Raw genomic sequence first — 57,671 nt, 5'->3', positions numbered from 1 at the left:
CTCTTAATGCCTGGAACATAAAGATGAACGGCAGAACCATACTATAGGCCATGATTGGATATACCTTGAGCTTGAAGCCTCGTTCACGGGACATATTGCGGTAGGCGAACAGAAAGAAGGCCTTCTCCTGTTGCATACCGCAGCACAAGTGCGCAATTACTCCAAGTATTCTCCCTCCCGAGCGGCCTGCACCGGCGCCTTCCTGCGACAGCTTCTGCAAATAATGCTCGAATGCGGGCAGCAGCCGGATATAAAGCGCGACGGCCAGCAACGGAACAAAGACACCCAACAGCGCCAGGATCCGTATGTAGAGTCCTCCCGAATCTGCATACATCCATCCCAGCGGAGCCGCATACCAAAAGGGCGGAACAAGAATTTCCCACCACTGCGCCTTCAGCGTAAACTGCAGTTGAACCAGATCAAAGGAGCGGGCAATCAACTGATAGCCGAGGACGACGGCAATCGTCATAGCAATCTGGATATAGTTAATCAGGTCCTTTAATTTATCCCCGTCAAACAAGCGCAGCACCAAAAGATAGACAAGGGCTGTCACGGCAATCCCCAGCATATCAGACAGCAGCAGGCCGGGAATGAACAGGAACGGGAACGCTGCTCCGTATTTGGCTGTTCCCGCAATTAATGGCGGCAGACCTACCGATAATGTAATGGTAAGCAGATACCAGAGCACATGAATCGACTTGGCTGCCCCGATCGTCCGACGATCCACCGGCTTGATATCAAGAATGGCTCGGTCACGGACATCCAGCAATACACTTGAGAAATCTGCAATCATCGCCGTCATAACGATGAACATGATAACTCCCCAGACCAGACTGAACTGGAACAGCACATGGTTGCCCAGCAGAATAATCGGTACAAGCATAAATCCGGTCAAGGCATAAAGCAGTAGGGATCCGAACTGCAGGTTGCTCTCTTCACGGCGCTTTCGGGCACTGCCGCTTGCATTGGCCATGAGAGTCGGCATCCGGCGGGAATCCATCAGCAGCTTGATCCGCAGAATGGCTCGCATGGCCCTGTAATCGATCCCCCTTCTGGTGAACTGCCGTTCAAAGCGATCAAGCAGACGCAGGATTGGAGACTCCTTCATCAGACAACCTCCTGCACGATGGATACAAATTCATCCGCAATCGCTTCATGACGGTCGAATCCGGTCAGCTGATTGAAGACGCCTTCCAGCGTCCCTTGTTCAGACAGCCCTTGCAGTTCCGAAAAATGTCCATCGGCCACAATCCGTCCTTCATTAATCAGGATGATACGGCTGCTTATTTTCTCGACAATGTCCATAATATGTGAAGAATAAAAAATCGTCTTCCCCTCAGCGGCCAGCCTCGACAGAATCTCCTTCACGATCAGCATGCTGTTCGCATCCAGCCCGCTCAGAGGTTCATCCAGGAACACCAGATCCGGATTGTGCAGCAGGCTGGAGATCAGCAGTACTTTTTGACGCATCCCCTTGGAATAAGTGGACATCCGGGAGTGATAAGCATCCTTGAGCCCGAACGCCTCGATGAGCCGGGAGGCCTTATAATCCGCTGCAGCTGCACTCAGTCCGTAGAGCTCGCCGGTGAATGTCAAATATTCTGAAGCGGTGAGTGTCTCATATAACTCCGCAACTTCCGGCACGTACCCGATTCTCTGCTTATAGGACGGGTCTCCGTCGGCAATGTCGCGTCCGAATATACTTACACTGCCCGTGTATCCACGAGCCAGGCCAAGCATAATTTTGACCGTTGTACTCTTGCCAGCCCCATTGGGTCCGATATATCCGATAATCTGTCCCTTCCCGGCTTCCAGATCAATGCCCTGCAGTACGTAACGCCCGTCATACATCATTCTTAGATCCTGTATGGCTATCATTGGAACGGTATGCATAACATGTACCTCATTCCCATTTAAATTATTGGTTTATTTTAACATATAGGGGCCGGAGAGACGATGATATTCCCCCAATTCCTCAGCTTCATTTTGCTAAATTTCAATAAAAGATCGATAGAAAAACTCCGATATATGATTATCAGAGTCAATTTGCGTACAGACTGGTAGGAAAAAGCATGTGATCAGCGCAGCGAGGAGACATGAGGAGAGCATGAAGCGCACGACGATCCATGCAGTAAGATAGCGGAGGTAGACCATATGATTTGGGACAAACAACAGCTGCTTGATTTCATTAATCGGACGCTGACCGGACGGGGAATCGAGAATGCCAATCCTTACATTTATGTAGATCGCAGGCAGACGATTGCCGACCCTGGAAGCGGCACGCTTGTTGCAGATTTGTCGGATAAATATACGTTTCTGATCAATTATAATCTCTACGGCTACAGAAGAAGAATGACGGCCCACGATATTCGGACACTGCTTAAGGAAACTTACAGTAATGCCAGTATCAGCTTTGACGTCATCTTTCATCATCCGGAAGAGGATGCTGCGTTCCTGACCGGTGAGTGCGCCGAATTCACGACCCACATTCAATTCACAGATGAGCCGGACCTGAGTCCCGAGTATATTGAATCCCTGATTGACTACGCCCTGCAGATCAAGGATGAGACATGGTTTCGGGAACTCTCACTAAAATATACGGCTCTCAAGGGATAATCCTCTTCTGATTAATGATGGAGGCGTACGGGTAATAGTAGGTACGCTAACAAAAGAAGGAGATGGATATCATGAGCAACGGATTAGGCGATAAAATCAAAGGCGGCGTAAACAAAGCCAAAGGTGAGATTAAAGACCAGGTCGGTAATGCAACAGACAATGCATCCCTTCAGGCTGAGGGCAAAGCCGATAAGGTTAAAGGCGAAGTGCAGCAGAAAGCCGGCGAAGTTAAAGACAAGTTCTAAAATCCGGAGCTCCGGATTTCATAGCATTCAGTAAAAAGCCGCAGCAGTCCTTCGGGACGGCTGGCGGCTTTTTTGTAAATGCATATATCTGGAGACTTACAGGACAAGGAGGATATCTAGTATGCAGAATACAGAGATTCAAACTTACTTGCTTCAGCCTTCGGGGGTACTCCCTAACCATCCTGTGCTGCCTGTTTTGGTGTACATCAGAGCCTTTGAGAGCAGTACAGACACCATTGAAGCTGTGTTTAACCGCCATCGGTGGCTGAACAGCTGGAAGAATGGCATTTTTCCTTATGCTCATTACCACAGCAATGCCCATGAGGTTCTTGGTATTGCCAGCGGGGAAGCCCGTCTGCAGATTGGCGGCGCTGACGGTATCACATTAGATGTTCATGCCGGAGATGTTCTTGTTCTGCCAGCAGGAACGGCTCACCAGTGCCTGCGGGCAAGCGAAGACTTCAGTGTCATCGGCGCATATCCGGATGGGATGGATTATAACATTCACAAGGAGGAGGACGGGGCAATTCCAGGAATCCAGCAGGAGATTGCCGCTGTGCCGCTCCCTGCTACCGACCCGGTATTTGGGGAAAAGGGACCTCTCCTGAACCACTGGACATCCCCGGCTTCCTAAACCTAGACTTAAGTCCAGGAAGGACGAGACCCGCAGGCTGATGTTCATATCGAAACTTACATGGTAAGATTTCCCTAACCAATACATAATAAAGGAGCGGGAAAATATGAACAAACGCATGATTGCAGGAACACTGATGCTTCTGCTGGGTGTGTGCCTATTTCTTAATCAGGGAGAATCCTTTGGAACAGGCAAACTGTTCGGCTACTTCTGGCCCGTCATCTTCGTGATTCCTCTCGGCCTGTTCTTCCACTGGATGTACTTCTCTATGACGGATCGCCGGGGAACCGGTCTGCTGATTCCCGGAGGCATCCTGCTTGTGGCCGGCCTCGTCTGTCAATATTCCATGCTGTTCGATGCCTGGCATTATATGTGGCCCGGCTTTATCCTGGCGGCTGCAGTGGGCCTTTTCGAATTTTACTGGTTCGGCACACGCAACCGCTGGCTGCTGATTCCGATTAATATCCTGACCGTTGCCTCACTGCTGTTCTTCGCCGTATTCACCTTGGGGTCGCTGTTCAGCCAGTCCTTCGCGGGGCAGCCTTGGATTGCTTTTATTCTGGTCGCTGCCGGTGCAGGACTGCTGTTCATGAAGCGCAAGCCCTCCTGAGTGCAGCCGAAACGAATAAGAAGCTGATCCCAAAGGGATACCTCCGGTATTTACCGGGAGGTATCCCTTTTCCCACGTTCCTATATAGATCTCTTGCGCTCATCCGGCTGCTCTGAGGTGAAGTAGGTCTCCAATCGGCGGCAGATCCACAATGAACCCACAACGAATACAATGACACCGGTCAGTTGGAGCGGATGCTCCAGATAGCTGCCCAGATTGGAGCCGATATACGATACACAAAATACCATTACAGCTTTTCCCAGACTCACCGCCACCACAAAAGAGAGAGTTCTCATCCTCGCTACGCCTGCTGCAATGTTAATGACCACAAATGGACCTACCGGAAACATGCTGAGCAAAAATACATAACTGAACGCGTTCCGCCTGACCCAGACCAGACTCCGGTGTACAGCCGGCTTCTGAGACCAGCGTACCGCCCAGGCTGTGGAGGCCGCGCGCCGCACCAGCAGGAAGGTGACGATGCACCCCGCCACAAGTCCAAGCCAGGAATACAAGAACCCTCCCCATAATCCATACCCGGCTGCATTCAGACCAACGATCAGAATGGTAGGCAGCGGCGGTACGAATGACTTCATAAAAGCGAGCAGCAGCCCTGTTAACGGACCCAGCGATCGGTACTGATCCATCCATTCACGCAAATGCTCCTCTGTAAAATAACTCATAATCTCCAGCGTTTGGTACATCCTGTTCCCCCGCTTCCGAACCTGTTTCTATACCGTGAACTGCGTATTCTCATTTGATTATAACGCACGCAGCCGTTCAGGATATGAGAAAAGCCCGCCGTCTCCCCAAGGGGAGGCCGACAGGCTGGGTTGCTTTACCTACAAACGGTTCATCTTATATGTGTTAATGAGCGACCAGCATAACCACAGGTTGGTTGGCGGCCCTAAGCAGCTTTAGGCTTAGTCTTGCTCTTCGCTTTGAGCTTATGACTCTTGCACTCGTGCAGAATATGGTTAATATGTTCCAAAATATCGTTAAATTGTTGTCCACAATGTTCGCATTTCATTGTTCTCACCTGATTTATCCTTATTCGTATTTGCCTTGGCTTAGTTAATATACCCTTACCTGGCAGTGGATAAACATTTTGTGAGACTAAAAAAGAGAGAGGATCCGGGCAAAAGCCTGAATCCTCTCTCTATTATACTGCCTGCCGGCTTAGTAAGCCAAGGCGAACAGCGCGTTGATGTGGGACAGGTAACGAATGTTACTGCCTTCTTTCATCAGTGTTGCTGGCAGTCCTTTCAGTTGGGTCTTGTTAGCGCCGATCGTACCGATCGCATCTTTACGACCCAAGCTTCCCAAGGTACCGGAGAATATCGGTGTGAATTTCTCCATGTTGCCGCCGTTCAGGTAAGCGAAGATGTTGTAGCCAATCAGTTCGCCCATCTGCCAAGCCAGCTGTGCTGTTGGAGGGTATGGACGCTCGCCTTCACCAGGGAAGACTACTGCAGCATCGCCCGCAACGAATACATTATCATGGGATGTGGATTGCAGTGCCGCATTCACGGTTGCACGTCCACGATTTACTTCAATACCGGAGTTCGCAACGACTGCATGTCCTTGTACGCCGCCTGTCCAGATCAGCGTACTGGTCTGGATGGAACGTCCGTCTTTCAGGAAGACTTCAGTCTGTTTCATTTCGGTAATCGGCACGCCGGTTACGAATTGAACGCCGCGCTTCTCAAGACTAGTCGTTGCACGGTCAACCAGATCCTGCGGGAAACCGGCAAGGATGGCAGGACCTGCTTCTACACAGTACAGTGCAACTTCGCTAGGGTTAATACCCCGAGCCTGGCACAGTTCAGGCAGCTTGTCAGCATATTCGCCCACGAGCTCTACGCCTGTCAGACCGCCGCCGCCGATAACAATCGTAGCGTCTGCTTTGTTGCCGGATTGCTTGTAAGCATCCAGACGAGCTTCCACATGTGCACGAATGCGGTTAGCTTCATCTACAGATTTCAGTGTGAAGCTGTACTCCTGCAGACCCGGAATTCCGAAGTAAGCTGTTTCACTGCCCAGGGATACAACCAGAGCATCATAGCTCATTGTTGTGCCGCTGGCCAGGATGACCTTCTTCTCATCAGGCTTGATTTCCTGTACAGAATCAATTCTCAGGTTTACGTCTTTGTTGCGCAGCAGTTTATCCAAAGGAAGCGCTACGGCTTTCTCTGCGATGCTGCCTGCAGCCAGACGGTGCAGTTCTGTAATAATTTGGTGTGTCGGGTAACGGTTGATTACCGTGATGCTAGCGTCCTGTGCTGTCATATATTTACGGGCACTCAGCGCTGCAAGCAGACCGCCGTAGCCCCCGCCCAGAATCAAAATTTGCTTCGACATATCCATCCTCCGTTCTTCATTCAGAAATTGCTAATTATTTGCCTTGTTTTTGGCGCTCGCCAAGGATATCCAGAAACGCTTGGCTGAAGCGAAGCGTTCTTTGAACGTTAGGATCCTTCAGCATCTTGAGCAAGCCGAACAGGCCGACAGAACCGGATTCAGTCTGAACACGGTCGCCCGCTTCAACAGCTGCAGACGCAATTCCTTTGGCTCCGTCTGCTACAGGTTTAACGAATTCGCCCATGGTGTGCTTCAGATCGCCAACCAGAACCGGATCTGTTGCCACGCTTTGTGCAAAGTCATAGGCTTTCGTCATCAATGTAACCATCTCTGCCAGCTTCGGCAGGTTCTCTACGAGAACGGTCAGGGATTCCTGCACCTCCGGCTTCATCAATTGGTCCAGCACATCCTTTGTTTCTCTCGTTGCCTCCTGAGTGGCAGCTACTTCTTGATTAGGTGTTTGTGACATACGTGAACGTCCTCCTTTGCTTTAAAATAGAAGCCCATTCCTCTCGAAGCCTGCCCGCAATCAACGATCCTGAAATACCTGTCAGAGGAAACATTAAGGCACAGGAAAGCCGCCAGTATATCCTGCCGCGGCTTTCCGCCGAACAGGCTCTACGTCTTCCCGTGAAGCAGACGACGGGACTTTGTGCAAAATAGCACATTACCGCCTTCTTCAAAGCAACCCTCTGTTTAAGAGAGCAATGTTTACTTGATCAGTATTACATGATGAATCCATAAACAGGCCGAAACGGAACCCTATACTCCTATATTACACCTTTCACATAGTACAGTCGAAAGTTTTTTAAAATTGTTGCAAATTATATTATTGCAGGTTTGTGTGTCGATGCCAAGCTGGCGGTATCCTGCAACCGGTCCCAGGCCCCAGATCGCCCTGCTGCCAAGCCTCCCTCTGTTGAATCTGCGGTTCTTGAATGGAGCCCGCCGGTTCACGGCCGTTGCTTTGCCTTCAAGTTCGGGTACAATAAAAGAGTAACGCCGGGCATGATGTGAACTCAAAACGGCCGCTTGTATCTGCAAGTTTAACGTTACAATCACTACATACCTGCAGCCAGAAATCCTGAATCCATCATGTATCATTCCGGAGTACACAAACTATGACTTGGAGGCTGATCCACATGGCAGTTACTTTCTCAGATATGCTTAACGAAGCTAGACAACACGTCAAAGGCGTATCCTCTCAGGAAGCCAGAGAAATTATTCAGAACAACCCGGAGACCCTGGTCATTGATGTTCAGGACGCCACCGATGCCGGTGCCTGCGGCCTGATTCCGAGCAGTGTGAACATCTCCCTGGGCATGCTCCCGATCCGTGCCGATCTGGAGCTTCCGCAGGATCTGCGTGACGAGCGTCTGGCGGATCGCAGCCGTTCCATCCTGACTACCTGCGGTGCAGGCGGACAGGCAGCGTTGGCGGCTTATCTGCTGCACAAAATGGGCTTCACCAATGTAGCCTACATTGACGGCGGCACAGCAGCCTGGAAAGAAGCTGGCTATGAGGTTGATCTTTACTAAGATTCTACCCGTGAACCGGTTCTTTCATGAATTGTAAATCCTGCAAAAAAAACGGCTCCCTGCAATTAGCAGCGGAGCCGTTTGTTATGTGTCAGCGGAATTTAATGGGGATGATGCGCATCCCGGAAAGAACTGCTGTTGAGCATGAATTCATCTACATCGCGGTCAGCCTTTGACTGATTACACATATTACATGCACAGACACAGTTATAAGGTGTGGTATGGCCGCCCTTGGCCCTCGGCAGCAGGTGGTCAATCGTGTCTCCGTACCTGCCGCAGAACCGGCAAGTATAACGATCACGCAGCAGGATATAGCGCCTGAACTCCTTGTTGCTGTAGAGACGGCGGATGGTCGTGCGGTTGACCACCTCGGCGGCATGCTCCTTCACCAGCGTTATCGCCAGCTCCAGCTCGATCTCCTGATGCCACTTGCGGCCCTTATCCGTTCGCCCGCGCATACGGATCATACCGGCCCGGTTTGGCCGCAGCGCGGTGTGGTCGTGCGGATCCGGACGCGTGTGCACGGCAGGAGGCGGCCGCTTGGCGGCCCTTTCCTTCCTCTTCACGAAGGGCCGTTCCTGGGCTGGAGGATGGTGAACCGCCTGTTTCCGGGGCACGGCGGCTTCAGGTACTGCCGCTGTCTTCGCCGCACTCCGTTCCTGGCGGCAGATCCGGCAGGCGCCCCGGCGGGAACCTTTACCGGACTTCGCGCCCGTGCGGCGCCGAAAATCAGTCAGCGGTCTGTGCTGCTGACAATAGGTGCAATATTTGGACGTGCGTTCTGTTCCCGATGGGTTCGATGGTTCAGTATGCATATCGGATCAAACCGCCGGAGCGGTTGTCTCGTTCACCTCTTCTTTCGCCGCATTGCCCTCATTGTATCACAAATGGTATACCATAAATTTGCCAAAAGGTTCGTCTATCTATATGCCCGTTTGTATTCCTTCACGGGGGTGATTACAATAATAAGCAAATATCAGAAATAATCAAATTCCGGGGTCATCCCCGCCGAAGGGACGGATCATCATGCCATTCATAACAGTCAAAGTGCTGGAAGGTAAAACAACCGAGCAAAAAAGTGAACTGGTTCGTAGAATGACCCAGGTTGTATCGGAGAGCTTTGATGTGGAGCCGGATAAAGTATTCATCTTCTTCGAAGATCTGGCCAAAAAAGACTACGGCAAGAACGGCAAACTGCAGTCTGATCCGGATGCCTGAGAACGTCTTGTTCTTATTAAATTCCCCTTTTAAGCAGACCCGCTGTTCTGCAGCAACCAAGCAAGACGTTTAGCAACCGCACCACATTGGGTAACTCCTCATATAGGTATCTATAGTTACATAGGTCTTTGCAGCACTTTGCATACCTATCTCAACGAGATAATGACATATAGACTCCATTTCCCATGCTAAAAAGGAGGAACGAATGATGAAACCCAATCATACGATGATGCAATTTTTTGAGTGGCATGTGGAGGCGGACGGCAAGCACTGGCAGCGCCTGGTAGAGGCAGCACCGCTATTGAAGAACAAGGGAATTGATTCGGTATGGATCCCGCCGGTCACGAAAGGACAATCGCCCGAGGATACAGGCTATGGTGTCTATGATCTTTATGATCTGGGGGAATTTGACCAGAAAGGTGCGGTGCGCACCAAATACGGGACCAAGGAAGACCTTCTTGAGGCGATTGCAGCCTGTCACAAAAATGGGATCGCTGTTTACGTTGATCTTGTCATGAACCATAAGGCGGGTGCGGATGAGACGGAGCGTTTTGAAGTGGTGGAAGTAAACCCGGACAACCGCAATGAGGTCATTTCGGAGCCCTTTGAAATTGAAGGCTGGACGAAGTTCAATTTCCCGGGGCGCGGTGACAAATACTCGGCTTTCCACTGGAACCATGAGCATTTTAACGGAACGGATTACGATGCCAGTACGGACAAAACGGGTATTTTCCGCATTCATGGCGAGGATAAGCAGTGGAATGAAAATGTGGATAATGAATTTGGAAACTACGACTACCTTATGTTCGCCAATATTGATTATAACAACCCGGTTGTGCGCGAAGAAATGATCAACTGGGGCAGCTGGCTGGTGGATACCCTGCAGTGCAGCGGTTACCGGCTGGATGCAATCAAACATATCAACCATGAATTTGTCAAAGAATTCGCAAATGAAATGTTCCGCAAACGCGGTGAGGACTTCTATATTGTGGGCGAATTCTGGAACCCGGATCTGCAGGCCTGCCGGGAATTCCTGGATACAGTCGATTACAGCATCGATCTGTTCGACGTATCGCTCCATTACAAGCTGCATGCCGCCTCCCAGGCCGGCCGGGATTTCGATCTGACGACCATCTTCCACGATACCCTGGTACAGACCCATCCGACACATGCTGTCACTTTCGTGGATAATCATGATTCTCAGCCGAACGAATCGCTGGAATCCTGGGTGGACGACTGGTTTAAGCAGAGTGCTTATGCACTGATTCTGCTCCGCCGAGACGGCTATCCATGCGTGTTCTATGGAGATTACTTCGGCATTGGCGGCGAGCATCCGATTGATGGCAAGCAGCTTGCTATCGATACCCTGCTCTATGCCCGAAGATACAAGGCTTATGGAGAACAGGTTGATTATTTCGACCATCCCAACACGATTGGCTGGGTACGGATGGGTACACCGGAATTCAAACGCTCCGGCTGCGCCGTCGTCATCTCGAACGGAGACGAAGGCGAGAAGCATATGCATGTCGGTGAAGAGCGTGCCGGTGAAGTTTGGGTAGACTTGACCAACACCCGGGAAGAACGCATCACCATCGGGGAGGATGGCTGTGCTACCTTCCCGGTGAATGGAGGCAGCGTCTCGGTGTGGGCTCTTCCAAAAGATGATCTGGAACCGGAAGACGAGGAGCAGTAAAATAAGCACGGATAACATGGAGAATCCCCTTTTGAACCGATCTGTTTTGGTTTAATGAACCTTAACAAGTCTGGACACAAGGGGGTCGTTTCATGATTGAGATCGGACTAACCGGCTTCGGGGATCATGAAGAGCTCTATGGCAAAATCAAACCGGCAGAGCGGCTTCCTACTTACAGCCGCCATTTCCCTATCTGTGAGATCGACAGCTTCTTCTATGCCATTCAACCGGTCAAAAATGTAGTCAAGTGGGTCAGCCAAACCCCGGAGCATTTCGGATTTATTCCGAAGGCCTACCAGGGCATGACCGGACATCTGCGCGGGAAGAAGAACTATTTTGATACCCGTGAGGAGATGTTCGAAGCTTTCCACACCTCTATCCAGCCTGCACGGGATGCCGGCAAGCTGACCATGGTGCTGTTCCAGTTCCCTTCCTGGTTCGACTGTACGCGCGAGAACGTCGAGTTGCTGCGCGATACCCGTGAGCGGATGCGTGATGTGCCGTGCGCACTAGAGTTCCGCAACCGCTCCTGGTATATGCCGGAGTTCAGGGAGCGGACGCTCGCCTTCATGCGGGAGGAGAACTGGATTCACACCGTGGTGGATGAACCGCAGGCAGGACTCGGCTCCATCCCGATCGTGGCTGAAGCTACCTCAGATGAACTGACCTATGTACGTATGCACGGCCGCAATGTAGAGGGCTGGCATAAGAGCAGCGACCCGGATTGGCGCAAGCTTCGTTATCTGTACCGGTACAGTACAAGCGAGCTTCAGGAGTGGCGCGACCGGCTGCTGGCGCTCGAAGAGAGCAGCCGCCGGATATGTGTGGTGTTCAACAACAACTCGGCAGGCGATGCCACTGACAATGCGAAGGAGCTGATTGCTCTTCTGCAGGAAGGCGGGAAGCTGCAGCCGACTTCATAGGCTCTATACCAGCGTGAAAAATAAGAGCGACCCACCGAGGTGGATCGCTCTTATTTTTTGCAGCTATGATCCATAAATGATGACGACTAGAACAAAACATGCGGCGCAGTAGAGATCCGCCAGAAGCTGCCGACCTTCTCAAAGTTGACAGGAAGTTTGGCGTTCGGAAGCTTAGCCTCTGCTGCATAAGGAACGGTCAGCAGATAGGAGCGCTTGACGTCGGTCATGCTGAGCATTTTCGCCGTTGCCCGGTCGAACTGGAGCAGGCTGCCCCCATCCGCGTTCAGCTGGGCCAGACGGCCGTTTACCTCAACCACATATTTACCTGCAAACTGCTTTGCCGCTGTATCGGTATAAACCGATGTCAGATACTTTATCAGTTTGGCAGTAGTACCAATATCCTCAGACAAATAACGATACTCCTGACCGTTCAGCATGAATGTTTCTCCCATGGTATACCCGCCTGCCATAACATAGGTATAACGCTTCTGGGCTTCCAGAATCAGCGGCAGCGCACTCTGATGGTTCAGCTTGGTGATTTGCGCAGGATCCTGCTTCACAGCAGACGAGGATGCGGTCTGCGGTACGCTGCTCTTCGGTGCAGATGCAGCGGCCGCAGCCGGTGCTGCCGAAGCAGCAGCTGCAGGGACCAGTGCAGCGGACACTGCAATTAAACCTGCAAGGATAGAATGAATTTTCATCGTTAACACCTCCTTAGATATAAACGGTTATGGAAGGTTTTGGTTGCGTGGTCTTCGACAAAATTCTTATGCTCCACGGATATTCATAAATGCCAAGGCCGGTGTCAGAGACACCGGCCTTGGCAGCAAGAGGGGGGAAGTCCATTGTCGGAGAGAATTATCGATGAAAAGTATGAACGTAGAACATGAATAGGGTGATCTGTGGTCAGGGATGATGGCTTATTACATAGCTTTGGTCAGTGTGATGGAGCCATCCTGCTGTGTCCATTTCACATTCCAGCCTAACAGCTCCGTGATGAAGCGCAGCGGTACGACCGTTCGGCCATCCTTATTAACGAAAACTTTGGCACCGACTTGCTTCTTCGTGCCATTCACTTCCATAAAGTCTTTGCCAATCCAGAATTTCAGGGTATCCTTGCCGGCCATGACCGTTACCTGCTGTGCCTTCTGATCCCATTTCACATCAGCACCAATTCCTTCACTCAGGAAACGAAGCGGGATATATGTCATGTTGTTCCAGATAAAAGGTGTAGTATCCATCATCGTTGTTTTGCTGTCGATGTTCAGCTGCTTACTGTTCACCTTCATCCATACAGTCATCACAGATGGCGCAGGCGCTGCAGTATCCATGAATTTATCCGGCATCTGGCTTACAATGCCGTTGCCCAGTGCTTGACCTACACCAAACATCAGCTCATACCCTGCGCGGTTTGTTTGGTAAGCGTTTGTATAGCTGCCCGCCGCGTACTGGTCCAGTACCTGCTGCACTTGATTTTCGTGCTGGGTCAGAGCTGCCAGCGCAGCATCTTTAGGCAGTTTCTGGGCTGTTGCCGCATCCAGAAATGCTGCAAAATCCATCGTAAACTGGCTGATTCGTTTCTGCACGGCCTGGCGGGCGTTCTGGTCGTTGTTTTGAACCGCTTTGACATAATCCGCCTGTGCATTCACATGGTTCTCCGTCCAGATTTTCTCAAACTGATCCGCACCTGCCTGTCCATAGATGGAAGAAATCGCAGCTTTGAAATCGGCCGTATTGGCGGCCTCGGCCTGGATTAGGGCGTTGTAGTCTTTGGCGTTATCATATTGTTTTTGCATCTCAAGGACAGACAGCGCGAAGTGTTCTGCAGCAAGACGGTTCAGCGCAGAGCGCAAATCAGCGGCCTTGGTGTCCGGCTTGGTGTTATTGAATTTCTCTGGCAGCTGGGCTGTAATCGCGGTGGATAATGCCTTGCTTACAGTGAACATTTCGTTAAAACCTTCACGGTATGCCTGGTAGGCTCCTGTGTAGTCACCGGCAACATAGTCGTCGAATACTTCCTGTACCTGATCTTCATGAAGACGAAGCACCTGCTCGGCTGTCTGCTGTGGCAGCTTACCCGCGGTTGCCTTGCCCAGGAAGGTTGAGAATTCCTCCACAAAGTTCTCTACCTGCTGCTCTGCTTTTTTGCGGGCTGTCATGTCGCCTGCCTTGGTGGCTTTGACCAGATCGTCTGTGTACTTGTTGTGGGCTCTGAAAATGCGCTCGAACTCAGCGGCGCCTTCCTTCCCGTAGAGAGATTCAATCGCAGGCTGCATATCCAGTGCGTTCTGATCCAATGCATTATAGGCTGCAGCTGCATCCTTGGATCCATCGTAAGCCGTTCTCATCGCCGACACGGCCAAGGCGAAGTGTTCTGACAGCAAGCGGTCCAGGCTGGCTCTAAGTTCTATGGCCGGTGTATTCACTGTTGGGGTAGGGGATGGCATCGGCACTGCCGCCTGGGCCATGGATGGAATCAGTAGAGACAAGCTAAGTACAGGTGCAATCAGTTTTTTAATCTTCATCGCGTTTCACTCCTTGTAGTGTGTTTGATGTCTTTGTATTTAGTGAAACGGAGCTTATTCTATTTTGGATCACATGGTTTTTATTTTTTTTTGAAAAAGCTTGATCTCATATCCGGTTACGCCCGACATCATAATGTTTCATGGAGCACGAGGTTGACGCTGACATGACCTGCGAATCCGCTGCCAGTAAACATAATCCTTGGCATACATTCACCTACCGGTCTGGAGTCTATGATGGCATGAATGCATTAAAATGCAGGATACCCTCTGTATTGTAACGAATTCAGTGATGTCAAACCATCACATTACGAACTGAGCTGGAGAAGTCATTCATGACAAATCATAACGATAACAAACAGCTGCAAACCGCTTTATATACGATGTGCCTGGTACAGGATGAAGACAAGGTACTGCTGATCCATCGTCCAAGCTCCAAGGGATTCCCAGGCTGGATCGGTTCGGGTGGAAAGGTCGAGTTTCCCGAGAGCCTGACCGAAGGTGCAGCACATCTCAGAAGCCATGGACTATTCCATGCAGTCTTGGTTCCGACGGAGATTTCCGCTGTTTTTCGAGAGTGGGACCTTTGAAATCTATGCGGTTTATGATCAGGAACGGGATATAACTATTCGAGAGACGGTCAAAAAGGTCTAGTCCGTCACACAGCCGGTATATACGGCAGCAAGTGTTTGGTCCGACCTGCCGCTTGTGGTACAATGACTGCACATCAAACCCTATGAGAACCTATGGAGGCCCTATGCTACCTTTTGAACAAAAAATTACCATTCTGGAATCCTATCCGCAGCTCCAGCGCAAGAATGTATCGCTTGGCCGTGTTAATTTCCATTATGAAGACAGCGCTTATGACAAAAAAACCGTCGCTTACCATCTCCATCCGAACGGTAACGGCTTTATCTATGCGGGTCTGCTGGGCGGTTACCCTGCAGACGATAAAGGCATGGTGAATATTCGCAATTACAGCGAGCCGCAGCTGCGTGAACTGATTGAAGCCTCTATTGCTTCTCTCTCTCCGTCCGGATCGACCGCAGCGATTAAAGGAGACGCACCGGTTCTGACGGCCGCCATGGAAGATCTGGGCAACACGATGATTGAGCAGCAGGAAGCAGCCATCTGGACTGACGAAGAAGGCAACGAGCTGTCCCTGGTGTATGGCTCGGACGAGAACCTGTGGTATATCTACGCTGGAGACAACCTGGAGCTGGCCGTAGAGACGCTGGAAGAAGCGGAAGAGTATTTGCAGGAAGAGGGCTTTGCACCCCAAGGTTAAACGGAAGAGGCTCTGACAAAAAGGCATGGTTTGCTTGCAGCACTGGCTGGAGCTTCCATGCCTTTTTCTATCAAAACAACGCTAAATATAACGCCAAAAAGCCTCCCGCCCATAGGGCAGGAGACCGCTGTCATTCTATTCTACAGAAACACGGACAGGAAGTTGCCTTCCGCCGTCTCGGCGTCTACATCGACGCAGACCTGGATCGGGCTGTCATACATCGGGATCGCGCGCAGATCAGCGACCACCATGCCTGTCGTATGTGTTCCTTCACATTCCACACGTACATTCATCGTCTGGTAGGTCAGCAGCTCTGGATGAACAGCTGCAATAACAGCCAGCGGATCATGAAGCGGAGCTGAGTTCTGGAAGTAGTTCACTTCACGGTAGAATCCGAAATAGTGCTGAAGTGATTCATCAATGAAGTTGATGATTTCACGGTTCTCTTCCCGTCCATACCGCTTCAGGTAGTGCAGGTGGCTGTCATTGACGCGTGTCTTCAGCGTGACATCCAATCCTACCAGGGTCAACGGTAAGCCTGCCGTCAGCACACGGTCCGCAGCTTCAGGGTCTCCCCAGATGTTCGCTTCAGCGACAGGGGTAATGTTACCCGGCACACGAATATTGCCGCCCATAACGACAACCTTCTTCAATTTCTTCGGTAAATCCGGATCGATATCCAGCGCAAGCGCCAGATTGGTCAGGCGGCCCATCGCTACAATGACCAGCTCTCCCTCATGTTCGTTCGCTTGCTGTACCAGCCATTCCGGTGCGAAGGTATCCAGCGCAGACCGGGAGGTTGGCGGCAATTCCGCATCTCCTACACCGTTATGGCCATGGACCTTCTCGGAGAATGGACCCGGCTCACGTACGAGCGCCCGTTCTGCCCCAGCTGCAACAGGCACATGCTGCGCCCCGGCCAACTCCAGCAGCCGCAGCGTGTTCTCTGTAGCTTGTCCAACACTTGTATTGCCGAATACCGTTGTCACACCCTGCAGCTCAATGCGCGGCGACTTCAGCGCGTAGAGAATGGCCAGTGCATCATCGACTCCGGTATCTGCATCAATAATCATTTTGGTTACTTCCATCGTTAAATCCCCTCTATGTTGACATGTTGAATCCAAAAAGCATACCCACACATTGTACACAAAAATCTCCTAATTTCATACTTCTACCAAACTCCCAGTCCCTTTGCTGCAGCAAAAAGACACGGGTTAGCCCCGTGCCTTGCATGCTTGTATGATGCTCATGCCGATGCGGAAGCTTACTTCTTCAGCTTCAACAGCTTCAGCAGCTTGTCATGAATCGCTGTATTTGGATAATACCCTTCGAACTGCTCGGCTCCCGGCCCCATCGCAGAGAGGGCTACATCTACAGAAGTATGGCCGTCTGTCGTCCAGTCGATGTAGAACTTGTCCTTCGAGCCTTTGATGTCGAAAGGTCCGTCTTCCTTCGAAATGCCGTCGCCGGACTCATCTTCCTTGTCGTCGCCTTCAATAGCCATACCGCCCGTCTCATGGTCCGCGGTGACAAGCACCAGGGTATCCGGATGGGACTTCGCATAATCCTTTGCTACTTTTACTGCTTTATCGAACTGGATCCCGGCCTGAATCGTCAGCGCCCCATCGTTGTCGTGGGCCATCTCATCGGTGCCTTCTTCCTCCACCATCAGGAAAAAACCTTTTTTGTTCTTGGACAGCACTTCAATCGCCTTAGACGTCATCTCTGGAAGGGGAACGGTCGGGTTGTATTTATTCCCCAGCTCGTTGTGTGCCTGGAACATTTCTTCGTTAGCGAACAGGCCGAGCAGCTTGCCGCCTTTGGCCGCTTTCAATTCAGCCTTATTGCTTACATGCTGGTAGCCGAGCTTCTTGGCTTTGTCTACCAGGTTGCCTTCCGTCCCTTTACTGCCTTCAGACGGATCTTCCGCAGGAGCATCTTTGTGCGGACCTGGTGTACCCTTCGGATACCAGAAATCTTCACCGCCGCCAAGAATAACGTCAATTTTGCTGTTTTCGATAAACTGTTTTGCGATTTTGCTTTGTTCAGAGCGGTTCTCCACATGTGCGCCAAAAGCGGCACCTGTCGCATCGGTTACCTGACTAGTCGTCACAACGCCTGTGGACAAACCTGCTTTTTTTGCCCGCTCCATAATGGTCGTTACCGGCTTTTTATTCAGGTCCATTCCGATCGCACCATTATAGGTTTTAACACCTGTAGCGATAGCGGTTGCCGCTGCTGCAGAGTCTGTTACCAGTGTGTTGCCGGCATCCGTGCTTACAAAGCCTGTATACGGCATGCTCTCCATTTCAAGTTTTCCGTTCTTGCCGACCGTAGTCAGGCGTGTAGCATTACGGGCGGCCTGGCCGTAACCATCACCAATGAAGAGAATAACGTTCTTCGGATTCGATACCTTGGAGACTTGTACCACTTTGGGAGCTGCAGACGACTTGGAACTTGCTGCTTCCGCTTTGGGAAGCCCCGCCGCTGCAAATGGCGCTCCAATCACTGCTGCCGCACTCACGGTTAACATGACTTTTTTAACGGATGGCTTTTTCACCAACACTCACACTCCATTAGTAGAATATATGGTCATTGCTACATGATAGATTGATCATATATTCCTTGTGTCAAAGGAGCGTATCCGCTGTGTTAATGGGCTGTAATACTTCGGGGAATGCGGTAGATTATTTGTAAAATCTAATAGATTTCCATTCCGGATCAGATCCGGATGTCGATAGAACCCGGGGCAGCTGCTGTATTCGTCGACGATCTGAATACTTGCTGAATAACAGCTGAAAGCAGGATCTCTAGGCAAATACTCAGTGGGCATTAAGCCAAAATTCAGATAAGCCCGGCATAATGATCCATATTCGATTACAAAGGAAGGAGCGATTCATAAGCATGTCTTGGATACGCAGCAATAAGTGGCTGATGATTATGATTCTGCTGCTGGTATTGTCCATCGGTTGGGCGGTCTATTCAGTGATTGTACATACCAGTGATACCTCCACAAACAGTGGTTTCAGCGGAATGAGGCAGAACGGCAGCTTTGGAAGTGGCGGAAGCAGACCGGACGGCAGCTTCACAGGACGGAGCAGCGAATTTGGACGCGGGGGAAGCTCTTCACGGAATGATGCCGGGATAACACAGGTTCCGAGGGGTTCAGACGGTGCCAGCACATCGGATGGAACGGATCGCAATCCCCGTGCAGACTCTCCTGAAGGGCGCCCGGGGCAAGGAATAACCGGCTCTCCGAATATAGATACCGGCAGGAACGGCGAAAGCGGCGAGCGGCCCGGTATGCCTCAAGGTGGCGGAAGCCGGTTCGGTGCCGGTGAGGCCTCCGGCAGCGGCAGCACCGAACTGCTGCTCTATGCGCTGCTGTTCTTCGGCGCAGCGGCAGCCGCCATCCCACTCATGAAGCGGCGCAAGAGCGAAGCGGTTGTTCGGCCTGCGATGATATGGATGGCGATTGTCATCGGACTCAGCATCCGGATCGCACTTGCTCCGCAGGTTGCAGGTCATCCGTTTGACCTGAACCTGTTCCGCAATTGGGCAAATGCCGCAGCAAAGGGTCTTAGCGACTTCTACAGCAGCAGCAACAGCGACTATCCGCCGCTGTATATCTATATGCTGTATCTCGTCGGCAAGCTGACATCTACGGCAGCCCTGAGTCCTTATTCAACACTGCTGATCAAGCTGCCGTCCATGCTGGCGGATATGGTTACAGCTTACTTGCTGTACCGGATTGGACGGAAGTACATATCAGCAGGAATCGGTTTGGCTGCTGCTGTGTTCTACGCATTTAATCCGGCAGTGCTCATCAACTCGACTTACTGGGGACAGGTGGATTCCTTCTTCACGCTGCTGATCATCTGCGGCATCTGGTTCATCTCACAGTGCAAACTGAGCTGGGCTGCCCTGTTTATGGCCGCTGCGATCATGATGAAGCCGCAGGGCATCATCTTCCTGCCCGTGCTGGGCTTTGCCCTGCTCCAGTCGGGGAGCTGGAGAGCCTGGATCCGCGCAATGGGAACGGCAGCTGCTGTCGTCATCGTTACAGCACTGCCTTTTGCCTGGGGACAAGAGCCGCTATGGCTGTATAAGCTCTATGCCGGTACTGTTGGCGAATATCCTTATGCGTCGGTTAACGCTTTTAACTTCTACAGCCTGATCGGCGCCAACTACAAGCAGGCATCTTCAACAATGCTGCTGTTCAGCTACCATGCATGGGGTCTGATATTCATTGTGCTGGCAGTGCTGTTCACCTGCTGGATGACCTTGCGCAACCGAAATCCACTACTCGCAGCGGCGGCTGCCCTGACCCTGATCGCCCTGGTCTTCACCTTCTCCACCAGTATGCATGAACGTTATTTGTTTCCAGCGGCAGCCCTGGCGATAGTTGCTTACTTCCAGCTGCGGGACCAACGTCTGCTATGGCTTACGCTGGGGTTCAGCGTGACGATCTTCTTTAATACGTATTATATTTTCTACTATTCGACCAGCGGCGGTGCCTCCTATGGGGCTGTGCTGTTCCTGATCTCTCTGTTGAACATACTGCTATGCGGCTGGCTGATAAAGGTACTGTGGAACTTGAGCTCGTCCAACAAGCCCGCAGGCTTACAGGCCCCGGCCTCACCTGCCCTTCATACGCAGGTGCTTGAGATGTAACCCGTTTAAACTTGGTGTTCTCTGCCCGCTTTAATACCTGTGAAGACGCCGGCCCTTCTGGGCTGGCGTCTTTGCCTTTTCAGAGGTACACTGGTTCTATTGAAACTACAGTTGAAACTGACGGTGAATTTTTATTAGAAAAGGCAGGTACCTACAGCATGGAGCACTTAATCAATTCCAATGTCCAACATATCCAGATCAGCGGTATCCGCAGAATCGCCAATGAAGTCGCCAAATATCCGGATGCAGTCTCCTTGACAATCGGGCAGCCAGATTTTCCGACCCCACGTCATATTATTGAAGCTGCTCACCGCGCCATGGATGCAGGCCGTACCGTCTATACACCTAATGCCGGGCTTCCGGAGCTGCGCGAGGCCGCGGCTGCCTTTGTCCTTGAGCGCTATGGCCTGCAGTATAACGGGGGCGACGAGGTCATTGTGACGAATGGCGCCAGCGAAGCGCTGGACATCACCTTGCGAACACTGCTGTCTGAAGGGGACGAGGTCATTCTTCAGGGTCCGATCTATCCGGGTTATGAACCTTTAATCCGTCTTTCCGGCGGTGTTCCCGTGTATGTGGATACCCGTGAGTCCGGCTTTCGTATGACGGCAGACCGGATTATGCCCTACCTGACAGAACGGACCAAGGCGATCGTTCTCGGTTATCCTTCCAACCCGACCGGACGGGTGCTGACCGCAGATGAACTCGGCGAGATTGCCGCACTGCTGCAGGAACGGGACATTTTCGTCATTTCCGATGAAATATACAGCGAGCTGATCTACGATCAGCCGCACTGCTCTATCGCTTCCCATGAGGGAATGCGGGAGCGCACGATTGTCATCAATGGGCTCTCCAAGTCGCACTCCATGACCGGATGGCGGATCGGCTTCACCTTTGCGCCAGCCGCTATTACCGGGCATATGCTGAAGGTGCATCAATATAACGTCACCTGTGCCAGCTCGGTCAGCCAATATGCAGCACTGGAAGCTCTGACGAACGGCACCGACGATGCAGTTCCTATGCGGGAAACGTACCGCAAGCGCCGTGACTACATGTATGACCGATTGAACGGAATGGGACTCGGGCTGGTGAAGCCGGAAGGAGCCTTTTACATGTTCCCGTCCATTCAGCATCTCGGCATGCCTTCCATGGAATTCGCTATGCGGCTGCTGCAGGAACAGAAAGCGGCTGTCGTACCCGGAGATGCGTTCTCAGGTTACGGTGAAGGGTTTATCCGCTTGTCCTATGCCTATCATGATGAGGTGCTGGAGAAGGGGCTGGACCGTCTCGAGTCATTTATAGGACGTCTGTAGATTAAAAAAGGTATCCTTCTGCCGCCATCTGGCTGAGGATACCTTTTTGTTACTCATCTCTCTGCTTGGAGTAGAAGTAGACAACCATGGCGATCAGTCCGATCGTTACCATGACTTTTATTACGTTGAACATGGACGCCTCCTGCATCTCAAAAACACTAAGAAAAAGCGTGCTGTTATCAGCTCCCACGAAGACAGCTAGATTAACCAGCAGAACACTCAGCGATATACAGACGATCATGGTCAACAAGGCAATATGGGTCAGATAACGTTCACGGTCATTTTTGAAGATGAAGATAAAAGAGAACAACAGACAGACCAGCAAAAACAGAAAATACATTGTATACCTCCTCCCTGTCTCGTTTGAAAATTCCTTTAACCGGTTTCCTTTTATTTGAAGCCTCAACCCTGAAAAAAGGGATTCCCTACGCATACTGCGCCTGCGGAAATCCCTTTGGACTTCATCATTTCAGATAAACACAGCTGCCTATGTCTGCTCCGACAGCCATGTGAAATAATCCGTCATCACGGACAATGCCACACCAATAGCTTCCTCTTTCGGCTCCAGCCTGCTGTGATGCAGTCCGTAAGGCGTATCCACACCAAGCCAGAACATAAAGCCTGGAATGTCCTTCAGGAAATATCCGAAGTCCTCGCCGGTCATCGCCTCTGTACACTCCACCAGCGTCACATCGCTCCGGTCACGGAGCCAATCCATGAACTGCCCCGTTACCTCAGCCTCATTGAACACCTGAAGGTAATTCGCACCCCAATCCACTTCGGCTTTGCACTCGAAACCAGCTTCCACGCCGCGCAGCAGCGCTTCAATCCGTGATTTCACCAGCTTCATCGTATCCGCAGACAGCGTGCGAATCGTTCCTTCAAGACGAGCACGTTCCGCGATAATATTCTGCTTGGTGCCGCTCTCGACCTTGCCGATCGTAATGACAGCCGCATCCAGCGGATTGACGTTCCGGGAAATAATGCTCTGCAGCTGACCCACCAGCTGGCTGCCGGCGACCACCATATCGTTCGCCCTGTGCGGATAGGCGGCATGACCGCCGGTACCGATCAGATCGATGAACAGCTCGGACGTATTCGCGAACAGAATTCCCGGACGTGTGGCAATTGTACCTACCGGATATTCAGGTGCAATGTGCAGCGCGGCGATCTGGTCCGGCATCCAGTCCTTCAGCTCTTCGCTTGCCAGCATCGGCTGCGCACCGCCCGGACCTTCTTCCGCAGGCTGGAACAGTACAACCAGATTGTCGGCGATCGGGTTCGAGGCGAAATGTGTAACGATTCCCAGTCCAATGGTCATATGCAGATCATGCCCGCAGGCATGCATATAACCGGGATGGTTAGACCGGAATTCATAGCCGGTCTCTTCCTCGATCGGCAGTCCATCCATATCAGCCCGGTAGCCCAGCGTCCGTCTCGGATTGCTGCCCTGGATTCGAACCATTACGCCTGTCCGCCAGGTGCGCACTTCGATATGCTCCTGCGGAAGGGCGGCAATGTAATCTAACAGATACTGCTGGGTCTTGAACTCCTCGAACCCCGCTTCCGGTATCTGATGCAGCTCCCGGCGGATCGTTATATACGGCGAATAATCAATGGTACTCATGATGCTAGGCTTCCCCCTTTAGCAATTGAGGCCCGGCGTCAGCGCCGGGCCTCATCATGGTATAGCTTGTCTGGCCGATAATTACAGAGTACGCAGATCCTGCAGAATTTCGGTTTTGGATCTCGTTTTGTCGTCGACTTGTTTGATTACACGAGCTGGAGTACCTGCAACAACGGAGAATGGGGGAACATCTTCAGTAACCACGGATCCCGCTGCTACGACAGCACCCTCACCGATGCGCACACCTTCCAGGACAACAGCATTGGCACCAACCAGTACGTCATCTTCCAGCACAACCGGTTGTGCGGAAGGGGGCTCAATCACACCTGCTAGCACTGCGCCTGCACCAACGTGACACATTTTGCCGACTTTTACGCGTCCACCTAGAACTGCACCCATGTCGATCATGGTGCCTTCACCGATGGTTACACCGATATTGATCACGGCACCCATCATGATGACCGCGTTGTCGCCGATGCCGACCATATCGCGGATAATAGCCCCTGGCTCAATCCGTGCATTGATACCTTTGAGATCAAGCATAGGAACGGCGGAGTTGCGGCGGTCGTTCTCTACCACATAATCTTCAATACGGGATGCATTCTCGTCCAGAAGGGACTTGATTTCAGCCCAGTCCCCGAACAGCACGCCGCTGTTGCCGGAGATAAACGATTGAATGCCCTCGCCGAACGACAGAGAAGCCAGGTCGCCCTTAATATATACTTTAACAGGTGTTTTCTTCTTGCTTGTTTTGATCAGGTTGATGACCTCTTGCGTGTTCATTTCAATAGACATGGGAATCCAACAGCTCCTTTATCGCTTTAATACACTACCTGTACCAGGCGGCATAGTTAGTTCAGTTATAGCATAAATACAGGCGCAGCCGCAATTTATATCTCTCTGGGTCCTATTCATATGATTCGGTTATATAGGTAGAGAGCCGCCGGACTTGCGGCTGGCCTATACGTAGGACTATGCTATTGGCAAGGAGGAATGAGAATCATGCCAACCTTATTGTATCTGCAAAAGCTCCCTGAACCGCTGGTAGAGCGGCTTCGTTCAGCTGCTCCCGGCTGGGAGATTCATACGGGCACAAGAGATGATCTGCCGCCCGAGCTGTACCGCAGCGCAGAGATTATCTGCGGCTGGAATCGCAAGCAGGCAGAAGAACTGCTGCACGAAGAAGCCCGGCTGCGCTGGATTCACACGCCCTCAACCGGCGTCGATTATCTGCCGCTGGAACAGCTGCAGCAGCGCGGTGTGCTGCTGAGCAACTCCAAAGGTGTACACGCAATCCCTGTGGCGGAAACTACGCTGGGCCTTATGCTGGCGCTCGCCCGCCAGATTGATTTATCGATCCGGAACCAGGGCAAACATCTCTGGAAGCCTGGGAAGAACCCGCTCGTGCTGCATGGCAAAACGATTGGCATCGTCGGTACCGGCCAGATCGGACGTGAGCTGGCAAGGATAGCGCAGGCATTAGGAATGCGTACCTTGGGGGTTTACCACTCCAACAAGCCGGAGCAGCACTTTGACGAGGCCGGAGATATGGATTACCTGGACACCCTGCTGAAGGAAAGCGATTATGTCGTCAATATTCTTCCGCTGACGGACCAGAGCCGCGGATTGTTCAATGCTGACCTCTTCCGCCGGATGAAATCATCCGCCTTCTTCATTAATGTCGGGCGCGGTCCTTCCGTACATACGGATGATCTTGTCCAGGCGCTGCGGGACGGAACGATTGCCGGTGCAGGTCTAGACGTGACAGACCCTGAACCGCTGCCGGAAGACCATCCGCTGTGGGATCTGGGCAACCTTGTTCTGACACCGCATATTGCGGGTGATTCTGACGAGAACCAGGAGCGGGTGCTCGAGCTGTTCCTGGACAACCTGAAGTTCTATCTTCAGGAGGGCAAGCTGAAGCATAATCAGGTCCGGTACGACCGGGAATATTGAATAATGAACTAAATATCATGCAGAATCAAACAACCCGCAGAAACAGCATACGCTTGATCTGCGGGTTGTTATTTGTTTATCCGGGAAGGGAGTTATCGACATGAACAAGACTGCAAGCGCCTTGGCCACCCTTTCTGTCCTGATCGGCTTAATGGTTATCATCCTGGCCTTATTCAGCAGTAATCCCCTGTCCTTTGCAGCGGTGTTGATCAGTCCTGTCGGCTTTATCGTCGGCCTGCTTGGTGCCTCCTACCCAGAAGCCAGGAAAGTTGCCTGGTGCGGGATAGGACTGAACCTTGCTGTCTTCGCCGGCTTCACGCTCCGCTCGACCGTCTTTTATTCCCCTTGATCCGTCGAGGGGCACAGCCCAGCATGAATCTCCGCTGTTGCAGACGCCTCGCTTACCGAAGCTCCCTCTTCAACATAACGCTGCAGCACCGACAGCCGGTTATCCCAGAAGCGTTCATAATAGGACAGCCACCGCTGCAGCTCCCGCAGAGGCTCAGGTTCCAGCCGGTAACGGATTTCCCGTCCGACCTTCCGCTTCTTCACCAGGCCCGCTTCAGAGAGCAGCCCCAGGTGCTTCGATACGGCCGTTCGGCTCATATTATAATGCCCGCTAATCTCATTTACCGGAAGCTCACGATCAATCAAGAGTCCTAGAATCGACCGGCGGGTCGGATCAGCAACTGCCCGAAATACATCAGGCCGATCCGACTCCATGAACATTCCGGTAGGTTGATGCCCTGCCATTTTAACCTTCCATGCGGCTCTTGAGAGACAGGACCATCTTCTCCCAGCCGCCGGACATCATCTCGCGTACGGTTCCATGCGGTTGACCAAATTCCGTTACCTGTTCCGCACTCCATCCGCTGTGGACGAGTGTAAATTCGGTTCCCTCCTCCACCTCCTGCAGGCGGAAGCTCAGCGTCCAGTCCTTTCCCCAGCGGAATGCCAGCTCATGCGGCGGATGCACTATGGTAACCTTGCAGGGAGACTGTCCGAATGGACCGGCCTGCAGGTGGAACTCATGGCCCTCGGCCGGCTGCATATCATTCGGCATGAACCAGGCCGCCAGTCCTTCTGAAGTAGCTACAGCATCCCACACCTTCTGTATAGGGGCACGGAAGATCAAGGTGCGGACAATGTCCGGCAGGGGGGTGAACTGAGGTTCTGTCATATTCAATCTCTCCATTCTTTTATGTAACCAATTGGTTTCCTATTTGCTCAGCATGATTATATGACACCATTTGGTTACATGTCAATCAGAATACTCCCTGAAATGTCATATATGACTTAAGTCTATAAGGCATGTTAAAATAGCCTCAACGCGATACATATGTATTTGAAGCAGCCAAAGGATATACCGAAATCCGGCCGCTTGATGCTGACCCTAAAATTTGACCCGGGAGGAATTTCTTTTGAAAGCAGAGCTGATTAAACGTCTGGCAACCTATGTGCAGATTGATACCCAGTCCAATGAGGAAAGCGAGACCTGCCCGTCTACTCCGGGCCAGCTTACACTGGCCAGACTGCTGGTTCAGGAGCTGCAGGAGATCGGTCTGACAGACATCACTATGGATGATAACGGCTATGTGATGGCCACTCTCCCTTCCAATACAGATAAGGAAGTACCTACCGTTGGCTTTCTCGCCCATCTGGATACCGCGACTGACTTTACAGGTGCCGGTGTGAAGCCGCAGGTCATTGACAGCTATGACGGTAAAGACATTCTATTGAACGCCGAACAGCAGATCATCCTCTCTCCGGACAGCTATCCGGAGCTGGCAGGCTATGCCGGCCATACCTTGATGACTACAGATGGTACTACGCTTCTCGGAGCCGATGACAAAGCCGGGATGGCCGAGATTATGACTGCTATGCATTACCTCGCCGATCATCCAGAAATAAAGCACGGGAAAATCCGCGTTGCCTTTACACCTGACGAAGAGATTGGCCGCGGTCCGCATAAGTTCGATGTGCAGGCGTTTCAAGCCGATTTTGCCTATACGATGGATGGCGGCCCGCTCGGTGAGCTGCAGTACGAGACCTTCAATGCAGCTACCGCCAAAATTACTTTTAAAGGTAATAACGTACACCCGGGTACTGCTAAGGGCAAGATGATCAACTCGGCTAAAATCGCTATGGCATTCCAGAACAAGCTGCCGCAAAATGAGGCTCCCGAGCTGACAGAGGGTTACGAAGGCTTCTACCACTTGTTCGCCATTAACGGTAATACGGAGCAGACCAAGCTCCACTATATTATCCGTGACTTTGACCGTGACAGCTTCAATGCCCGCAAGGCAACCATCTCGGAACTCGTACAATCCTTCCAGCAGGAATATGGAGAAGACCGAGTTGTCCTGGACCTTCACGATGAGTATTACAATATGCGGGAAAAGATTGAACCGGTTCAGGAGATCGTGGAGTATGCCCGTCAGGCTATGCTGTCCCTGGATATTGAGCCTGTCATCCGTCCGGTGCGCGGCGGCACCGACGGTTCCCAGCTGTCTTTCATGGGACTGCCTACTCCGAATATTTTTACAGGCGGCGAGAACTATCATGGCAAATACGAATACGTATCCATCGATAATATGGTCAAGGCAACCGAAGTGATTATTGAGCTGGTACAACGGATTGAACGTGATCAGAAGTAAACCAGCAGAAAAGGACCCTTTCGGGGTCCTTTTTATATTGGGTATTCGGCCTTAATATGTCAGGTTATTCAGCACATCTGGCCGCAAATGTCGATCGGTTCGATTTCCATGCTGTCAGGACCCCTTCTCCTTGATGCTCCTATACCGATATAAGCAAGGCGAAAGGGCATCGTCTCATACAGCAAACGGGCTATCTCCTCCATCACCTGCTTCAGCACCTGCGGTGCCTCATGCCGGGAAACGGACGTTCCTCCAAGCAGCAGATAAGCCTCCTTAAGCAGTACGGACGGGATACAAAGCACCAGTCTCTGATCATGCTGTGCTCCACTCTCCGCATAGGCGCGGCAGCCAATCCAGGCTCCTCCGGGAAGCTGCAGCATGCCATAAGTGTAAGGATGATCCTGCTCATCCGAATCGAGGCTCTTGGCGGGCCAGGGTCCCACGAGTATTCGGCTCTTCCATAACATATCGAGGCCTCGCTGCAGTGAATCGCCGTGCAGCAGATCATCATATTGGATTACCAATTCCAAATCGTCTTCGCCGTAACTGTACATTGTTCGCTCCCCCTTACGAATCATGTCTGTACTATGCTGTCTTTTTCTACATCATACTCCGCTGTTCTGAACCGTTTCTGAACAAGGGTGAGTAAGCATAACAAACAGCCTTCCGGCATGCGGAAGGCTCGGTTTCATTAAAGGTGTACTTACAAGAGATGAGGGTCATCCTATGTGACTGTTCAAACCTGTACTTCGTCCTGCTGAAGCATACAGCTGCTCATAAAGCCGCCGGGTTTCCGGTTCCGGTTCAATGCCCATCTCCTCCTGAAGCCGATCGCACAGGGTATCGTAAACCTGTTGAAGCATAAGATCGTTCTTCATTTTGGCGTATACAAGCAGAAGCTGGCGGGTGATTTCTTCCGAGAAGGGCTCCTCCTGCTGCAGGAGATGCAGATGCTCTGCAGCAGCCCCTACGCGGCCATTCTCCATTTCGAACCAGGAGAGCTCCATCATCAGGCGTATCCAGCGTGTCTGCAGCTCACGAGCTCGGTCTTCTGCCCAAGGATAATCATGCCCTCCAAGGTATCTGCCCTGATACATGGATATCACGGTCAGCCGCTGATCGTAATTGAATTCATTAATAGGACCATGTCCTGATGTCTCCTGCTCGAAATGCTCGGCATCCGTCAGTCTGCCTGCCCGCAGCAGGCGGTATCCATCGTGATTATATTCCAGTACAGCATCCAGTTCCTGATCCTTGATCAGCTTGCGGATCTGATAGACTGACGTATGAAGATACGTCACGGACTTGTCAGGTACCGCCTCCGGCCAGAGCACCTCCAGCAGCTGTTCCTTTGACACCCACTGGCCGCCGGTATGCAGCAGGTAAGCGAACAACTCCTGGGATTTCTGAGTTCTCCATTTTACCCGCTTCGGTTCCCCGCTTGCAGGATCGTACAGCTCCAGGCGACGGAACAGCCCGGCCCATGGCATGTTAGGTCGTATAATGTTCTCCATATTCTCCTGCAGTGCACTATGCTGCTTATTCTGTGCCTTGTACCGGGCTTCGAGGCGGTCCAGCGTCTTGCCCAGCCGTCCGGTACTGATCGGTTTCAGCAGATAGTCGACGGCCTGAAGCTCGAACGCCTCAACAGCATAGTCAGAATAAGCCGTCACAAAAACAATGTGGACCCCCGGATCCTTTTGCAGTATAAACTCCGCTGCTTCCAGACCGTTCATCTCCGGCATACCGATATCGAGAAAGACTACGTCCACAGCCTGGCTGGCCATATGCTCCAGCCCCTTCCGGGCTGATGTATATTGACCGGTCAGTTTCAGCCTCCCATCCATCAGCAGCAGCCGCTCCAGATGCTGAAGCGCCGGATTCTCATCATCAATCAGAATTGCCCTCATCTTCAATATGCCCCCTACCTCGCTCGCGCTCGATCCAGCCTTTTCCCGGCAGAGTCAGACAGGCTCCGTGTCAGCCTCCTTCGTGCATGATTGCACCAGCCGCTGCACAGTCCGCTTTACCCTTTCCGGAGCAAGTGGTTTCAGAATATAGTCAAAAGCCTGCTGCTCATAGGCAAGCAGCGCATGTTCTTTGAATGGTGTGATATAAATAATGTGTATATCCGGACAGCAGCGGCGGATACTGACCGCCAGATCCATACCGGACACCCCTGTCAGGCGGGGATTAATAAACAAGGCCTGCGGCTGCAGCCTGCGTGCTTCCTGGATTGCCGCATCGGCATGAATGGTACTTCCGGCAATACGAATCCCGCCGGTCTCTCCCAGGAGTGCAGTCAGCACATCCAGTTCCAACCTATTGTTCTCCACCAAATATGCATCGATCATCTGTCAGCTCCGTTCTGGATTAGTTCCCATGTTATCCCCATCATAACAAGGATTCCTGAACGGATTCTGAACAATCAGGCAGTCAAAGCCTTTGGGAGCTCGAAGCGAACCTCTGTCCCGCCTGCGGCAAGCGGCTCAATCTGCAGCCCCTGCCCATACATGGCCTGCAGCCGCCGCTGGATATTCATCAGGCCGACCCCGCCGGATGGCGATACCCCGGACTGGATGGACTGCAAGTGCTCCGCCGAGATGCCGATGCCGTCATCCGTAATAGAGACGACCACCGAGCTGCCAGTATCCCTGATGGACAAGCGCACGCATCCGCCCGCAGCTCGCTGCATAATACCATGGCGGATTGCGTTCTCGACCAGCGGCTGAATCGTCAGTGGTGGAACCTGGACCAGAATATCATCATCCACTTCACTCTCGAATTTCAGACGATCTTCAAATCGCGCGCTCTCCAGTGCAACATAGGACTCGACCAGCTCCAGCTCTTTGGCCAATGGGACCAGATGGTCCTGATTACGGAAGTCAAAGCTTCCTCGTAAATACTGGCTTAATTCAATCAGCAGATCTGTCGCCTTATCCGGGTTCACCGGACATGTAGCAATGATCACGTTCAACGCATTGTACAGGAAATGAGGCTTGATCTGCGCCTGCAGGAATGCCATTTCAGTACGGGTGGCATTTTGTGCTGACTGCCTCATGCTGATCAGCGTTCTCACCCGTGCGCGCAGCCCCCCGGCGTCTACCGGCTTAATGAGAAAGTCATTCGCCCCAGCCTTAAATCCAACCCCCTGATCCTCCCGCAGATTACGGGCCGTCAGAATGAGGATAGGCAGCTCGGCCAGCGAGCGCCGCGTTCGAATTTCCCGGCACAGCTCAATACCTGACATCCCGGGCATCATCCAGTCGGTGATCACCAGATCATAGGGCGTCTGCCCCCACAAAATTGCAAGAGCGGCCTCTCCACTCTCGACAGCGGTCACCTGATATTGCTCTGTCGTCAGCAAATTCGTCAGCACCTTAAGATTCACCGGGTCATCATCCACAATCAGAATTCGGCCTGTACATTCATCAGCGGCTGCAGGCAGCTCCGGCAGAACCCGCGGAGCGAACAACGGCAGGGATGGCTGCAGCTCTGCGGCTTCCTGGTCGTACCCTGCCGCGGCAGTCTGCTCCCTGTTTTTAACTTCGGATAATGGATGTACAGCCTGTACCGCGTCCGGAGCAGCAAGAGCGCTTGGAAGTGTAAAGTGAAAGGCCGATCCTTGTCCGAGCTCAGATTCGGCCCAGATCGTCCCACCACCCAATTCAATCAACCTTTTCGTAATATTTAATCCCAGTCCCGAACTCTCGGCCTGTCTGTCCTCTGTATGTGCTTCGTTAACGTAAGCCTCGAATATTTCCTTTAGGCGGTGTCTGGCTATACCGACACCGGTATCCCGAACCGTGACCTGTACCATCCCGTTTTGACAGGCAACCGCCGTAATGGTAACGGTCCCTTCGGCAGTGAATTTCACCGCATTCCCCAGCAAATGGTACAAGATCTGCTGCAGCCGCTCCTCATCCGAGTACACCGGAGGAAGGGTATCCGGCCAATCCTGCACCATCTTGAGCGGCCGGCTGCCCATGCTGTGTTCCATAACCTCCAGCACAGACTGCACAACGGACGGCAGATGGACAGGATTCAGATTTAACACCAGGCCGCCGTGGTTCAGCTTGGAAAAATCGAGAATATCATTAACCAGCAAGGTCAGCCGCTGTCCAGTTGTCTTGATGATGGCGAGATTCTCCTGCTGCTGCCGGCTCAACCTGCCGGATGCGCCATCCAGCATAGATTCCGCCATATTAATCATGCCATGAAGCGGCGTCCTCAGTTCATGCGAGGTCTTTGCCATAAATTCGTCCTTGAGGCCATCCAGGGTCAGCAGCCTTTCGGTCAGCCGCTCATTCTCATCAAAAGAGCTGGCAAAACGACGTACCAGCATCAGCACCTGAGCCAACACAAAAATACCAAGCTCAAAAAAAGATAAAAGACGTGTCTCCATGAGTCCAAAAACATAAGCCAGGTTCAGCACAATGACCATGATCATACTGAGTACGCTGACCAGCATGTAACCCGCATCCTTCGGCCGCTGCTGGATCCATTTGGCCATGATATAAATCGTATAAATAATCAGGACGAGTGAGGCCGCCATCATGGCAGCCCCCCAGGATGAGAACACCCACATCGGCAGGAAGAGCGCGGCGGCCACCATAAACAGCGTAAGCCAGGACGCGAGCCTCAGCATGAAGCGGTGTACGACCCCTTTGACCAGTGCGTCTACATATAAAAACAAAAAAAGGTACACCAGGCTGGAGGAGATGCCCTGGATTCTTAGCACCCACAGATAGGATAGCTCAGGCACAGCTTGGGACAGCAGTTTCTCGCCATGTGTCAGGATATAAAATGAAGCTGCAGCACACATCAGTCCCAGATACAGCAGCGGAAGATCCCAGCGACGGAGCCGGGACAGCAGGATAAAGAACGCCCCCGGCAGCATGAAGAAGCATAAGGACAGCATGTCATTCATCCCCTCACGCTGTTTCTTCGCGATAAGCAGGTTGTCATCCCCGAACCATACCTCACTGACGATACCGCCTGAGGCATAGATGTAGTTGGATACCTGCACAATCACTTCTACTTCGGAACCCTGTACTTCGGTGAAGCCGATATAAGGCACGTTATTCTGTTCGCCCTCATGGAACTGCTGTGATGGAGTCCCGCTTCCCCCCACATTTTGTCCGTTAAGATAAACCCGGCTCGCCATCCGGATATTGTCAGCTTTGATGCCAAGCCGTCCTGCTGCAGGCTGGTCCAGCAGCACACGCAGCCGGTATGTACCATAACCGATTGCACCGGACGGCACGGATGGGTTCCAGGCACCCGGCACTTGGATCATGGCTGCTGATGCCAGGCCCTCCTCTCCCCTGGGAGATTCCGCGGATGGAAAGTCAGAAGGATCCAACAGCTGATTCGGATAAAATTCCCACTGCCCGTCCAGTGCTGCCAGTCCATTCTGTTCAAAATTCCATCCCCGGAGATCCAGCACACCACGGACGGCTTGAGGACGATGGGATTCGATTTGCAGCATCTGATATATTCCTATAGCCGGAACTGTCAGCACCGCCATCATGACGGTGCTCAGCAGCAGCCAGCTTTTCCAGCTGTAACTTCTCATACGTTATCCTTTTCATTGTGCGAAATGAGTACATTTATTACCTAGTACCTATTTCGGTCAGAACAGGCCCGATTTGAATATGCAGCCGGGGCTTCCGGGACAAATATTTCATGAAGACGAACTGTATCCCATCGTATATGCACCAACACCTCCTGAGTATGTTGGTTGACTTGACCCAAGCTTGATTGATAACTTACACATCCTCACACAGCTGGAATATGCACAAGCATGAAAAAAAGCCCCTTCCTATTGGAAGAGGCTGCATCAAACAAAAAAGCCCTTAACCCCGAAGGGCTAAGAGCTTTACTGAGAAAGTCTTACAGTTTTACAACGTTCTCAGCTTGTGGACCACGGTTGCCTTCAACGATGTTGAATTCAACTTTTTGACCTTCGTCCAAAGTTTTGAAACCGTCGCCAGTGATTGCGGAGAAGTGTACGAATACGTCGTCTCCACCTTCAACCTCGATGAAGCCAAAACCTTTGTCTGCGTTAAACCATTTAACTGTTCCTGTTTGCATGAGTGTAACCTCCAAAATAAAATTTAACATGTACTTTTTATGTTCTTGCGAATAAAAAAATCACACATTGAAAAAGGTACTATCGCACAATAATAACCCTTTTCAACGTGCGAGTTATGTTTGTGTTTTACAACTAATTGCATTGTATCACACCCATTTGCAGAACGCAAACACATCAACAGCGTGATGGAAAAAATAGGGCGACAGACTCAGCAAACGCTGTTCTACCGCCCTTTTAGCACTAGAAATATGAGAAATTTGTCAGATTAAATCCGTTACTTCAGCCCGATTACAGCAGACTCCCCCCGAAAATGCTGCGGGCGATAGAGCTGTAGAGCGTTTCGGAAAAAATACGGAGCGTAATCGCTTCCGCCAGCAGAATCAGCAGAGCGCAATAGATCAGATCCAATCCGCCGCGGCTGCCCTTTACCCAGCTGATGACGACTAGTATCGGTACAATAAATAGCGACCCAATTAAACCAATCATAAGGAACCAGACAAACAGCTGGAGCTGCAAAATCGAGAGAATAAAGGCAACAGCAAACAATCCAACGAACGGCACAAGCATGGCTCCAAAGCGTGCCAAAACATCCTTGAAGCCTGCTTGGACCTTCGACAGCCGGATGGCTCCGAAGCTGTACAACGTCAGCAAAATCAGAAAAACAGCATAGATGATAACCGGCTTGATCACTACATTAAGAAAGGGGCTGTCCAGATATCTGCGATATTCGCCAAGATTGAAGTACAGCATAAACGGAATCAGCAGGCTGAACAGAAGCATGGTTATCAGTCCGTTAATAAACTGTTCCCCGCGGATCTGCTCTGCCTCTGCAAACGGGCGTTTGATTACAGATGCAAAGTAACTGAAATACTGCCTCGAGACCTTCCTCGCATTCTGGACATACACATGATTCTGGAAGGATGCCGGGGGATCCACCTGCGGCTGCCGAGCCTGCTGTGGATGCACGTAAGGCTGTACCCTGGATGCTTCCTCGCTGCGCGTTTCATCTGCAGCTGCTGTGCTGCCAGACTGGTGTACCGCCTCCGGCAGCGGCGCACCGCACTGCTCACAAAAGTTCCCTCCTCCTTCGTTCCAATGGTGACAATTCGGACATTCCATGGTTTGAGCTCCTTTACCTTTTAAATTTGCGGCAATTATGTAAGCACATTTTTACTATGTATGAATAGCAATGCAGGTCTATGTATCCAATAATCCGCCAATCATTACCATTTTATGACGGGTTTATACTTTCTTCAACAAAAATTTGCAAAATTCACCCTGGTGATTTCCGTCCCTAAAAAGGATCAATACCAAAAAACCGCAGCCCCTAATGTATGGGGTCTGCGGATTTGCAGATTGTCCTTCTATTCATTTATCCACCAGTGTGAACTCGGATAGCTGCCGCTTCCCAGCAGCACCTTCTCTCCGATCCGAGGTGTTGCGATGTGCACGCCGTGTTCTGCTGCAGCCGCTGCGGCGCGCTGAACCGGGTCCGTCCAGGTGTGCAGCGCCAGTGTAAAGGCTCCCCAATGGATAGGGATCAGCAGACCTCCCTGCACATCCTGATGCGCTTGAACCGTCTGCTCCGGGGTCATATGGATGGGTGCCCAGCGCCTGTCATATTGGCCGCACTCCATCAGCGTGACATCGAAAGGGCCGTACTTGCGGCCAATCTCGGCAAAATGAGTGCTGTAGCCGCCATCCCCGCTGAAGAAGAGCCGGCTCCGTTCTCCCTGGATAACCCAGGAGCACCAGAGAGTCTGGCCCCGGTCATTCAAACTCCGGCCCGAGAAGTGCTGGGCGGGCGTACAGGCAAATCGCAGTCCTTCCCATTCAAACTCATCCCACCAGTCATGCTCCTCAATCCTGCCCGGCTCCACTCCCCAGCGTTCAAGATGTGCGCCTACGCCCAAGGGAACAATAAAATGCCTCACCCGGTCTTTTAACTGCAGGATGGTTCCATAATCCAGATGATCATAGTGATCGTGGGAGAGCACAACGGCATCGATATCGGGCAAATCCGCGATTTCGGCCGGCAGTCCGCCATAACGTTTGCCGCCGATGGACGGAAACGGCGAAGGGGCCTGCCCCAGCATCGGATCAAGCCAGAGAATACGTCCTTCCAGTTCCAGCAGTACGGCAGAGTGCCCAAACCAAGTAACTGCCGTTCGGTCATGCTGCTCCTCCGGCAGCGGGGCCCAGCGGTCGATTGGCAGCGGCTTAGCAGGGCGTCTGGCAGGATCTCTGCGCAGAAAGTCGCGCAGAGTCGACAGGTTCTCTCCCAGGCTGGTAGAGACGCTTGCCCCGTGTGCCGGGTTCACGAACTCCTTTCCATTATATTGAGGCGACCGACGAACAGCCGCCAGCCGTTCATCTGCTGATCTGGCTCCAAACACAGGATTATAGGTCAAAACCAGATAAGCAGCTGCCGCAACGACAGCAATGAACAGCACGATTGTAATTAGAATCGTCATGCCTGGATTCCTCTTTTCTCATATAAACGTAAGCGGCTCACTTGTTCCATGAGAACCCTTTACTGCTGATTGTAATCCTCTGTTAGCTGTTATGCAAAAGCCGGCCATGCTGCTCGCTGAACATGCGGTCCTAGCGCCCTTTGCTGTACACCGGCATACATAAATTATACAATGAGGATGTTTAATTCGTAGATATATGCAGATAAAGGAGACCCTGTATGAACGAAATCACGCTGGATACACAGCTTCGGGCTGAGGATGTTCAGGAGTATAATCTCTCTTACAGCCTGAAGAGCGTTTATATTCTGACTGGCATCGGTTTTGTTGTTTATTTTATTCTTATGTTCGTCATCAGCAATATCAAGGGACGTGTGAATCTGCCGGTCATTCTGGCGGTTGATATTGCTATCAGTGCCGCTCTGCTGTTCTACTCGCGCAGCAGCATCTCGCGTAAATCCAAGAAAGCATTCGCCAGTGATCCGCTGATTCAGCTGCCGAGCAAATACCGGATCCGTGATGAAGGACTCGATTACGAGAATGAGTCCGGCAGCGGTCACGTGGACTGGGAACAAATCTACAAAGCCGGCGAGACCCGCAATCTGCTGCTGGTATTCATCTCCTCCAACCGTACGCTTATCCTGCCTAAGCGCTCATTCCAGTCGGATGGCGATATCACCGCGTACCGGAAGCTGATGAAACAGCACCTCGAACCAGGCAAGGTCAGATTCAAGGGGTGATCCGCCGGTTCTTATCACAATAAGCCAGAACACTCCCGTCTGGGCTGCACTGGCTTATTGTCATTTCAATTATTATTTACTGTATCTCAGCGCATTCGTAATCAAGGCTACTGCTTCAGCCCGGGTAGCTGTTGCGTTAGGGTCAAACCGATTACCACCCTTGCCGCCAATCAGCCCCTCCTTCACGAGCACTGCTACATAAGGCACAGCCCATGCCGGGATTTGCTTGGCATCTTTGAAAGCGACAGCCGCCTTCTTGTCCGCCTGAATCCCAAGAGCCCTTGCAATCATTACCGCCAGCTCGGCACGGGTAATTGCTCCTGCAGGTCGAACCGTCCCATCCTCGTAGCCGCTAAGAATTCCTGACGCCGCAGCCTGCAGCAGGGCATCCTTCGACCAAGCCGGAATCTGTCCTGCGTCCTTGTAGGCTGCAGCCGGAGTACCTCCCGACAGCTTAAATGCGCGTGCCAGCATCGTAATGAATTCCGCACGGTTTACAGTCTGGTTAGGCCGGAAACTGCCATCATTATACCCTTTGACATAACCTGCAGATACGGCCTGGACGATGGCACTCTCTGCCCAGTGATTCGCTATATCCTTCGGAGCAGGCACTTCTCCTGTCTGTGATCCACCCGGTACGGATGGCCCGGATGGTACGACAGGCACAGCAGGAGCTGATGGAGCAGCCGTTCCCGGGGCGGGGGTCACAGGTGCCGGAACCGGAACTGGAGCCGGCACGGGTGTTGGAACCGGTGTTGGTGTCGTTCCGCCGCTATTCCCCCCTCCGTTGTTGCCTCCTCCAGATACATTCCTCTTGTCAATGCCGAATCGGTCAATAATGAACGGCTGTTTTTCATTTTTATTCTGATCAATCTCGTAGGTGACCGCACTCAGACGCATGCCATCAATGTTGATGTTTACAAAGTTCTGCACCTGACCGCGTTTGGGACGTGTGGTGTTCCCTTCATCAGATCCGTAAGGAGCTGCATGGTTCTCTTCGGCCCGTTCGAACAAGCTGTAGTAGGCATCGCCCAGCGCCGGCTTCTGATTCTTGTAATAGACCTTTGCTCCTGCCGTAGCCGGAATCAGATAGATCGTCCCATCCGGCTTCACGCTGTATTCGATCTTCTCCCCTTTGAAGGACTCTGTAATTTGAACAGGCGCAGACACTGTACCGTCACTGCGGACCGGCTTGGTCCGGGCATAGATATGATCGTGTCCCTGAAGCACCAGATCAATGCCCAGCTGAGCCATGATCGGCGCAATCTTTTTCCGTACCCCGTTCTCGCCAATGATGTCCGAATCGGTTGCATGATTGGACGTCGTATAAGGGCCTTTATGAATATTCACAATGATCCACTGGCTGCCTGCTGCACGTGCTTCCTGTACATCCTTCTTCAGCCATTCTACCTGGGCCGGACTGAAGTTGGCATACTCTGCCGAATTCTCATTGGAATTTAATACAACAAAGTGGACATTGCTGTAGTTGTATGAATAGTAACCACCTGTTTCGGTTGCAGATCCCTCAGGTGTCGGCAGATTAAAATGATCAATAAAGGCGTAATTCTCATCTTCGTGATTTCCTGCGGATGGAACGATCGTCGTATGCAGCAGACTGTCTTCAGAGTGCCCGAACAGCCAATCCCACTGTTCTTCATTGACACCGTCATCCACAATATCTCCGTTATGCATGGTGAAGGCGGCATCCGGAACCGTCTTCAGCGCCTTGGCCAACGTCTCGGAGGACAGCTTGGCTTCTTCTTCCGTCTTTGCCTGCGTATCGGCCAGATCAATGAAGCTGAAAGATCCTGAAGCAGGTGCGGTACGGAAGGTCCCCGTCTTGCTCCAGCTGTTAAGCTTCTGGTCCCCTACGCGGAAATAATACGTAGTGTCAGCCTTAAGGCTTGATGCTTGAGCTTTATGCACCACTTCTTCCGGTGAGTTGACGGATGCCGCAGTTGTTCCTCTAAAAGACTTAGCTTGAGTAAAGTCAGGTTCAGTCCCCTTTTTCTCCACAATCTGTACATCACTATCCTTCGAGGCCAATGGTGTATACCAGGTGAAAGCTTTGCTTGTCACTGGATCACCATTAAAGGTAACCGTCACCTTGCTGATATCTGCCGATTGATCTCCACCGGCAAGAACAGGGGCCGATTGATAACGGCCGCTTACCGCCTTGATGACGAATTCATAAGAAGTATTGGCCTCCGGCGCATTCACCTCAAGCGTGTATACCGATTTGTCCGTTTCATGTGGAACGGTCACACTCCAATTGAGCCCGGCCCGGTCCTCTTTCTCGTATACACGATAGGCCGTTACCCCAGTGCTGTCCTTCGGAGCATGCCAGGTCAGCTGGATTTTCCCTTCCGTCTGTCTGCTTGCTTTCGCCTGCTGAACAGGCTGAATTTCTTTGACAGATTTACGAATGCTGTATTGATCAAGCAGTTCATCATTTTTACCCTCAACCGTTGTATAGGTCTGGTAGCTGATTTGCTCCCCATTCATTGTAATTCCTGTGTACATGGGTACATTCGGCTGTTCAACTTTAGCGGCATAATCAAATGGGCCCGGCTTCGGCTTGTACATTTTGAAACCCGCCGCATTGGTCAGCAGGTACAGGGTCCCCTTCGGATCCAATACCTGACCGCTGAAATCCGGTATGATATCCGTAAGCGGCTTGTGATCATACATCTGATAACTCCGTGTATACGTATGGTCATGACCGCCCAGCACCATGTCAATTCCTAACTCGTCAAAGACTTGGGTCAGCTTGTCGCGGAAATACAGCACATCCGTATCACTTTGGTGACTGGCTACAGAGTAGGGGGATTTATGCAGGACGACGATGTTCCATTTTTTATCACTCTTTGCTACCTGGCTGCGCAGCCATTGTACCTGTTTGTTGTAAATATCTGCGACTTCCGCATTGCTGCTGCCCCCGTAATACTCGGTGTTAAGTATCATAATGCGAGCTTGTCCGTAGTCCAGTGCATAGACTGATCCGTCCGGCTTGGCGCCCGTTCCTGATACGTTCGGCAGGTTGAAGTGAGTGGTGAAGTTATCATAGTTTTTGGATTCATGATTACCTACCACGGGAACTAGAGGATATTGCATCAGAATATCCTTTGGCTCATTAAAGAACCAGGACCACTGCTGCTCCAGATCCCCGTTGTCCACCAGATCACCTGAATTCAGAATAAATTGGCTCTCTGGGAACTGGCTCAGTCCCTGTTTTAACACCCGGTTCCAGATCTTGAAGTCATCCTGGCTGGTTCCCTGTGAATCTGTTGTATATAAAAATGTAAAATCCTTGTTATCCGCATCTTCTGTGGTAAAGGTTCCTGTCTCACTCCAATGTTCCGGTGCACCGTCCCCGGCGCGATAGGCGTATCGCACTCCCGGCTGAAGCTGATCCGCAACGACCTTATGGCTCACAAAGCGGGTCCTCACACCAGCGCTTTTGTCCGTCTTGTTCATGTACACACTGGTTGTGACACTGGTTCCTGTATACGTCTTGACCCCCTCTGTCGGGAAGAGATCCCCGTTCATTCTGGAGGCTTCTACCACTTCCAGTCTGGTACCCTCAATCCCTTCCGGTGTATACCAGGCAAAGCCCCTGGTTGTCTGCGGGTCGCCGTGAAAGGTCATGGCAATGGATGCAGGGACTCCGGCTCCCATTCCATCCATGGCCTTCAGCAGTGCGCTTTCTCCATTAGCTGGAGCTGGTTCTTCCCCGTAGACCGCCTCCGGTGCAGTCACCACGGTCTGGCTGTCGACAGCATTCTCTCTCTGCAGCTCTCCATCTGCAGCCGCGAACACCGAACCGGTGCCGAACAGACCGAAGATGATCATAAATGTCAGCAGCAGAGACATCCCTCTCACTTGCTTCTTCTTCATGATTTACTCCTTTAAGTATGTAATTCCGGACGGAGCATTGCCCAAGCCGGTTACTGTTATGCTAACAGCCGTTTGTTAAGCCGTTGTTCATCAGAGAAAGGGAAAATGTAAAAAGACCGGGCCCCATCCAAAATGATTCATTGGACGCAGGGCTCCGGTCTTAATCATCAGCAGCTGCAGCACGAGATCAGCCAAACCTTCCTTGTACATAATCTTGAGTACGTGAATCCTGAGGCTCAGAGAACATGTACCTGGTGTCGGCTGCTTCCACAATTTCACCGTTCAGGAAAAAGACCGTCCTGTCCGATACACGGGCCGCCTGCTGCATATTGTGTGTCACCATGACAATCGTATAGCGGTTCTTCAGCTCCTGAACCAGCTCTTCAATCTTGGCTGTGGACTTTGGGTCCAGGGAAGCAGTCGCTTCATCCATCAGCAGAATCTGCGGGTCGACAGCCAGAGAACGGGCAATACAGAGACGCTGCTGCTGACCGCCCGACAGGCTGAATGCCGAGCGCTTCAGCACGTCCTTGACTTCATCCCACAGTGCGGCTGAGCGGAGACTGCGCTCCACGATTTCATCCAGCTTGGCTTTACTGCGGATGCCATGCAGACGGGGACCATAAGCCACGTTGTCATAGATGGATTTCGGCAGCGGATTCGGGGACTGGAAGACCATGCCTACCTTCTGGCGCAGTGTCTCAATATGAATGTCCGGACTATAGATGTCCGTACCGCCAATCGCTACTCTGCCTTCAATGCGCGTCCCCGGAATCCGGTCATTCATCCGGTTCAGGGAACGCAGCAGCGTGGACTTGCCGCAGCCGGACGGACCGATAAAGGCCGTAATAGCCTTGTCCTGAATCTGCAGGGTAATATCTTTGAGTGCGTGCAGGGTACGGTAGTGCAGGTTCAGCTTTTGAATATCAATGAAAGCTTGCATGGTTCATTCCTCCAGGTCGGATAGGTTCATCTTGCACGTCTGCGGCTCAGCCAGAGCGGGACACGGAACAGAATATTGATTAACAGCACAACCAGGATCAGAACAGCCGAAGATTTCTCAGCGATTTCCTGGGCATCCGGTACAATGGCTTCTGACTGCACATACCACAGGTGTACAGCCAGCGTAGCTCCCGGGGAGAGCAGGCTGAAATCCCACATCTCGCCCGACGTGGAGACACCGGCAGTCAGAATAATGACTGCACTCTCGCCAAAGGCACGCCCTGCCACAAGGCAAATCCCCGTTACAATACCATTCATGGCCGCCGGCAGGATCACACGCATCATGGACTGCATCGCAGTAGCTCCCAAGGAAGCTGAGGCACTCTTCGTCTCCTCGGGAACCGCACGTACCGCCTCTTCTGTAATCCGGGTCATTACAGGGAGATTCAGGAAGGCCAAACTGATGGCCCCGCCGATAATGGTCAAGCCGATCTCAAACATCTCAACGAATAATGCGATACCGAATAGGCCAAAGATCAGGGATGGCACGGATGCCAGACCTTCGATGCAGATGCGGATCACGGAAATCAGCTTGTTATCTGGTGCAAACTCTGCCAGGTAAATGCCTGCCGCCATCCCGATTGGAACCGAGATAACAAGGGACAGGATCAGCATATAGAAAGAGTTGAACAGCATCGGACCTATGCCGCCCCCGGCATCCATCTCACTTGGCAGTCCGTAGAGGAAGCCCCAGTTCAGATGGGGAAGTCCCTTGTGAAGAATAAGATACAGCAGCCCACAGATAGTCAGCACAGTAAACAGGCCTACACCGTACACCAGCCCGGTGAACAAGTGGTTCTGAATACGTGCTGACCTTCTGCCGGACCGGAGGGAGGGGGTCACACTGGATGAGGTTCGGCTCATTGTACAGGTCTCCTTTGCAGCAGTCGGATGGCTACGATCATGATGATAGCAATGATCAGCAGCAGGAAGCCCATCATATAGAGGGCATAGTTCCACGTGGAATCAAAAGGCACATTGGCAATCTGCATGACAATGTTGCTCGTCAGGACCGAAGTGGGTTTGAACAGGCTGTCTGCCAGCTGAGGTGTATTCCCGATCACCATAACTACCGCCATCGTCTCACCGATCGCCCGGGCCATGCCGAGAATAACAGCGTACATGATGCCTCTTCCGGCTGCGGGGACGACGGTCTTCACGATGGTCTGAAATCGGCTGGCTCCCAGCGCATAAGAAGCATCACGAAATTTCTGCGGCACGGCCGTAAGTGCATCGTCACTGACCCGGCTGATGGTCGGCAGCACCATGATCGTGAGCACCAGAGAAGCAGCCAGCAGCCCGTCAGTCAGACCATTGCCGGTGATATCACGCAGAAAAGGAATGAGCACGGTTAAACCGAGATAGCCATATACGACGGATGGAATGCCGACCAGGAGGTCATAGATCGGGCGCAGCGCCGTCCGCAGCCATACTGGAGCCATCTCTGCCAGGAAAATGGCAACAATGACGGACAAAGGAACCGAAATCAGGAGCGTCAGCCCCGTCAGGGCGAAGGTGCCGGCAATAAAAACCAGGGCACCATAATGATCATTCTCGGGTTCCCACAGCGTAGTTGTGAAAAACTCAGTCACGGATACATCACGGAACACCAGAATACCGGTACGGAACATAAAGACCAGAATTAACAGCAAAAGCAGGGATACAAAAATAGCGCAGGCGATGCAGGCCAGGCGGAACAAGCGGTTAAACAGGCCCAGCCGGGCTTTGCGGCTCAAGCGTCCGCCGCGCCCCAGCTCCAGGCTGGCATGCGGCTCCTGACGGGGATACGTCTGCGGTGCTGCCGGTGTATTCATCATAGGGAAAGTTGCCCTCCTCTGGATTAGACAATCAAGCTGAAGAAAGGCCGGCTTGACGCGCTATAGCGTCTCAGCCGGCCGCTTCATGAACTTGGTTTACGGAATTACGCGTACTTATTTCATTGCCGAGATCGGGATGAATTTCAGCTTGCGCAGGGAGCCGTTCTGGAACTTTTTGCTTTGCACGTAGTCAATAAACGCTTTGGTTGCACCTGTTGGAGCACCTTTTGTCATGTAGTAGCCATAGCTCCATACTTTGTAAGAACCGTTGATCACGTTAGCTTCGGAAGGAGCTACATTGTTGACCTTAACTGCGGTCATTTTGTCTGTCACATAAGCCAGGTCAATATAACCGATTGCATTTGGTGTCGTTTCAACTGCTGTTTTCATATCGCCGCTGGATTTCACTTCTTTGTAGTTGCTGCCTTTGCTCATGAAGTCTTTGCCTTCCAGAGCTTTCAATTGGAAGTTAACGCGTGTTCCGGAACCAAAGGAGCGGTTCACAACGATAATGTCAGCGTCTTTACCGCCTACACTTTTCCAGTTAGTTACTTTACCGGAGAAGATGTCCTGCAGCTGTTTTGTGCTCAGGTTGTCCACACCTGTGGACTTGTTAACTACAGCAGCGAAAGGAATAACCGCTACCTTATTCGCTACCTGTCCATCAAACTTGGCAAAACCCGGTACGTTCGTGGAAGCGTCCCAGTCACATGCACCGATATCGGCAATGCCTTTACGCACTGCTTGCGGGCCTGTAACGGAGCCGGCTGCGGAAGCAGAGATCCGTACACGCGGGTTGGCTTTCTTGAATTCGTTAGCAGCTTGCAGTGTCAACGGGAGCAGGGCTGAAGATCCATTGATTACGATCCGGCCGCTGAGGCTGGCCGCCTGAGTTGTTGCAGAAGGAACCACCGCAGTAATCAAAGTTGCGGCGAGAACGCCTGCCATTAATTTTTTGTACCATTTCATTGTAAAAATCCCCTCTCATCTTATAAATGAATTAAATTGAAATTGCTAAGCCTCTCTTGGAGATGCTGAATGCCTATTTATTCGCCTGTACGCGTCAGACTTTTCCACTGCCCACCTGCATACACCTGCACCACACCGTTGTTAACCGCAGCTATATTATTAGAACTTCCAACAGTCACTTCGCTCAGGCTGTCTGCGCCAGCACCAAGCAGCCTTTTACTTCCGGAAGCGAGATCCAGCTCCTGTACCTGCGTCTGACCGGCAGCTCCCGCCGTCAGCAGAACCATTTTACCCTGGCTCAATACGGCTTCCAGCACATCCTGATCAGCATATACATCGGCAGATTTGCCATCTGCGCCTACCGCAACAAGCTTGGCCGGCTTATCATCCTGTACGCTGACATAGTAGACAGATTTGCCGTCTGGGCTAAGAGTTACATACACCTTGTCATCCTTGCCTGTCGTCAACGCCTGTGGTTTTGCATCTTTCACGGAAGCATCGAACATAAAGATCTGCGGCTCGGTTCCATCCAGGTTAATGCTTACATCATCCTGATCTACCGGTTTGCTGCTATCCGCGGTGACCGTTCCAGTCTTTACTACAGTGTAGGCAAACTTTTTGCCGTCAGCAGATACGCTCAGGTTTTCCTTGTAGTCCACTTTGTCATCAAGCACTTTGGTGACCTTGCCGTCTGCCGTGCTAATCTGTCCGATTACACTGCCCTTGTCTCCCTGCAGGAAGTAAATGGACTTACCGTCTGCAGACCATTGCAGCTCGTTCTTGATCGAAGTATCCGCACTGATTAACGACCGCAATCCGCTCGGCAGACTAATCTGATATACTTTGCCGTCCGCTTCAGCGTAAACGGCCTTGTCTCCGCCAGGAGCTACAACCAGTTCAGAAGCATCCGAGGTTACGAGCAGAAGCTCATGATATCCGGTATCCGGGTCAACGAGGTAATCAGCTCGTCCCGAATCCGTCGTTACCGAAGCCAGCAATCGGCTGCCTGCGACCCAGCTGATCTGATCTACTTCACCAATAGGGGCGAAGGTGATAATGCTCAGCTGCCCGGTTGTATTTTTGGCAACCAGACCTCCAATTGCCTGGATAAACGAGGTAAGCTCTACATAATGACTCCCGTTGATCTTCTGCACTGCGCTTGGCAGGCTGACACTGGTGCCGTCAACCGTCATGGCCGCCGACCCGCTGTGAAGGGCTACACGATGCTCGGCTGTATCGATGCTCACGGTTCCATCGGATTTAGAGGAGAGATCCGCTCCGAGCGCACTGCCCAGACTTTGAAGAGAAATAAATGTTTTATTGTTTATTAATACTGTGTTAACTGAATTTTCAATTCCGTTGATTACATATTTGACGGTCTGGATCTGAACGTTGCTCTTGGTTGTCTGGGGAACAGCTGCATTGGCCGCACCTGCCGCTGCCAGCGTAAGCGCGGAGACCAGCGCAGGGATAAGCAGTACTTTTTTATTCCACATCGATATGCCAACCTTTCATATTTAAGATCTATAGAGCTTAAGCCAGGCCTGATTTGTCTGTGGCCCAGACTTTGTGAATGATCCCTCCCATGTTCAGACAAAGGTGATAGGCCAGCCCTTCACATCATTGATTTTTGCAAAGCGCTTATCTAAGGTTCTGAAGTGAGTATACGGGTGATTCATCAATTGGACGTCATCGCTATATTTACGGATTGTAAAATATTTGCTGGCTTCGCACTTGCGAACTCCTTATTATACGAAGCTAAGAATTTTGTCGCACGAGGAAAAGGACAACAAAAAACCGGTCTTCTCCAGGAGGAGAACACCGGTCATAGTCAGGCATATAACTTTAGGAATGTTGGGAAGATGGCTGGTTAACCGGCTGTACGGCCGGCAGGCTCACTTCATTGACATAATTGGTAGCCATGATTTGTTTGACTTCCTCCGGACTGGAGGTTTGACCAAGCGCCCACATCATTTTGGTGACAAGGGCTTCCGTCGTCATATCATATCCCGGAATGACCCCCTTCTCCAATACCTTCTGTCCAACTTCATAGATCGTCAGATCGCCGCCTTCATAAGGACACTGCGTAGTTACTGCAATGCTCATGCCTTCACGCATCAGCTGTTCAATCTTGTCGATCAGACTGCGCTCTTTGAATGGTACTCCGCCCAGCCCGAAGCCTTCAATAACAATTCCTTTGTATCCCAGCGACTGGATGGCATCAAAGATCCCCGGATTGGTTCCCGGAATCAGACGCAGCAGGAACACTTCTGCACAATAGCGGTCATCATATACATGCCCTTCGGGATGCGCGGCCTTCAGGCTGCGGTCATATTGAACGTTTCCATCCTCCACCAATCCGATATACGGATAGTTAATGCTCTCAAAGGCGTTGTAGCTCCGCGTTCTAATCTTGGACGAGCGTGGACCGTTAATAATTTTGCCGTTAAATACAACAAACACACCCGGCACTTCGCCGCAGGCGGTCAGGAAAGAGTCGATCACATTCTTCTTGGAATCACTATTCTCTGCCAATATGGACACTTGTGAACCGGTCAAGACTACAGGCTTATTCAGCGTTCCCAGCATGAAGCTCAATGCCGAAGCGGTATAGGCCATCGTATCTGTGCCGTGAGCAATCACAATCCCGTCATAATGCGGGAGATCGCGGTTCACCATACGGGCGATAACGGCCCAGTCTTCCGGCTGGGTATTCGTGCTGTCCATGCTCATCAGATCACAGGCATCAATCTCGCAGATTTCAAGCAGCTCCGGGATTTCGGTCAGAATGCTCTCTGCATTCTGGGTGGGAGTCAATCCGTGCTCCTGATAGGAAGACGAAATGGTACCTCCTGTATTTATAAATAGAATTTTCTTCATTCTTATGCTCTTCCCTTCAGGTATGAACAATAACAAAAGCTCATTATCGAGTATAACACTGTCCGGCCAGGTTCGGTATGACCATCTGCAGGAAAAAGCAAACCAGGCAGCTCTCCTCTCACCGAAGAATGCTGTCCCGGGAAGCGCTGTGCTTCAGCCGACAGATTGGGGTTCCTCGCCGATGAATGCATGGGACCGGATTTCTCATATCAATTCATGTTTTCCAATGAGCGTTCTCTCGGATATGTTATAATAACAGGCAATATTTCCAGGAACTTCACTGCCTCCAAGAGGTAATGATGACCTGCAAGAAAGGAATTCAATGAATTTAACTTATAGTGTTACGCAAAAGCAATTGTTAGATCTGCTGCTGAATGTTGCCGTGGTACGCCCTGTATTTGTCTGGGGCGCACCTGGCATCGGCAAGTCTTCCCTTATCCAGCAGTTTGCAGAACGGGTCGGACTTCCGTGTGTTTCTCTGCTGGGCAGTCAGCTGGCGCCCGAGGATCTTGTCGGTGTACCGCAGATTATAGACGGCAAAAGCCGTTTTTGCCCTCCCTCCATGATCGCCAAGCGGTATACGACCGGATCGTGACGGATATGAGAGCTTATCGCAAACTGGCTACTTTTCGGGGCGTAGGCCTTGGAGATATCCTGCCTCCCCAGCAGCCGGATTGGTGGGAAAGGCAGGATGGAGTTTCGCTTGACGAGTTTTACCGAAATGCCATCAGCCAGGGATTGACCTATCATCAGGAACAAAACAGAGGATTTCTTCCTGCCGGCCTAGTTGAGGAAATTCGTGCACTCAGCCAGCCGCCCATTCCTTGGGATGTAGAGCTCGCGAAATGGTTTGATCACTATTTCTCGCCTCTGGAGAAAATCCGTTCTTATGCAAGAGCCAGCCGCCGTCAGAGCTCCACACCGGATATCCCCCGTCCCCGCTGGGTATCCCATGAAGGTGCAGAAGAAGGCCGCACGTTTGCTGTCGTGCTTGATACCTCCGGCTCTATGGACAGTAAACTGCTTGGTATGGCTCTAGGCGCAATTGCCAGCTACAGTCTATCCAGAGACGTCCCCCTTGTCCGTGTGGTCTTCTGTGACGCAATCATGTATGACCAGGGGTACATGTCTCCGGAAGTGATAGCTGACCGGATTACCGTTAAGGGACGCGGCGGCACGATCCTCCAGCCTGCGATCGATTTACTGGAACAGGCCGAAGACTTCCCGCGTAATGGACCTCTGCTGATCATCACCGACGGATACTGTGACCGGTTAAAAGTTCATCGGGAGCATGCTTATATTTTGCCGAAGGGAAATCATCTTCCGTTTGTACCTAGAGGACCTGTGTTTCGGATATAATACAAAGCCCCGGCATTCCCTGCCGGGGTTTGTATCTCTTTGGGGGATACTGTATTAAAGTTTAATTTTCATCTATCAGGGTAAAGGATTCGAATATAAGGCTATGTTTTTACAGACGACGACACAGGAGGACTTTTGATATGAACAGAACCTTCCGCTCCATTACACTCACTGCCGCACTTGCGGCTTCATTAGCAATGGCCGGCTGCAGCTCGGACTCCGATCAGACTCAGACTAATAAACCTGCAGATTCGCCGGGGTCTGCTTCGCAAAGTGACAACGCATCAGGCGGCGGCCCCCCTTCAGGCAGCCCAGCTGGTGATACAGAGACAGGGTCTGCGGACAACGGAACAGGTTCTCCGGGCAGCGGCACAACAAGTTCTGACACGGCGGGCAGCGGCAGTACAGATGCTTCGGGAGGGTCCTCCTCCGGCGGCGGCCTGGACGCCTCATTTCAGGTCATTCAACAAGTGAAGGAACAGCTGAAGATGAACCATCCGATTCTGCCGTATTCATTTGCACTGGATCATGACCAGCAGACAGCAGCCCGCATCATGCAAAACAGCACCGATGCCTATCAGGTAATGTTCTACTCCAGCAGCAAAGCGCTGCCGGTGAATGATCCCTCACTTGAACAGGAGGGCCTGCCGGTCACCGCATCCTTCGCGGCCAAGACGTATGCCAATTCAGCATCGACAGCCAAAGCTTTTCCCGATATTACGCTGAATAAAAGCCAGGATCTTGATCTGGGTCATGGTATTAAGGGTTACACCGAAGGTGCAGCAGGTCATGCCTACCTCAATTGGCAGGAGGGACGCTGGCTGCTGCAAATTGAATCGTTAAGTCAGGATCAAATGGATCAGCAGGGGATCGCCAAGAAAATGGTTGACTACCTGGAAACTCACCGTCTGCCTGTTCCCAAAGATAAAGGCATCATTCAGGTGTCCTATCCTCAGGGCGCCAAGAATGTTCAGGTATTGATCTCCTGGCAGGAAGGCAGCACAGTCTATCAGCTGAATACCTCGAAAGTACCGCTGGATGCACTGGAGATGGCTGTATCAACCAAATAAGTTTGTGAAACTGTAAAAAAGCCTCCGGCCAAGCTGCTAGCTTGAGTCGGAGGCTTTCGTGGATGCAGCCCTGCATTTAACGCATAAGAGACAGCCTTCCGGCTGTCTCTTATGCAGATCTCTATTTTAAATTAGCCAAACTTGATTACTCCGGATGTATGCAGCAGCACCAGCACGACCAAAATCGGAGCCACATAACGCAGTGCGAACAGCCAGATGCGGAACCAGACTGACTTCAGTCCTGCAGCTTCAGCTGCATTTTTCCAATAGTAGCCGGCGAAAATGGTCGTAATCAGGCCGCCCAGCGGGAGCAAAATGTTCGAAGCGATGAAGTCCATCCAGTCGAAGAAGCCTCTGCTGCCCATCGATGTTAGGCCTGGAACCAAGCCGAAGGACAAAGCTGCTGGAATGCCCAGCAGGAAGCACAATACCGAAGTGATAACCACCGCTTTGGTACGTCCCATGTTCCAGCGCTCCATTACAAATTTAACAGGCACTTCGAGCAGCGAGACCATGGATGTGAGTGCAGCTATGGCGAGCAGAATGAAGAACAGGCCGCCGAAGAAGGAGCCGAAAGGCATTGCCGAGAATGCTGCCGGAAGTGCAATGAATACCAGCTTCGGGCCTTGGCCGGGACTGATGCCGAACGAGAAAATCGTCGGGAAAATGATCAGGCCAGCAATCAGGGCGTAGATCAAATCGCCTGCCCCAATTGCCAATGTAGCGGTGCCCAGCGATTGACGTTTGTCTACATATGCACCGTATGTGATCAAAATGCCCATTCCCAATGACAGGGAGAAGAAGGCATGTCCAAGCGCTACAAGGGCAGATTCGGTCGTCAGCTTGGAGAAATCGGGATTCAGGAAGAAGGAAACCCCTTCCCCGGCACCCGGGAGCGTAACAGCACGGATCATGAGAATGATCAAAAGAATGATCAGGCCTGGAATCAGAACCTTGTTAAATTTCTCGATACCGCCGCTAACCCCTTTGATAACGACCCAGCCTGTTACTGCGAGTGCAACAAACTGCCATAGAATGGGCAGATAACCTTCACCGGTAAAAGTACTGAATGTCCCGCCGAAATCATTGTTTTCATAAAGCGTACCGCTGAAGGACAGCACTGCATAATGCAGCGTCCAACCGGCAATGATGGCGTAGAAGGACAGGATCATGAACGGAGCCAGTACCTGAAGCAGACCCAGCTTACCGAAAATTTTGGGTCCTCCGACCTTCGTAAAGGAAGAAGAGGCATTCCCCCGCCCCGCACGGCCAATGGCCAGCTCTGCCAGCAGAACCGGAAGCCCGATTGCAATCAGGCAGATAATGAACAGCAGGAAAAATGCGGCCCCGCCATACTCTCCCGTAATGTAAGGAAACTTCCACATATTACCCAATCCGACCGAGCTGCCGATCGCAGCCAGGATAAAGCCTGACCTCGAAAATCTGTCCGCTTTGGTCGATGAACCATTACTCTCTTGTTGTCGACTCATGTTAGCCCCCCAAAACCATGTAAACTTTTCTTAGTATTATATTTCAAGATTGCTGGCAGGTCATTAATATTTTTTTTGGAGGAACAGCTGTGAAGCGTCAAAGCCCTTAAGCATCAGGCTTCAGCCTGGCCCACATCTCATTCACCTATAGCTCCATCCGGCCTTAGATAGTGTTAACATATTGCATAAAAGCATCCCTCTATTCGAACCTGGTTATGTCCAGTCCCTTTGGACAAGCATCAGCGCCGGTCCCACCAATTGTGACTGGAGAGATAAAAAAGGGACACACCTTATACAGTGTGTCCCTTTCCGAGTACTTCGGGCCTTTAGCCGGCTGTGATCTTATTCTGTTCAGCATTCTTTTCTGCCGATTGACGGATCTGCTTGCTCCGCAGCTGTCCGCAGGCTGCGTCAATGTCCGTGCCATGCTCCATACGTACACTGCAGTTAATACCATTCTTCTTGAGCGTATCATAGAATCCGAGGATGGACTCCTGGGCGCTACGCTGGTACTGGCTGTGTTCATCTACCGGATTATATGGAATCAGATTAACACTGGCCAGCTGCTTCTTCTCCCTCAGCAGGTCAGCCAGTTCCTGGGCCTGCTCCCGCTGGTCATTAACATCCCTCAGCAAAATGTATTCAAACATAATGCGGCGGTTTGTCTTCTCCAGATAATAATCCACAGCTTCCATCAGCTGTTCAATCGGATAAGCCCGGTTGATCTTCATAATGCGGGTACGCAGATCATTGTTAGGCGCATGCAGTGATACCGCCAGATGAACGCGCAGGTTGAGATCCGCGAATTCTTTGATCTTATCAGGGAGACCGCTGGTGGATACCGTAATTCGTGTCACACCGATCGCCAATCCCTTGTGATCTTTGATCACATTGATAAAGTCGATCAGGTTCTCGAAGTTATCGAACGGTTCGCCGATCCCCATCACTACGACATGAGTTACCTTCTCTCCTTGTCCTGCTGCGTCCAGATAAAACTGAACCTTCATAATCTGCTCGACAATCTCGCCGCTGCTGAGATCCCGGCTTTTCTTGATCAGTCCGCTGGCACAGAAGCTGCAGCCGATGTTGCAGCCCACCTGTGTCGTTACACATACGGAGAGCCCGTATTTCTGACGCATGAGTACAGTCTCGATCAGATTACCGTCCTGAAGACGCAGCAGAAATTTCACCGTTCCGTCCGAAGCTTCCTGCTTCACATGCTCTTCCAGTGTACGCAGCTCGAAATGCTCCTCCAGCAGAGCCAGGCAATCCCGGTTAAGCTCGGTCATCTCGGCAAATCCGGTCACCCGCTCCCGGTACAGGTAGTTCCAGATCCGGCCGGCACGTGACTTCTTATGCCCCCGCTCTTCGAGCCAGGCGATCAGCTGGTCCAGGGTGAGGCCATATATGGATGATTTATTCATGAACGTTCCTCTTTTCAACTTGCTTAAGTTCGGTGTATATCAACAACAACGTCAGCTTAACCTATGACTGCATCTGGGCAGTCCAGCCTATATTGTCCCAAATTTAATAGTTGAAAACAAGAGATCTTCCCTGATTTGCAGGCTAAAATTATTTCCACGCCTTGGCCTCGCCCTTCACCTCAAGACTCGTGAACAGCGGTGTAAGCTTTGCGGCGGGCGGAAAGCTGTTCAGCGGGGATGCACCCCTATTGAGCCTTGTCGGCAGCTGCCGCAGGTCCGCCCCCTCTAGGGTAATTCGCATGACCTCCAATAGGTCGGGGTTTCCCCAGGAAACTCTGTAGTCGAGAGTGGAAATCGTATCATCCAGCCGGATAATAGCTTCCGTATGCTGCAGAACCTGCCAATATGCCTCTGCACGGGAAGGATCCCCTGACTGAAAATGAGGCTGAAACGAGATCAGAACCCTCCTGCTCTCATTTTCCTCAGGGATATACTCGATTAGTCGCAAGCCAGGAAATTTACTTTCCGTCTCCGAAGTGATCTGCTGCTGTGTGTGCTGCTCGGGAGTCATCTCTGCCGGACCCGGGGTCTGCGGAGAACGCACAAGTACTGGATAATAAATGTTGATCAGAATCAGAACAATCAATAATACAGCTGTGCTCAGAAGCCTTTTACGCCACGACATCTTGGTTCACCTCTGCTTCGCATAATCACTCTAATAAAAGTAACAACGCAAATCATACAGAAAGGTTAGCGTACCCATACAATAAACAGCGGCAAAATAATAAAGGAAGACAGCGTCGTCCACAAAATACAGCGGGATATCAAAGCAGGAGCCGCATTGAAGCGATCCGCCAGGGCCACAGCATTGACCGCAACAGGCATGGCGGCCAGAATGAACAGCACTGAAAACAACGTACCCGAAATACCAAGCAGTACCAGCGTGATTGCGGATACCAGTGGTCCCAGCACCATACGGACAGCCAGTCCGCCCCAAAAGACTTTCCCTCGAATTCGCTCTGTTCCCGGCATTCCCACCTTCACCATCTGTGCCCCCAGGATGGTAAGAACAACCGGGGAATAGGCGGCGGCTATGGTCGCAATTCCCTGATTCACCTCATACGGGAGATGCAAATCCGCAGCACGAAGGCCGATGGCCAGCAGAGAAGCATAGATAGCCGGCAGTGCCAGCACGGACTTCACCGCATTTCGCCCCGAGAACTGGGAGCGTGCCGCAAAATAAACACCGGCCGTATTGGCAATGACCATTTGGGAAACAACAAATACAGAAGCTGTATCAAGTCCGGCTTGCCCAAAAGCCAGTAATATCAGCGGCAGGCCATAGTTGGCGCTGTTGGTCAGTGTCGAGAGCAGCGTCATGCCGGACGTCTCCGCCGGGCCTAGTCTCAACAGACGGGACACAAGCTGAGCCAGCAGCCACAGCAGCACCAGATTAAGCAGAGCAAAAGCCAGAGTGCGATAGATGTCGGCTGTCGATATTTTAGCGTTGATTAGCGTTGTGAAGAGGATCGCCGGGCTTAACACATACAGATACAGGGTCAACAGCGGTTTCGTATCCAGGCCTCGATAGCGTCCGAGCAGAGCTCCGGCAATAACCGGAATACATAGCGGAACGATGACATGGTACAGGGTGGCCAGAATGGATTGAATCATAGGGAGGACTCCTTCACTTTACTTTTTTATAACTATATCCTCCCGCTTATTTCCCCGTCCAAGACGCAGTTCCAATGCCATCTATAGATTATAACTATCAATGATTTTCCTCTTATAGGATATAGGCCGAGTTATTTTTGAACTGTTTTTATTTTTTCGAAAAAGGGTAAAGATTAGCATTAAACCAGAGGAGGGGTTAGCATGGATTTGCATCATGGACAGCTGTACTGGAGAACGACGGAACCACCTCATCTTGATGTGAAGCCTGTGCCCGTTCGTGATTATTATGATGTTGTGATCGTTGGGGGCGGCATGTCCGGTTCGCTGTGTGCTTACACTTTAATTCAAGAAGGGCTGCAAATAGCGGTTATAGATAGCGGAGAGATGGGCGGCGGAAGTACATCAGCTAACACGGGACTTCTGCAGTTTAGCAATGATATCATGCTTCATGAATTAATTGAGCAGATTGGCGAAGAGAACGCTGTGCGATTCTACCGCTTATGCCTGGAAGCTCTGGATCAGCTCGAAGAGGCCGCCGAGACAATCGAAGATACCGGGGCAGGTTCCAGCCATTTTATACGCCGGAGCAGTCTTTGTTATGCCAGTACGGAGGCAGATAAGGCCAAGCTGATCAAAGAATATGAAGCCTTGACCCGCCATGGCTTCCCCGTGGAGTATTGGGACGAGGACAAGTTGGAAGCAGAGTTCCCGTTCTCCAAACCAGCCGCCCTGATCACACACCGGGATGCCGAAGTCAATCCGCTGCGCTTCAACCATGGTGTGATGCGTTATCTGCTGGATCATGGTGCAGATCTTTTCGACCATACAGAAGCAAAGCAGATCGAGGATACAGCTGACGGCATTGAGGTCCATACGAATCGGGGTGTATTTCGTGCAGGACACGTTATTGTCACGACAGGCTATTCTTCACCGCCGCTGTTGGGTAATGCGGGGCTGGACCTGAACCGCTCCTACGTCATCGTAACCGAACCTATCGAGGACCTGTCTTCCTGGAAGGAGAACATGATGATCTGGGAAACCAAACGCCCTTACCTCTACCTTCGGACCACTGTGGATCAGCGGATTGTAGCCGGGGGACTTGATGAGGACCAGCCGGAGACCCCTCATAGTGAGACCCTGATCAACAGCCGGGCAGAACGGATTCGCGATGAAGTCCAGAGGCTGTTCCCCGCGCTTCCTATCCGCATTGCATACAGATGGGCAGCAGTCTTCGGAGAATCGGTAGATAATCTGCCCTTTATCGGGCGCCATCCATACCGGCAAAAGCTCTACTACCTGCTTGGTTACGGAGGCAACGGAACGGTATACAGCATGCTGGGTTCTCATATCCTTAAAGACCTCATATCTGGACGTCCCAACAGGGATGCCGAAATTGTCAGGCTGGACCGGGAATCCATGATGCAGACTTAGAAATAGAAGTTAACCTACGACAAAGGGAACCGCTGACGGTTCCCTTTGTTATTTTACAATTCGATTTAACGGCTGTTGAGAATGTTCCACGTGAAGCAATGCCTTCCTTCCAAATACAAACTTAGATCAGAAAAAAAGCCGCCAGGGTAGTCACCGTCAGCCCAATAAGCACCGGCTTCAGGTTCCGCCGAGCCAGCTCAAACGGGCTGACGCCACAAATTGCAGCAGCTGGGATCAGCGCCCACGGAACCAGCGTGCCGCCACCTACCCAAATGGCAGCTACCTGACCGAGCGCCGTCAACGTCGCAACACTTGCGTGGGTAGCAGCACCAAACAGCTGCGCGATGGAGCCGGCCAATGATATACCAGAGAAGCCGGAACCATCCAGGCCTGTGATCGCGCCGGTTACGGTAGAGGTTACAGCACCAACCGCCCCGTTCAGCGGCACGTTCATGGCCAGGGCAGCTCCCAGATCATTCACAATCCCGTGCGAACCTTCCGGCAGTACCTTCCCGAAGAGATCCGTAAAGGCCGAATCACCCAGATAAAAGAATGCGGCAATCGGAATAACCGGTCCAAAAATCTTGAACCCAAATACAAAGCCGTCAATGAGATAAGAAGTTACTTTCTCCAGTCCCTGCTCCGGGTGAGACATCAGCGTCACCACGATCAAAATCAGTACGGCTGTGCCGCCTACCAGTGCGGTTGCATCCCCGCCCTGAAGCTTCAGCAGCAGCATGGCAGCCACGTCTGCCAGGAAGAGCAGCGGAATTAGTACTGCAAGCCAGCGGCGTGCCCGTTGACTTAATACCGACGAAGACTGGCCTGCGGATGAAGCCTTATCCTCCCATGCGTTCGATCCTTCGGCCATCGGCATAAGACCATCTCGCCATGTGCCCCGCCGCTGATCCCTCCGCATCATCCAGAAGGCCGTGACCGTGGTCACTACCCCCATGATGATCACGAGCGGCACGCTGGCCTCCATCACTTGACTCACCGGAATGCCCGCGGCATCCGCAGTTAATTTGGGTGCGCCCTGAATGATGTAGTCACCCGACAAGGCAATGCCGTGACCGAACAGGTTCATGGCCATAGCTGCCCCGAGAGCCGGCAGTCCGACACGGACGGCCACCGGCAGCAGCACGGCACCAATCAGGGCTACTGCTGGTGAGGGCCAGAAGAACCAGGAGGCTACCATCATCAGCAGGCCGATGCCCCAGAAGGCCATCCCTGGGGAACGCAAATAACGGGCGATCGGCGAGACCATCGTCTCGTTGATGCCCGTATAGATCAGCACCCGGCTCATGGCCACAATGATGGAAATAATCATAATGGTGCCCATCAGCTCTTTGGCTGCATAAATAAAAGAATTAAAAATTCCGGATATCGAACCGCTCAGCGTGCCTGTAGCCAGAATGCCCAGCAAGGCTATGCCTGCCACACAAATCATGGTTGTGTCGCGGCGCTTGATCATA

The 57,671-nt window shown here is 51.8% G+C and carries 53 protein-coding genes and 1 pseudogene (2 of these 54 running past the window's edge); 20 read left to right on the top strand and 34 right to left on the bottom strand.

Annotation, left to right across the window (positions count from 1 at the left end; genetic code table 11):
• Together Q5741_RS08030 and Q5741_RS08025 are read right to left on the bottom strand one after the other, a co-directional pair.
• Positions 1-1,108: the 5' portion of a hypothetical protein gene (locus Q5741_RS08030; protein ID WP_305023556.1), read on the bottom strand. It extends 566 nt beyond the left edge of the window; 1,108 of the gene's 1,674 nt are visible here — the first part of the coding sequence; its start codon is at positions 1,106-1,108; its stop codon lies beyond the left edge, outside the window.
• Positions 1,108-1,893: an ABC transporter ATP-binding protein gene (locus Q5741_RS08025; RefSeq protein WP_305023555.1), complete on the bottom strand. Its 786-nt coding sequence runs from the start codon at positions 1,891-1,893 to the stop codon at positions 1,108-1,110. The genes Q5741_RS08030 and Q5741_RS08025 overlap by 1 nt, the downstream gene beginning before the upstream one ends.
• A gap of 261 nt (positions 1,894-2,154) precedes the next feature.
• Between Q5741_RS08025 and Q5741_RS08020 the strand changes: the two genes are divergently transcribed.
• The 4 genes from Q5741_RS08020 to Q5741_RS08005 all read left to right on the top strand — a co-directional run bounded on the left by Q5741_RS08020 (position 2,155) and on the right by Q5741_RS08005 (position 4,105).
• Positions 2,155-2,616, top strand: a complete 462-nt coding sequence (locus Q5741_RS08020) for a hypothetical protein (RefSeq protein ID WP_305023554.1) — start codon at positions 2,155-2,157, stop codon at positions 2,614-2,616.
• 71 nt (positions 2,617-2,687) lie between these two features.
• On the top strand, positions 2,688-2,861 hold the full coding sequence (locus Q5741_RS08015) for a CsbD family protein (protein WP_305023553.1): 174 nt from the start codon (positions 2,688-2,690) through the stop codon (positions 2,859-2,861).
• Positions 2,862-2,982: 121 nt separating this feature from the next.
• Positions 2,983-3,495 (top strand): cupin domain-containing protein, encoded by a 513-nt coding sequence (locus Q5741_RS08010; RefSeq protein ID WP_305023552.1) that lies wholly within the window; start codon positions 2,983-2,985, stop codon positions 3,493-3,495.
• Between the two features lie 106 nt (positions 3,496-3,601).
• Positions 3,602-4,105, top strand: a complete 504-nt coding sequence (locus tag Q5741_RS08005; protein ID WP_305023551.1) for a hypothetical protein — start codon at positions 3,602-3,604, stop codon at positions 4,103-4,105.
• An 80-nt stretch (positions 4,106-4,185) separates the two neighbouring features.
• On the opposite strand, the gene Q5741_RS08000 is transcribed toward Q5741_RS08005, so the two are convergent.
• From Q5741_RS08000 to Q5741_RS07990, 3 genes are all read right to left on the bottom strand, one after another.
• The gene (locus tag Q5741_RS08000; RefSeq protein WP_305023550.1) at positions 4,186-4,809 is read right to left on the bottom strand and encodes a TVP38/TMEM64 family protein; all 624 of its coding nucleotides are present in this window, start codon (positions 4,807-4,809) and stop codon (positions 4,186-4,188) included.
• Between the two features lie 475 nt (positions 4,810-5,284).
• A complete protein-coding gene (locus Q5741_RS07995) occupies positions 5,285-6,466 on the bottom strand; it encodes an NAD(P)/FAD-dependent oxidoreductase (RefSeq protein ID WP_305023549.1) in 1,182 nt (393 codons plus the stop codon).
• Positions 6,467-6,500: 34 nt separating this feature from the next.
• Positions 6,501-6,935 carry a DUF1641 domain-containing protein gene (locus Q5741_RS07990; RefSeq protein WP_305023548.1) on the bottom strand — a complete coding sequence of 145 codons (435 nt, stop codon included), beginning with the start codon at positions 6,933-6,935 and terminating at the stop codon, positions 6,501-6,503.
• Positions 6,936-7,608: 673 nt separating this feature from the next.
• Between Q5741_RS07990 and Q5741_RS07985 the strand changes: the two genes are divergently transcribed.
• Positions 7,609-8,004 (top strand): rhodanese-like domain-containing protein, encoded by a 396-nt coding sequence (locus tag Q5741_RS07985; protein WP_305023547.1) that lies wholly within the window; start codon positions 7,609-7,611, stop codon positions 8,002-8,004.
• A gap of 101 nt (positions 8,005-8,105) precedes the next feature.
• Here Q5741_RS07985 and Q5741_RS07980 read toward each other — a convergent pair whose 3' ends face one another.
• On the bottom strand, positions 8,106-8,819 hold the full coding sequence (locus Q5741_RS07980; RefSeq protein ID WP_305023546.1) for an HNH endonuclease: 714 nt from the start codon (positions 8,817-8,819) through the stop codon (positions 8,106-8,108).
• 211 nt (positions 8,820-9,030) lie between these two features.
• Between Q5741_RS07980 and Q5741_RS07975 the strand changes: the two genes are divergently transcribed.
• From Q5741_RS07975 to Q5741_RS07965, 3 genes are all read left to right on the top strand, one after another.
• Positions 9,031-9,222, top strand: coding sequence for a tautomerase family protein (locus tag Q5741_RS07975; protein WP_305023545.1), 192 nt, complete (start codon positions 9,031-9,033; stop codon positions 9,220-9,222).
• Positions 9,223-9,430: 208 nt separating this feature from the next.
• Positions 9,431-10,915 (top strand): alpha-amylase, encoded by a 1,485-nt coding sequence (locus tag Q5741_RS07970; RefSeq protein ID WP_305023544.1) that lies wholly within the window; start codon positions 9,431-9,433, stop codon positions 10,913-10,915.
• A 92-nt stretch (positions 10,916-11,007) separates the two neighbouring features.
• Positions 11,008-11,838 (top strand): DUF72 domain-containing protein, encoded by an 831-nt coding sequence (locus Q5741_RS07965; RefSeq protein WP_305023543.1) that lies wholly within the window; start codon positions 11,008-11,010, stop codon positions 11,836-11,838.
• Positions 11,839-11,924: 86 nt separating this feature from the next.
• Here Q5741_RS07965 and Q5741_RS07960 read toward each other — a convergent pair whose 3' ends face one another.
• Both Q5741_RS07960 and Q5741_RS07955 read right to left on the bottom strand, forming a co-directional pair.
• Positions 11,925-12,539, bottom strand: coding sequence for a DL-endopeptidase inhibitor IseA family protein (locus Q5741_RS07960; protein ID WP_305023542.1), 615 nt, complete (start codon positions 12,537-12,539; stop codon positions 11,925-11,927).
• 222 nt (positions 12,540-12,761) lie between these two features.
• Complete coding sequence (locus Q5741_RS07955) at positions 12,762-14,363, bottom strand: copper amine oxidase N-terminal domain-containing protein (protein WP_305023541.1); 1,602 nt, start codon at positions 14,361-14,363, stop codon at positions 12,762-12,764.
• Between the two features lie 332 nt (positions 14,364-14,695).
• Here Q5741_RS07955 and Q5741_RS07950 point away from each other — a divergent pair.
• A pseudogene (locus Q5741_RS07950) lies at positions 14,696-15,014 on the top strand (hypothetical protein).
• Between the two features lie 103 nt (positions 15,015-15,117).
• Positions 15,118-15,648 carry a hypothetical protein gene (locus Q5741_RS07945; protein WP_305023540.1) on the top strand — a complete coding sequence of 177 codons (531 nt, stop codon included), beginning with the start codon at positions 15,118-15,120 and terminating at the stop codon, positions 15,646-15,648.
• A 140-nt stretch (positions 15,649-15,788) separates the two neighbouring features.
• Here the strand turns inward: Q5741_RS07945 and Q5741_RS07940 are convergent, their stop codons facing one another.
• Together Q5741_RS07940 and Q5741_RS07935 are read right to left on the bottom strand one after the other, a co-directional pair.
• Positions 15,789-16,736: a nucleoside hydrolase gene (locus Q5741_RS07940; protein WP_305023539.1), complete on the bottom strand. Its 948-nt coding sequence runs from the start codon at positions 16,734-16,736 to the stop codon at positions 15,789-15,791.
• 176 nt (positions 16,737-16,912) lie between these two features.
• A complete protein-coding gene (locus Q5741_RS07935) occupies positions 16,913-18,208 on the bottom strand; it encodes an alkaline phosphatase (RefSeq protein WP_305023817.1) in 1,296 nt (431 codons plus the stop codon).
• A gap of 344 nt (positions 18,209-18,552) precedes the next feature.
• Here Q5741_RS07935 and Q5741_RS07930 point away from each other — a divergent pair, with 344 nt between their 5' ends.
• The gene (locus tag Q5741_RS07930; protein ID WP_305023538.1) at positions 18,553-20,322 is read left to right on the top strand and encodes a glycosyltransferase 87 family protein; all 1,770 of its coding nucleotides are present in this window, start codon (positions 18,553-18,555) and stop codon (positions 20,320-20,322) included.
• Between the two features lie 158 nt (positions 20,323-20,480).
• On the top strand, positions 20,481-21,635 hold the full coding sequence (locus tag Q5741_RS07925) for an aminotransferase A (RefSeq protein ID WP_305023537.1): 1,155 nt from the start codon (positions 20,481-20,483) through the stop codon (positions 21,633-21,635).
• A 49-nt stretch (positions 21,636-21,684) separates the two neighbouring features.
• Here the strand turns inward: Q5741_RS07925 and Q5741_RS07920 are convergent, their stop codons facing one another.
• The 3 genes from Q5741_RS07920 to dapD form a co-directional block, all read right to left on the bottom strand.
• Positions 21,685-21,975: a hypothetical protein gene (locus Q5741_RS07920; protein WP_305023536.1), complete on the bottom strand. Its 291-nt coding sequence runs from the start codon at positions 21,973-21,975 to the stop codon at positions 21,685-21,687.
• 147 nt (positions 21,976-22,122) lie between these two features.
• Positions 22,123-23,262, bottom strand: a complete 1,140-nt coding sequence (locus tag Q5741_RS07915; RefSeq protein ID WP_305023535.1) for an N-acetyldiaminopimelate deacetylase — start codon at positions 23,260-23,262, stop codon at positions 22,123-22,125.
• A gap of 81 nt (positions 23,263-23,343) precedes the next feature.
• Positions 23,344-24,057: a 2,3,4,5-tetrahydropyridine-2,6-dicarboxylate N-acetyltransferase gene (dapD, locus tag Q5741_RS07910; protein WP_305023534.1), complete on the bottom strand. Its 714-nt coding sequence runs from the start codon at positions 24,055-24,057 to the stop codon at positions 23,344-23,346.
• 207 nt (positions 24,058-24,264) lie between these two features.
• Between dapD and Q5741_RS07905 the strand changes: the two genes are divergently transcribed.
• On the top strand, positions 24,265-25,218 hold the full coding sequence (locus tag Q5741_RS07905; protein WP_305023533.1) for a D-2-hydroxyacid dehydrogenase: 954 nt from the start codon (positions 24,265-24,267) through the stop codon (positions 25,216-25,218).
• Between the two features lie 100 nt (positions 25,219-25,318).
• Entirely contained in the window at positions 25,319-25,567 is a 249-nt protein-coding gene (locus Q5741_RS07900; protein ID WP_305023532.1) for a hypothetical protein, read from the top strand.
• Here the strand turns inward: Q5741_RS07900 and Q5741_RS07895 are convergent.
• The gene (locus Q5741_RS07895; RefSeq protein ID WP_407074333.1) at positions 25,555-25,971 is read right to left on the bottom strand and encodes an ArsR/SmtB family transcription factor; all 417 of its coding nucleotides are present in this window, start codon (positions 25,969-25,971) and stop codon (positions 25,555-25,557) included. The two genes, Q5741_RS07900 and Q5741_RS07895, sit on opposite strands and share 13 nt — an antisense overlap.
• A 1-nt stretch (position 25,972) precedes the next feature.
• Positions 25,973-26,398 carry an SRPBCC family protein gene (locus Q5741_RS07890; protein WP_305023531.1) on the bottom strand — a complete coding sequence of 142 codons (426 nt, stop codon included), beginning with the start codon at positions 26,396-26,398 and terminating at the stop codon, positions 25,973-25,975.
• Between the two features lie 241 nt (positions 26,399-26,639).
• Here Q5741_RS07890 and pepT point away from each other — a divergent pair, with 241 nt between their 5' ends.
• Positions 26,640-27,875 (top strand): peptidase T, encoded by a 1,236-nt coding sequence (pepT, locus tag Q5741_RS07885; protein WP_305023530.1) that lies wholly within the window; start codon positions 26,640-26,642, stop codon positions 27,873-27,875.
• Positions 27,876-27,943: 68 nt separating this feature from the next.
• On the opposite strand, the gene Q5741_RS07880 is transcribed toward pepT, so the two are convergent.
• The 7 genes from Q5741_RS07880 to Q5741_RS07850 all read right to left on the bottom strand — a co-directional run bounded on the left by Q5741_RS07880 (position 27,944) and on the right by Q5741_RS07850 (position 36,446).
• Positions 27,944-28,429 (bottom strand): hypothetical protein, encoded by a 486-nt coding sequence (locus Q5741_RS07880; protein ID WP_305023529.1) that lies wholly within the window; start codon positions 28,427-28,429, stop codon positions 27,944-27,946.
• Between the two features lie 165 nt (positions 28,430-28,594).
• A complete protein-coding gene (locus tag Q5741_RS07875) occupies positions 28,595-29,785 on the bottom strand; it encodes a response regulator (protein WP_305023528.1) in 1,191 nt (396 codons plus the stop codon).
• A 54-nt stretch (positions 29,786-29,839) separates the two neighbouring features.
• The gene (locus Q5741_RS07870; protein WP_305023527.1) at positions 29,840-30,229 is read right to left on the bottom strand and encodes a LytR/AlgR family response regulator transcription factor; all 390 of its coding nucleotides are present in this window, start codon (positions 30,227-30,229) and stop codon (positions 29,840-29,842) included.
• A 74-nt stretch (positions 30,230-30,303) separates the two neighbouring features.
• Positions 30,304-33,453 carry a hybrid sensor histidine kinase/response regulator gene (locus Q5741_RS07865; RefSeq protein ID WP_305023526.1) on the bottom strand — a complete coding sequence of 1,050 codons (3,150 nt, stop codon included), beginning with the start codon at positions 33,451-33,453 and terminating at the stop codon, positions 30,304-30,306.
• A gap of 317 nt (positions 33,454-33,770) precedes the next feature.
• Positions 33,771-33,971 (bottom strand): cold-shock protein CspD, encoded by a 201-nt coding sequence (gene cspD, locus Q5741_RS07860; RefSeq protein WP_305023525.1) that lies wholly within the window; start codon positions 33,969-33,971, stop codon positions 33,771-33,773.
• A 289-nt stretch (positions 33,972-34,260) separates the two neighbouring features.
• Entirely contained in the window at positions 34,261-35,091 is an 831-nt protein-coding gene (locus tag Q5741_RS07855; protein ID WP_305023524.1) for a zinc ribbon domain-containing protein, read from the bottom strand.
• Positions 35,092-35,336: 245 nt separating this feature from the next.
• Entirely contained in the window at positions 35,337-36,446 is a 1,110-nt protein-coding gene (locus tag Q5741_RS07850; RefSeq protein WP_305023523.1) for an MBL fold metallo-hydrolase, read from the bottom strand.
• 218 nt (positions 36,447-36,664) lie between these two features.
• Here Q5741_RS07850 and Q5741_RS07845 point away from each other — a divergent pair, with 218 nt between their 5' ends.
• Entirely contained in the window at positions 36,665-37,183 is a 519-nt protein-coding gene (locus tag Q5741_RS07845) for a YcxB family protein (protein WP_305023522.1), read from the top strand.
• A 72-nt stretch (positions 37,184-37,255) separates the two neighbouring features.
• Here Q5741_RS07845 and Q5741_RS07840 read toward each other — a convergent pair whose 3' ends face one another.
• The 7 genes from Q5741_RS07840 to Q5741_RS07810 all read right to left on the bottom strand — a co-directional run bounded on the left by Q5741_RS07840 (position 37,256) and on the right by Q5741_RS07810 (position 47,748).
• The gene (locus Q5741_RS07840; protein ID WP_305023521.1) at positions 37,256-41,080 is read right to left on the bottom strand and encodes an S-layer homology domain-containing protein; all 3,825 of its coding nucleotides are present in this window, start codon (positions 41,078-41,080) and stop codon (positions 37,256-37,258) included.
• A 187-nt stretch (positions 41,081-41,267) separates the two neighbouring features.
• Complete coding sequence (pstB, locus tag Q5741_RS07835; RefSeq protein ID WP_305023520.1) at positions 41,268-42,023, bottom strand: phosphate ABC transporter ATP-binding protein PstB; 756 nt, start codon at positions 42,021-42,023, stop codon at positions 41,268-41,270.
• A 26-nt stretch (positions 42,024-42,049) separates the two neighbouring features.
• Complete coding sequence (gene pstA / locus Q5741_RS07830) at positions 42,050-42,946, bottom strand: phosphate ABC transporter permease PstA (protein WP_305023519.1); 897 nt, start codon at positions 42,944-42,946, stop codon at positions 42,050-42,052.
• Complete coding sequence (gene pstC / locus Q5741_RS07825) at positions 42,943-43,896, bottom strand: phosphate ABC transporter permease subunit PstC (protein ID WP_305023815.1); 954 nt, start codon at positions 43,894-43,896, stop codon at positions 42,943-42,945. The genes pstA and pstC overlap by 4 nt, the downstream gene beginning before the upstream one ends.
• A 117-nt stretch (positions 43,897-44,013) precedes the next feature.
• Positions 44,014-44,868: a phosphate ABC transporter substrate-binding protein gene (locus Q5741_RS07820; protein WP_305023518.1), complete on the bottom strand. Its 855-nt coding sequence runs from the start codon at positions 44,866-44,868 to the stop codon at positions 44,014-44,016.
• 77 nt (positions 44,869-44,945) lie between these two features.
• Positions 44,946-46,364, bottom strand: a complete 1,419-nt coding sequence (locus Q5741_RS07815; RefSeq protein ID WP_305023517.1) for a stalk domain-containing protein — start codon at positions 46,362-46,364, stop codon at positions 44,946-44,948.
• A 349-nt stretch (positions 46,365-46,713) separates the two neighbouring features.
• The gene (locus Q5741_RS07810) at positions 46,714-47,748 is read right to left on the bottom strand and encodes an asparaginase (RefSeq protein ID WP_305023516.1); all 1,035 of its coding nucleotides are present in this window, start codon (positions 47,746-47,748) and stop codon (positions 46,714-46,716) included.
• Positions 47,749-48,070: 322 nt separating this feature from the next.
• Here Q5741_RS07810 and Q5741_RS07805 point away from each other — a divergent pair, with 322 nt between their 5' ends.
• The 3 genes from Q5741_RS07805 (at position 48,071) to Q5741_RS07795 (ending at position 50,177) form a co-directional block, all read left to right on the top strand.
• Positions 48,071-48,343, top strand: a complete 273-nt coding sequence (locus Q5741_RS07805; protein ID WP_305023515.1) for an AAA family ATPase — start codon at positions 48,071-48,073, stop codon at positions 48,341-48,343.
• A gap of 5 nt (positions 48,344-48,348) precedes the next feature.
• Positions 48,349-49,107 carry a vWA domain-containing protein gene (locus Q5741_RS07800; protein WP_305023514.1) on the top strand — a complete coding sequence of 253 codons (759 nt, stop codon included), beginning with the start codon at positions 48,349-48,351 and terminating at the stop codon, positions 49,105-49,107.
• A 140-nt stretch (positions 49,108-49,247) separates the two neighbouring features.
• Positions 49,248-50,177: a hypothetical protein gene (locus Q5741_RS07795; RefSeq protein ID WP_305023513.1), complete on the top strand. Its 930-nt coding sequence runs from the start codon at positions 49,248-49,250 to the stop codon at positions 50,175-50,177.
• A gap of 131 nt (positions 50,178-50,308) precedes the next feature.
• On the opposite strand, the gene Q5741_RS07790 is transcribed toward Q5741_RS07795, so the two are convergent.
• The 4 genes from Q5741_RS07790 to Q5741_RS07775 all read right to left on the bottom strand — a co-directional run bounded on the left by Q5741_RS07790 (position 50,309) and on the right by Q5741_RS07775 (position 54,765).
• Positions 50,309-51,667, bottom strand: a complete 1,359-nt coding sequence (locus Q5741_RS07790; RefSeq protein ID WP_305023512.1) for a sodium-dependent transporter — start codon at positions 51,665-51,667, stop codon at positions 50,309-50,311.
• A 326-nt stretch (positions 51,668-51,993) separates the two neighbouring features.
• A complete protein-coding gene (gene rlmN / locus Q5741_RS07785) occupies positions 51,994-53,091 on the bottom strand; it encodes a 23S rRNA (adenine(2503)-C(2))-methyltransferase RlmN (protein ID WP_305023511.1) in 1,098 nt (365 codons plus the stop codon).
• Positions 53,092-53,239: 148 nt separating this feature from the next.
• Positions 53,240-53,776 carry a hypothetical protein gene (locus Q5741_RS07780; protein WP_305023510.1) on the bottom strand — a complete coding sequence of 179 codons (537 nt, stop codon included), beginning with the start codon at positions 53,774-53,776 and terminating at the stop codon, positions 53,240-53,242.
• 65 nt (positions 53,777-53,841) lie between these two features.
• The gene (locus Q5741_RS07775; protein ID WP_305023509.1) at positions 53,842-54,765 is read right to left on the bottom strand and encodes an AEC family transporter; all 924 of its coding nucleotides are present in this window, start codon (positions 54,763-54,765) and stop codon (positions 53,842-53,844) included.
• Between the two features lie 201 nt (positions 54,766-54,966).
• On the opposite strand from Q5741_RS07775, the gene Q5741_RS07770 reads away from it, so the two are divergent.
• Positions 54,967-56,196, top strand: a complete 1,230-nt coding sequence (locus Q5741_RS07770; protein WP_305023508.1) for an NAD(P)/FAD-dependent oxidoreductase — start codon at positions 54,967-54,969, stop codon at positions 56,194-56,196.
• A 121-nt stretch (positions 56,197-56,317) separates the two neighbouring features.
• Here the strand turns inward: Q5741_RS07770 and Q5741_RS07765 are convergent, their stop codons facing one another.
• A protein-coding gene (locus Q5741_RS07765; protein WP_305023507.1) for a hypothetical protein crosses the window boundary here: on the bottom strand, positions 56,318-57,671 show its 3' portion. The gene runs 65 nt beyond the window's last position; only the last 1,354 of its 1,419 coding nucleotides appear in the window; the start codon falls outside the window, past its right edge; it ends in the stop codon at positions 56,318-56,320.

It is taken from the genome of Paenibacillus lacisoli (assembly GCF_030580655.1).
Classification (GTDB): domain Bacteria; phylum Bacillota; class Bacilli; order Paenibacillales; family Paenibacillaceae; genus Paenibacillus; species Paenibacillus lacisoli.
Note: the sequence above shows the minus strand (reverse complement) of the source record. Positions and strands in the feature narration are given on the sequence as shown.

Coding starts and splice junctions, on each gene's coding strand:
- Q5741_RS08025 (WP_305023555.1), bottom strand. CDS start 1,893: ATGCATACCGTTCCAATGATAGCCATACAGGATCTAAGAATGATGTAT.
- Q5741_RS08020 (WP_305023554.1), top strand. CDS start 2,155: ATGATTTGGGACAAACAACAGCTGCTTGATTTCATTAATCGGACGCTG.
- Q5741_RS08015 (WP_305023553.1), top strand. CDS start 2,688: ATGAGCAACGGATTAGGCGATAAAATCAAAGGCGGCGTAAACAAAGCC.
- Q5741_RS08010 (WP_305023552.1), top strand. CDS start 2,983: ATGCAGAATACAGAGATTCAAACTTACTTGCTTCAGCCTTCGGGGGTA.
- Q5741_RS08005 (WP_305023551.1), top strand. CDS start 3,602: ATGAACAAACGCATGATTGCAGGAACACTGATGCTTCTGCTGGGTGTG.
- Q5741_RS08000 (WP_305023550.1), bottom strand. CDS start 4,809: ATGTACCAAACGCTGGAGATTATGAGTTATTTTACAGAGGAGCATTTG.
- Q5741_RS07995 (WP_305023549.1), bottom strand. CDS start 6,466: ATGTCGAAGCAAATTTTGATTCTGGGCGGGGGCTACGGCGGTCTGCTT.
- Q5741_RS07990 (WP_305023548.1), bottom strand. CDS start 6,935: ATGTCACAAACACCTAATCAAGAAGTAGCTGCCACTCAGGAGGCAACG.
- Q5741_RS07985 (WP_305023547.1), top strand. CDS start 7,609: ATGGCAGTTACTTTCTCAGATATGCTTAACGAAGCTAGACAACACGTC.
- Q5741_RS07980 (WP_305023546.1), bottom strand. CDS start 8,819: ATGCATACTGAACCATCGAACCCATCGGGAACAGAACGCACGTCCAAA.
- Q5741_RS07975 (WP_305023545.1), top strand. CDS start 9,031: ATGCCATTCATAACAGTCAAAGTGCTGGAAGGTAAAACAACCGAGCAA.
- Q5741_RS07970 (WP_305023544.1), top strand. CDS start 9,431: ATGAAACCCAATCATACGATGATGCAATTTTTTGAGTGGCATGTGGAG.
- Q5741_RS07965 (WP_305023543.1), top strand. CDS start 11,008: ATGATTGAGATCGGACTAACCGGCTTCGGGGATCATGAAGAGCTCTAT.
- Q5741_RS07960 (WP_305023542.1), bottom strand. CDS start 12,539: ATGAAAATTCATTCTATCCTTGCAGGTTTAATTGCAGTGTCCGCTGCA.
- Q5741_RS07955 (WP_305023541.1), bottom strand. CDS start 14,363: ATGAAGATTAAAAAACTGATTGCACCTGTACTTAGCTTGTCTCTACTG.
- Q5741_RS07945 (WP_305023540.1), top strand. CDS start 15,118: ATGCTACCTTTTGAACAAAAAATTACCATTCTGGAATCCTATCCGCAG.
- Q5741_RS07940 (WP_305023539.1), bottom strand. CDS start 16,736: ATGGAAGTAACCAAAATGATTATTGATGCAGATACCGGAGTCGATGAT.
- Q5741_RS07930 (WP_305023538.1), top strand. CDS start 18,553: ATGTCTTGGATACGCAGCAATAAGTGGCTGATGATTATGATTCTGCTG.
- Q5741_RS07925 (WP_305023537.1), top strand. CDS start 20,481: ATGGAGCACTTAATCAATTCCAATGTCCAACATATCCAGATCAGCGGT.
- Q5741_RS07920 (WP_305023536.1), bottom strand. CDS start 21,975: ATGTATTTTCTGTTTTTGCTGGTCTGTCTGTTGTTCTCTTTTATCTTC.
- Q5741_RS07915 (WP_305023535.1), bottom strand. CDS start 23,262: ATGAGTACCATTGATTATTCGCCGTATATAACGATCCGCCGGGAGCTG.
- dapD (WP_305023534.1), bottom strand. CDS start 24,057: ATGTCTATTGAAATGAACACGCAAGAGGTCATCAACCTGATCAAAACA.
- Q5741_RS07905 (WP_305023533.1), top strand. CDS start 24,265: ATGCCAACCTTATTGTATCTGCAAAAGCTCCCTGAACCGCTGGTAGAG.
- Q5741_RS07900 (WP_305023532.1), top strand. CDS start 25,319: ATGAACAAGACTGCAAGCGCCTTGGCCACCCTTTCTGTCCTGATCGGC.
- Q5741_RS07895 (WP_407074333.1), bottom strand. CDS start 25,971: ATGGCAGGGCATCAACCTACCGGAATGTTCATGGAGTCGGATCGGCCT.
- Q5741_RS07890 (WP_305023531.1), bottom strand. CDS start 26,398: ATGACAGAACCTCAGTTCACCCCCCTGCCGGACATTGTCCGCACCTTG.
- Q5741_RS07880 (WP_305023529.1), bottom strand. CDS start 28,429: ATGTACAGTTACGGCGAAGACGATTTGGAATTGGTAATCCAATATGAT.
- Q5741_RS07875 (WP_305023528.1), bottom strand. CDS start 29,785: ATGAGGGCAATTCTGATTGATGATGAGAATCCGGCGCTTCAGCATCTG.
- Q5741_RS07870 (WP_305023527.1), bottom strand. CDS start 30,229: ATGATCGATGCATATTTGGTGGAGAACAATAGGTTGGAACTGGATGTG.
- Q5741_RS07865 (WP_305023526.1), bottom strand. CDS start 33,453: ATGAGAAGTTACAGCTGGAAAAGCTGGCTGCTGCTGAGCACCGTCATG.
- cspD (WP_305023525.1), bottom strand. CDS start 33,971: ATGCAAACAGGAACAGTTAAATGGTTTAACGCAGACAAAGGTTTTGGC.
- Q5741_RS07855 (WP_305023524.1), bottom strand. CDS start 35,091: ATGGAATGTCCGAATTGTCACCATTGGAACGAAGGAGGAGGGAACTTT.
- Q5741_RS07850 (WP_305023523.1), bottom strand. CDS start 36,446: ATGACGATTCTAATTACAATCGTGCTGTTCATTGCTGTCGTTGCGGCA.
- Q5741_RS07845 (WP_305023522.1), top strand. CDS start 36,665: ATGAACGAAATCACGCTGGATACACAGCTTCGGGCTGAGGATGTTCAG.
- Q5741_RS07840 (WP_305023521.1), bottom strand. CDS start 41,080: ATGAAGAAGAAGCAAGTGAGAGGGATGTCTCTGCTGCTGACATTTATG.
- pstB (WP_305023520.1), bottom strand. CDS start 42,023: ATGCAAGCTTTCATTGATATTCAAAAGCTGAACCTGCACTACCGTACC.
- pstA (WP_305023519.1), bottom strand. CDS start 42,946: ATGAGCCGAACCTCATCCAGTGTGACCCCCTCCCTCCGGTCCGGCAGA.
- pstC (WP_305023815.1), bottom strand. CDS start 43,896: ATGAATACACCGGCAGCACCGCAGACGTATCCCCGTCAGGAGCCGCAT.
- Q5741_RS07820 (WP_305023518.1), bottom strand. CDS start 44,868: ATGAAATGGTACAAAAAATTAATGGCAGGCGTTCTCGCCGCAACTTTG.
- Q5741_RS07815 (WP_305023517.1), bottom strand. CDS start 46,364: ATGTGGAATAAAAAAGTACTGCTTATCCCTGCGCTGGTCTCCGCGCTT.
- Q5741_RS07810 (WP_305023516.1), bottom strand. CDS start 47,748: ATGAAGAAAATTCTATTTATAAATACAGGAGGTACCATTTCGTCTTCC.
- Q5741_RS07805 (WP_305023515.1), top strand. CDS start 48,071: ATGAATTTAACTTATAGTGTTACGCAAAAGCAATTGTTAGATCTGCTG.
- Q5741_RS07800 (WP_305023514.1), top strand. CDS start 48,349: ATGAGAGCTTATCGCAAACTGGCTACTTTTCGGGGCGTAGGCCTTGGA.
- Q5741_RS07795 (WP_305023513.1), top strand. CDS start 49,248: ATGAACAGAACCTTCCGCTCCATTACACTCACTGCCGCACTTGCGGCT.
- Q5741_RS07790 (WP_305023512.1), bottom strand. CDS start 51,667: ATGAGTCGACAACAAGAGAGTAATGGTTCATCGACCAAAGCGGACAGA.
- rlmN (WP_305023511.1), bottom strand. CDS start 53,091: ATGAATAAATCATCCATATATGGCCTCACCCTGGACCAGCTGATCGCC.
- Q5741_RS07780 (WP_305023510.1), bottom strand. CDS start 53,776: ATGTCGTGGCGTAAAAGGCTTCTGAGCACAGCTGTATTATTGATTGTT.
- Q5741_RS07775 (WP_305023509.1), bottom strand. CDS start 54,765: ATGATTCAATCCATTCTGGCCACCCTGTACCATGTCATCGTTCCGCTA.
- Q5741_RS07770 (WP_305023508.1), top strand. CDS start 54,967: ATGGATTTGCATCATGGACAGCTGTACTGGAGAACGACGGAACCACCT.